This window comes from Pseudomonas sp. LBUM1640 (assembly GCF_059716225.1).
The window spans coordinates 516,531-574,201 of the sequence record NZ_CP166816.1 but is presented as its reverse complement, the minus strand read 5'-3'; the positions used below and the strand labels follow the sequence as shown (position 1 = coordinate 574,201).

Here is a 57,671-nt window from a genome sequence, read left to right as displayed (position 1 = left end):
AGGAGCCGACATGCCGCGCACGCTCATTAGAAAAAACCCGAGTAACTTTAAAACACTGCCGCTGCACGTCGAAGCCACCCCCGAAGGCCTGAGTTACCAGAGCGTGGGCATGCCGCTCAACTTTGCCCAGACCCTGCAGCGGCGCAAGCCGGTGGAAGTGGCAGACCCCGAGCGTTTCGCCCTGGAACTGGCGAACCTCGGCGTGTCGGTGCGCCTGACCCTGCATTGGCAAAACAAGGATTATTGGGTGCTGGTACGCCAACGCCGTCAGGACCGTGGCGACGTGGTGCTCAAGCTGATCTCCGGCTACGTCCCCGCCCACGAACTGAACCTGCCGCTGCACACCGCCATCCAGGAAATTGCCGAAGAGTGTTTGCTGGAGACGCCCGAAGGTTGGCTGGGCGGGCGCTTCAATGACACGTGGCTGCCGGCGCCCTACTCCGCCGCCCTGCATTACCGCGAAGCCCTGCCGTTTCGCCTCAGCCCCTTGTCCGGCGCCGCACGCCCGGTGCGCTGCGCGACCACGCAACTGATCGAGCGCCCACGGGCTTACGTGCACCTGCCCACCGCGTCGCTGCAATTGATTTATGACTTGCGCCTTGAGGTCCCGAAGGAAGCCAAGTCCCTCAGCCTGTTTCATGTGGATGAGCGGCTTGAAGGCGACCAACTGGTGGCGCGCCTGGACCGCCAGCGGCCCGACCTTTACCTGATGCCATTGAAAGACGGCCAGCCCTTGGCCGAGTTGTACACAGTGAAGAAAGACCAGCTGTACCCGGCCAGTACGCGCGGTTTATACCTGGCAGAAAGCTTTGCTCAGCAGGAAGGCTGGCTGGTACGCGATGAGCGGATTCGCTGGAAGGATTGGCTGAGGCAGCAAGGGTTGGCAGAGCCTGAGAAAGAGTCGAAGCTCAAGCGGTTGACCGGCAAGGCGCGGCAGATGTTGCGCAAGATAGCGCCGAAGAAAAAGGCCAAGGGCTGACACAAATTGATCGTTCCCACGCAGAGCGTGGGAACGACCTTGCACTCAGGTGTTGAGCAACCGCTCCAGGCCAACCTTCAACGGGGTTGGCTCAGGCAGTTTGAAGCTCGCCAACAGCCGCTGATTATTCGCCCGCGAGTGCCGAATATCCCCCGAACGTGCCGGCCCGTAAGTGACAGCGGGCAACTTACCCACCACCTCTTCCAGCGCCTGCAATACCTGCTTGAGCGTGGTGGTGCGGTTCCAGCCAACGTTGATCGCACCCAGCGGTGCCTCAGGCGCTTCGATGGCCTGTACCAGCACATCCACCAGGTCTTCCACGTACATGAAATCACGGGTTTGCTCGCCATCGCCAAACACCGCAATCGGCACACCCTGCTGTACGCGCTCACTGAAGATACTGATCACCCCGGAATACGGCGATGACGGATCCTGACGCGGCCCGAAGATGTTGAAGAAGCGGAAGATCACCGGCTCCAGGCCATGCTGGCGACGGTAGAAGTCAAAGTAGTGCTCACCGGCCAACTTGTCAGAGGCGTAGGGTGTCAGCGGCGCCTTGGTGGTCGCTTCGTCAATCGAATCGCCCTCGCCGTTGTTGCCATACACCGCCGCACTGGAGGCATACACCACACGCTTGACTGCGGCCTGGCGCATGGCCTCGCAGACATTCAGGGTGCCGACAAAATTGCTCTGGTGAGTACTCACCGGGTCGTCCACCGACGCCTGTACCGAAGCCACTGCCGCCAGGTGCACCACCGCGCTTACGCCGACGGCGGCTTGCGCCACCAGTTCGGCGTTGGCCACATCACCTTCGATCAGTTGTACACGCGGGTTGCCCAGCGGCAAGTTGCTGCGTTTGCCGGTGGACAGGTCATCCAGCACCCGCACGGCGTAGCCGTTGGCGAGCAACGCATCGACCAGGTGCGAACCGATAAAACCGGCACCGCCGGTGATCAGGACCCATTTATCAGCGTTACTCATTGTTGCGGATCTTCTCGACAATGGCCGTGGTCGAGCTGTTTTCAACCAGACCCAACACTTTGACCTTACCGCCGTAGGCGCTGACGATATCGGCACCCACGACCTGGTCGACGGAGTAGTCGCCGCCCTTGACCAACACGTCCGGCTTGACCTGGGCCAGCAGGTTTTCCGGGGTGCCTTCAGAGAAGCTGATCACCCAGTCCACCGCACCCAACCCGGCCAAGACGGCCATGCGCCGGTCGACACTGTTGATCGGGCGACCCGGGCCTTTCAAGCGGCTGACCGAAGCATCGTCATTGACTGCGACGATCAGGCGGTCGCCTTGGGCGCGCGCCTGCTCCAGGTAAGTCACATGACCGGCGTGCAGGATGTCGAAACAACCATTGGTAAACACAATGCTTTCGTTGTGGGCACGCGCATCGTCAATCGCCAGCAGCAACTGTTCGATGGTCAGCACACCGCGCTCAGAGCCTTCGGAGCGCTGGATAGCGCGGCGCAGCTCAGGCGCGCTGATCGCCGCAGTACCCAGCTTGCCGACTACGATACCCGCCGCCAGATTGGCCAGGGCCACGGCGTGGGGCAACTCTTCGCCGGCTGCAATCGAGGCAGCCAGGGTGGAAATCACGGTGTCGCCGGCGCCAGTCACGTCGAACACTTCCCGCGCGCGCGCCGGCAGGTGCATCGCCGGGTGGCCCGGGCGCAGCAGGGTCATGCCGTGCTCACCACGGGTTACCAGCAAGGCGCCCAGGTCGAGATCGGCCATCAGCGTGGCGCCCTTGGTCACCAGTTCGTGCTCATCGGCGCAACCGCCGACGATGGCTTCAAACTCGCTGAGGTTTGGCGTGATCAGGCTGGCGCCTCGATAAATCGAGAAGTCCTTGCCCTTGGGATCGGCCAGCACCGGGATGTTCCGAGCCTTGGCGGCCTGGATCAGCATCTGGTGGTTCTTCAGGGCGCCTTTGCCGTAGTCGGACAAGACCAGCACCTTGATGCCTTCGAGCAAACTGTCGACCTGCTCGCTAAGGGCCAGGGCGTCGGTGGCGAAGGGTTCTTCAAAATCGATACGCAGCAATTGCTGGTGACGGCTCATGACCCGCAGCTTGACGATGGTCGGCTGATGGGCAATGCGCTGAAACAGCGCGCGCACGCCGGCGCCGCGCAGGCTGTTGGCCAGGCTGTCGGCGGCTTCGTCGTCGCCGGTCACACCCACCAGGGAGGCCGGGGCGCCGAGGGCGGCAATGTTAAGGGCAACGTTGGCAGCGCCACCTGGACGGTCTTCGATTTGCTCGACCTTGACTACCGGCACCGGTGCCTCAGGGGAAATCCGTGAGGTACCGCCATGCCAGTAACGGTCGAGCATGACATCGCCGACCACCAAGACAGGGGCTTGATCGAATCGCGGCATGGACAACTTCATGGAGCAACCCACATACAAAATGAACAGGGGCGCGATATTAGCACAGGGTTACAGGAGGCTTGTGGAGGGCGTGCGCAGAAGATCTCAAGGAGCCGACGCAGCGCCTTTACTGGCGAGGGAGCTTGCTCCCGTTGGAGTGCGAAGCACGCCTGAAGGCAGCACCGCGTTTTAACTGACTAACGCGATGTTGTTATGGGGCGGCTGCGCCGCCCAGCGGGAGCAAGCTCCCTCGCCACAGCCTGCTCTCGCAGGGGTGTTCAGGTGATGTCGGCCGCTACCGGGGCATCCAGGCCCATGGCATGCAGGCGGGCGTAATAGCCGTTCTGCGCCAACAGCTCGCCGTGGGTGCCACGCTCCACAATCCGACCGTCGTCCATCACCAGGATCAGGTCGGCCTTTTCGATGGTGGACAAGCGGTGCGCGATCACCAGGGTCGTGCGCCCCTGCATGACTTTGTCCAGGGCCGCCTGAATGTGCCGCTCGGATTCGGTGTCGAGGGCCGAGGTGGCCTCGTCGAGAATCAGCAGCGGCGCGTTCTTCAGCAGGGCCCGGGCGATTGCCAGGCGCTGGCGTTGACCACCGGACAACAGCACGCCGTTTTCACCGACCTGGGTGTCGAAGCCTTTGGGCAACTGGTCGATGAAGTCTTTGGCGTAGGCATCCGCCGCTGCCGCTTCAACGTCCGCCCGTGGCGCGCCGGCCAGGTCGCCGTAGGCGATGTTGTTGGTCACGGTGTCGCTGAACAAGGTCACGTGCTGCGTTACTTGGGCAATGTGCTTGCGCAGGTTGAGCAGCTTGTAGTCTTCGATCTCTACGCCGTCGAGCAGGATCTCTCCGCTTTCATGGTGGTAGAAACGCGGAATCAAACTGGCCAGCGTGGATTTGCCGCTGCCCGAGCGGCCCACCAAAGCGATCATCTGCCCAGGCTCGGCGGTAAAGCTGATGTCCTTGAGCACGTGGCGTTCGGTGCCTGGGTAGGTGAAGTTGAGGTTGCGCACTTCCAAGCGACCGCTGACTTTGTCACGCTCAATGGTGCCGCCGTCGACTTCCTGCTCTTCGTCCAGCTGTTCGAAAATGCTTTCGGCGCCGGCCACACCTTTCTGGATGGTCGAGCTGACTTCCGACAGTTGGCGGATCGGCTTGGGCAGCAAGCCCGCCAAGGTGATGTAAGCCACCATGTCACCGGCCGATGCGTCACCACGAAGGTAGAGCACCAGGAACATCAACACCGCCATGGCGGTGTAGATCACCAGTTGCAACAACGGGGTGTAGATCGCCCCGGTGCGGGTCATACGCAGTTGCTTGTCGGTGTTGCCCTGGCTGGCTTTGAGGAAGCGTTTCTCCTCGTAGACTTCACCGCCGAAGCTGCGCACCACACGATAGCCCTGGATGGTTTCCGAGGCGACGTGGGTCACATCACCCATGGCCACTTGGATCTTCTTGCTCTGCTTGCGGAATTTTTTGCTGGCCGTGCTGACCATCACGGCAATCAACGGCAGGATGGCGATCATCACCAGCGTCAGGCGCCAGTTCATGAACAGCAGCGAGGCAAACAGGAAGATCACCGTCATGCCTTCGCGAATCACCACCTTGATGGCATCGGTCGCCGCCCCCGTGACCATGGTCACGTTGAAGGTGATGCGCGAAATCAGGTGCCCGGAGTTGTGGTTGTCGAAGTAGCGGTTGGGCAGCGTCAGCAGGTTGTTGAACAACTGCACCCGCAGGTCGTGGACCAGGCCCAAAGAGACCTTGGCCAGCAAGTAGTTGCCCAGGAACGAGCCCAGGCCCTGCCAGGCTGCGATCAGAATGATCAACAACGGCACGGCTTGCAGCAATTGCAGGTCACGCAGGAACGGTACGCTGGGGAACAGCACCGCTTCAGGGTTGGACAGGCCGTCGACGAAGTACTTGAGGATGTACCCCAGCATGGGCTGGGTCGACGCGAAAATCAGAAATCCGACGATACTCAACGCGAACAAGCCGGCGTAGGGCTTAACGTACATGAGCAGGCGGAAGTATATTTTCAAGCTCGAAGGGCTTGCGCTCGGACTGGAGTCGGTCATATCACGCGGCGTTTTGAAAAAGGAGGCTGACTTTAGCACAGCTTCTCTGTTGTACTTGCACCCGGCATGACCTGCAACCCGGTTGGATCCAGCCGGCGACATTATATAGCCACTACCTTAAGATGGTCGGCTTTCTCTTTCTGGAATGGCTTTTTCGTATGCACTCCAAGCGCCTTACCTATGGCTCAAATCGCGTTTTCGACTTCCTGGTCCTCTGGATTTTGCCCATTGGCTTGTTGTTGCTGCTGAGTTCACTCTTCTACGTCACCAATCGCAATGTCATGCACCGGTTCTACTCCGGCTTTTTCAGCGTGCCGACCTTGCTGTTGCTGTGTTTGCGCCCGCGAGAACTCAAGGAGCTGCTGCGTGAGCCCCTGGTGATTGCCTTCGTGGCATTTTGCGCCTGGGCGATGACCAGCGTGTTGTGGAGCCCGGAACCTACCGGCGACTCCAACCTGTTCAAGGTGCCGCTGCAAACATTCATGCTCTTTGCCGGCTGCGGGCTGCTGCTGCATTACCGCAACGAACTGTTCAAGCCGATCTTTTTCAGTGCTGCCCTGATTGCGCTGGTGGTGTGCCTGGGCAACCTGGTGGCGTTCGTCAAAGGCTTCGAGCCGGGCATGCGCATGATCGGCGGCCTGGGCGCCCTGGATAACCCGCTGCTCAGTTCCCACATGTTTGGCTTTTTCTGCGTGTACTGGCTGTATGTCTGCGTCACCACCAAACGGTTGAGCGTGCTGTGGTTCAGTGTCCCTGCTCTTGCGGTGATGACCCTGGCAGTTCTGGCCACAGGCTCCAGGACGCCCCTGGTTGCACTGGTTCTGGCGGTGTTGTGGATGGGCCTGCTCAGCCGCAATCGTCGCTCAGCGTTGATGGTTGCCGGGCTGGTGGTGGCGGCTGCCGGGCTATTGCTGTTTTATCCGCAATTAATCACCGAGCGCGGGAGCTCATTCCGCTTCGAGATATGGCGCATTATCCTGGGCCGTGTCGCTGATCATCCATGGATCGGCCACAGTTACGACTCCGAACTCTACGTGCAGCCTGCAAATTATGACGGAGCACTGCGCGAACCCCACAGCTTTGCCCTCGGCGTGTTGTATTACGTCGGCATCATCGGCTTTATTCCGTGGATCAGCATGCTCGGCTGGGGCCTGTACAAAGGTCTCAAGGAGCGGGCGCAGCCGTTGTTTATCCTGGCATCATCGTTGCTGGCCTACGGCATCGGCGCAGGCCTGACCGAAGGCGGTGGCATTCTGTCGCGGCCCAAGGAGCACTGGTTCCTGCTGTGGATTCCGCTGGCGCTGATCGCCGGCCTGAGCATTGCCCAACGCCGCAACAGCTTGCTGCGCATGCCAGTGGCAACCCCCAAGCCACAGGCCTTCGAAGCCCTGCGCAACGGCGCCCACGTCATCGAGGAAGATGGCCTGGGCCCGAAGGTGCTGCGCCTGGAGGATGGCAGCTTCCTCAAACTGTTCAGGGCCCGCCGCTGGTACACCTCCGGCCGGTTTAACCCTTATTCGGAGCGCTTCGCCAGCAACAGTGAACAGCTGCAGCAATTGGGTATTGCTTCACCGCCTATCCTCGACCTGTACAGCTTGCAGGATGGCAGCAGTGCCGTGCGTTATCGGCCGCTACCGGGCCTGACCCTGCGCCAGGCCTTGCAAAGCCTGGACAGCAGCCTGCGCGAATCGCTGATCGAACGTTTTGGCCGGTTCATGGCGCAGCTGCACGAACACGGCGTTTACTTCCGCTCGCTGCACCTGGGCAATGTCCTGCTGCTGGAAGACGGTGAGTTCGGGCTGATCGACGTGGCCGACATGCGCATTTATCCGTCGGCACTGCGCAACACGCTGCGCCAGCGCAACCTCAAGCACATGCAGCGTTACCCGCAGGATCGCAGTTGGTTGTTCGAAACCCATTTTGAACAGTTGGCCAAGGGCTATGCGTCAGTAGCGTCGCCGCAAGCCACGGTAAAGATCCGTGAGCAAGTGCTGACACTCGCGCGGCCCGCCGCCTAGCAGCAAGCCTGTGCGCCCCGGGGCTGGGGCGCACAACGCGATTTCAGTCTTTTTCCAGCGGGGAAAAATACAACCGGCTCAAGCCGCGCCAGGTTTTCTTGTTCCAGGCCCGGAACGGGATCTGTGCCAGCAGCTCGCGCGCCAACTTACGATCACGGTTGGCGGTCTTGAGGAACATGGAGCTGAGGAACTTGTAACGCACCTCGTCATAGAGCGGATGGTCGCTGAACAACGCGTAGGAACGCAGGATGTTATCGATCATGAATCGATGATTCTTGTACGAGTTGGTGGCGTGCTTGCGATAGCGGGCCATGACCACATTCAAGCCATCGATGAAGTACCCGGCATGGGTAATCTTCAACTCGATCAACAAGTCTTCCAGACGAATCTCAGGATCAAACCCACCGACCTTTTCCAACGCCTCGCGCCGGATCATCAGCGTCGGTGCGGGCGGGTAAGGTTTGCGCTCCAGGAACATGTCGTCGAAATCCAGGCGACGAAACGGCACGTCGCGACGCTGGCGCTTCTCCGCAAACAGCTCGCCCTGAGAGTCGATCAGCTCGATGTTACCCGCGCAGATACCCACTTCAGGCTTGCCATCCATGTAGGCCACCTGGGTCGCAATCCGCTCAGGCAACATGATGTCATCGGAACCGAACGGTGCGATCAGCGGGCCTTGAGAGCGTGCAATCGCGCCATTGAGCGTGTTGGTCAGCCCCTGGTTCTGCTGGACGCGAAAGTCGAAGGTGTGGTGTTCCTGCAAGCGACGAATACGCTCGACGCTGTCGTCTGTCGACCCGTCGTCAATCACCAGCAGTTCGATGTTGGGGTACGTCTGGTTCAAGACGCTGAGAATACTTTGCTCGATGTAGGGAGCATGGTTGTACGACGCAATGATCACCGTGACCAAGGGTTGACTCTGGTTCATACATTGTTCCCGCGCGCTTGAGCTAATCCCGAATCAATCAATTCCAGGTATTCCTGGCGGAACACCTCAATGTCGTGTTGCGCCTGCAAGTACTGGTAGGCCTGCTCCCCTTTCTGCGCAAGCGCTTCATCGGACAATGCCAGGTAGGTGTCCAGCGCCTGGGTCAGCTCGGGCACATTGGCCGGCGTTACCGCCAGGCCGCCTGCGCCTTCAATCAGTGGCAGCATGGCCGGTACGCTGGAGGCGATCACCGGCAAGCGACCACTCATGCCTTCCAACAGCGCCAGGCCAAGGCCCTCTGCCAGCGAAGGCATCGCCCAGATGTCGAAGGCACGCACGTACTGCAGCGCATTTTCCTTGAAACCCAACAAATGCACGCGCCCATCCAGGCCCAGGCTCTGGATTTGAGCGGCCAGGTTGGACGCCTCGCGGCCCGCGCCAATGATGGCGAGCTGCGCCGTGGGGTATTTGTCTTTAAGCGCCGCGAACGCCTGCAGCAAATACGTGTGGCCTTTGACGGGCACCAGGCGCCCCAGGGCGCCGATCAACCGCACCGAAGGGTCGATGCCCAGCAACTCACGCGCGCGGTCACGCGAATGCTGCAAGGCTTCGGCCTGCTCGATGTCGATGGCATTGGTGATGGCAAAGGTGTTGCTGTCGGTAAACCCGCAGTCGCAGTCCAGCAGGTACTGCTTGACCGCCGGCGACACACCGACAAAACGCCAGTGCTCGTCGATCCAACGCTGGGCCTGCTTGCGGCGGTAAAGACGGTCATATTCACCGAAACCGTGGGAGATACCTATACACAGCGGAATCTTCAGCCAACGGTTCAGTTGCAACATCATGTTGACCGGCTTGAAACGGTTGCACACCACAACGTCAAACTTTTCCCTGCGGCAGAACTTATACAGCTGCCACATGGCACGCAGCCTCAAGCCCTTGAGCGACTTGTCAGAGAATTCGAAGTAGACCGAGGTGGCTGCGCGACTGACCGGCCCTCCAGGCGCAGGCCGACCCCGCAGGAACGCGGCGGTGACCTCATAGCGGTCCGCGGGCAATGCCTTGACGATCTGTTCGGCCAGGTCGGCAAAATCATGGGATTTAACATTGTAGTCAGGCTGCAATTGCAGAACCTTGAAACGCCGACTCATAACTCTCCTCGATGGAAACCTGTGGCATCAACGACCCAGGATGACTCAGCGGCCAGCGCCTCGACGTACTCGGCGCTTGGCGGCGGCACCAACGGCCACTGATTACGCTTCCAGCAGACAAAATGGAAATACGGAAATTCCCGTTCGCCATCCCTGTCATTGGTCAAGCGACCGTTGTTCCAGAACCATTGGTGCGGAAAGCGATCAGTGCCGTCGTGCCATTTGATCACGCCACCCGGCGTACTGAACGCCTCGGTGAACTGACTGCGACGGCGCCATGGGTTGAGTTTGCCGACCAACTCGAACAACGGCTTCGGAAAATTCTTGCGCCACAGGAAAATCCTGCTGAACGCGCCTTCATCCAACGCATGATGCTCCTGATCGGTAAAGCGCGCTTCCCAATCCTTGATCTGCATGAACACTTGGCGCTTTCTGGCGGTGTTACGCATCAGGCACAAATGGCCGGCGACCCGCCGCTCATGGGTCGAGAACAAGTCATAGCCCGCCAAGCGGTCAGCCGTGAAATACCGGCGCAGGTTGCCATAGATCAGGTCCAGGTCACCAAACGCCCAAAAATCGTAGCCTTCCAGGCGATCAACATGGATATGCCCCAGCGCGGGCTTGATGTCACACAGCTTATACGCCGCCTGAGGCGCAAAATTGATCTTCAACCGCTGTGAGACCAAGGCGCAGTAATCGGCAAAGGTGATGCTTTCAATCCTGACATTGTCCGGCACGTTGTCCGGTATTGGGCAGTCGCTGAACAACAGCCAGTCAATATCCGCATTGTGCCGGCAGCTTTCGAGAAAAAATGGCATCCAGAAAGGCCATTGGCCAAAGTAAGGAATGATGAAAAGAATGCGGGGGCACGGATTGATCACTGGGGACTCACTGTCATTTCTACGGGGGCGCTCAGCGCTCCACCACGATGTTTAACGTTACTTGTGCTTGATGAACCAAAAAAGTTCATGCCGCCGAATGGCCTTGCGGAAGAACTCATTCTCACCCCAGGGCGAGACGGCCCTTGCAGCCAGCAAGCGCTGTATGGCCCGCCGCACGCGCCGCTTGAACGGCATCCGGGGTTGCAAGTCATGCATCATGCCAAGCGACATAGCCTTGTCACACTGCCGGTCTTCGGACAACGGCAAGCAATAAGGCTGCAAAGTGTACGTCGAATCAAAGCATGGTGGCAAAGCGATACCATTGCCTGAATCGCCCATCGGCCAGCGGTCATTGTCATGCAGGTGATTGGCGTAACCGAGCAACGTAGTCGGCTGCCATTCCAGCCCCTGCAAGGCTTCCAATACGGCTTGCTGCGCGCAGATATGGTCAGGGTGCGGGTCGAGCACCGGATGCGGCAGCACAATGACCTCGGGGCGGGCCATGAGCAGCACCGCGCGCAGGTCGGCCAGCAGGTTGTTCCAGGTTGGCTGGCCATCGGCATCCGCCGGCAACGGGAACGGGTTGAATTGGCGGAATACGCGGATGTCGCTCAACTCGGCCTCGCGGGAAGCCACGGCACGCGCAGGCTCGGCCTTCATCGCCGCCAATTGCAGGCAGAAATACCCCAGCTGTACGCAATGCTCCTGCGCCACTCCAGCCCAACGCGGCACGGCGATGCTGTCCCAGGCGCGCAAACGGCCCTTGAGGCGCGCAGCCTCAGGCTTGCCCAGGCCCATGTGCTGGTAGTGCTCGGCTTCGATTTCGCCGGCCGTCAACGTCACGATCCAGGGCTGCGCCGCCTGGCTGTACAAGCCAAAAGCGGCCAACTCGGCATCATCGGCATGCGGCGCAATCACCATCACCCGTTGCTCGCGCACATCGGGCTGACGAAATACCGACAACACCGGCGCGCCCTGCACTCGGCAGAAGCGAGCCTGGAGCCGCAGTTGCCCATCGAGCAACGCTTGCGTCTGGCCGGTGAGGTTCAGATAGCGCAGGCCATCAACGCCACGCTCGAACACTTGGCGATCAGCCCCCGGCAATGCAATAAACGGGTCGATAAAGCGGCCCAACACATTGCTCTTGAGGCGCAGCGCGAGGATCAGAGTCTCATTGCCAGCCAATTCCAGCGCCTCGTCCACTACCAACCGGCCGTTGACCAGCGTGACCTTGGGCTGCTCGGTATCCGCTGCGAATTGATACTGGTAGTCGTCCTTGGGCGAGTAAAACAGGTGGTCGGCAAACCAGGCTTCATGGGCCACCCAGGCCAGCACTGCCAACACCAGCGGCAGCCACCAGGCCACCAGCACACCCACGCCAATCAACAGAAGCAGACCGATCAGCAGGCTGATGCGCTTAGTGCGGCGGTGGCGCTTGAGCAGCGCCTGTTTACGGCTCGTCGACTCAGTCATACGTTGAATACCGGTACAGGGTTGCACCAACGGTCCTTGTATTCGCGGTCTGCCCGGCCAAACGAGAACCGCAGTGGCTTGCCGGCTTCACGCGCCTGCTCCCAGGCACTTTGCGTATTGAGAAAACTGAGCACACTGCCCGGGCTGAACGCGCGGGTTTGAGGGTCAACGCCGCCGTTGATGTACTCGACGCTGATCCACTCCGGGGCTTCAACGCGGTAAACCAACTGAATGGCAATCGGCGCATCGTTGAGGAAAATCACCGAGCCGATCAACCACTCCCGCAGCAAGTCGATGACCTGCGCCATGCGCTCGGCGCCAGTGGCGGGGAAGCCCCAGCGGCGCTGGAACAAATCGCAGTAAATCGCCGCCAGCTCGGCACTGGAGAAATCCTGCACCGGCCGTACCACACCGCCCGCCTCTTCCAGCAGGCGCAGCTCGCGGCGCTGGTTATAGCGAAACTTCTTCGACAATTCTTCCGGGGTACGCGCCATGGCCAATTGCTCGCCCTGGAGCTTCAGGCCGGCAAACCGGCCTTCATTCAGGGCAGACACGTAACGCGCGCGATGACGCAAAGGGGCCTGGGCGTCCGCGGCGGCCGGCAGGATCAACTCGGCATTGCCCAAGTCGAACAAGCCCTTCTTGCCATGCCGTTTAAGTACGTCCTTGGACAACGCCAAGTCCCGTCCCCAGGTCGCAATACAGGCTTTGAGTTCGCCGCCCTGTTCCCACGCCAAGTAGCGCACAGGGATTTCAGCCAGCCCGGCCAGCCGTTCAACCACCTGCGGATGGGTGGCAACACTGCCACCGTAACGCTGCCAGGCATCGCTGTAGGTGGACGCATCAACGACGGACCAGCCACGCTCGCGCCAGCCTTGGAATCGATTGAGCATCAAGCCCTCGCGGTCAGTTCAGTAACGTGCGGCAGTGCCCAGAAGGCAGCGCGAACCGCCTGATCCGAGAACCGCTCATGCAAGCGCTCCAGCATCATCTCGGCGCACTGTTGGTGCTGTTGACGATCCATCGCCGCCAAGTGCCGAAGCCCTTGGCCCAGGTGTTCGGCATCACCGAAGGGAAACAGAATCCCCACGCCTTCGACCACTTCCCGGGCGCCACCGCAGGACGTTGCCAGCAACGGCACACCGGCGGCCATCGCCTCCAGCAGCACCATGCCGAACGGCTCGTGGTCGGAGCTCAGGGCAAAGGCGTCGAACGCGCGAAAATACCGGCGCGCATCCGGCACCTGGCCGAGGAACAGCACCTGCTCGGTAATGTCCAGTTCGCGGGCCAAGGCCTTGAGGTCTTTCTCCAGTCGCCCGGTGCCGAGGATCGCCAGGCGACTCTGCGCCGGCAAATGCGGCAATGCCAAGGCAAAGCCTTTGAGCAACGTGGCCTGGTCCTTGTCCGGGTGCAGACGGCCGACGTTACCGACCACCCACTCGTCCGGCGACAGCCCCAAGGCATCCCGCGCCTCATCGGCCGAGACCTGCAGGGCCTGCATGGCCTCGACATCGATGCGGTTATACAAGGTCTGGATGCGCGCCGCAGGCCAAGCCGGCAAGCAGCGGCGCATGTCATCACGCACCGCGTCGGACACACCGAGCAGGCTCAGGCGCTTGCGGAAAATCGACGCAAACAGCTTGCGGCTGCGGCGCTGATAATCACCAAAGGCATGGTGCACACCGATCACGGGCAGGCGCGTGCCGAGCAAGGCGATATAGATCGGCTTGAACCGGTGAGCGATGCAGAAACTGAAGTTGCGCGACGCAGCGATCTTGCGCAGCTCACCAATGGCGCCCAGCTTCAGGCCACGAATGGCCTTGGAGCTGAATTCCATGAACAACACGTCGTCCGAGGCACAACCGGCGGCAACTTCCGGGTCAGCGACCCCGGTGAGAAACACGGTGGTCACTTTGTAGCCGGAGCCTGCGAACAGGCTCGCGTACTGCCGCGCGCAATCCAGAAACGGCCCGTCATAGCCGTGGCAGAACTGCAGGACGTGGCGCTCAGCCGACCGAGTCATAAGGGTCCACGCCGTCTTTGACGACCAGGATGTCTTCCATGATCAGGTACTGCAGGTCGGAGCCGAAGAACATGTTCAGCGCGTCGGTCGGCGAGCAAATCATCGCTTCGCCACGACGGTTGAGCGAGGTGTTCAGCGACACGCCGTTGCCGGTCAGTACTTCCAGCTCTTTCATCATGTCGTAGTAGCGCGGGTTGTATTCGCGCTTGAGCACCTGGGCGCGTGAAGTGCCGTCTTCATGCACCACTTCCGGCACACGGGTCTTCCACTCCTCCGACACTTCAAAGGTGAAGGTCATGAACGGCGCCGGGTGATCGACCTTGATCATCTGCGGGGCCACGGTGTCGAGCATCGACGGGCAGAAAGGCCTCCAGCGCTCGCGGAACTTGATCTGGTGGTTGATACGGTCCGCCACGCCGGTAGCACTCGGGCAACCGATGATCGAACGACCGCCCAACGCACGCGGGCCAAACTCCATGCGGCCCTGGAACCAGGCCACCGGGTTACCGTCGACCATGATCTTGGCGATGCGTTTAGGCATGTTTTCGATTTTGCGCCACACCGGCTTGCTCGCGTGCTTGGCGCACGCGGCAATCACGTCTTCGTTGCTGTAGGACGGGCCGAGATAGACGTGTTCCATCTTCTCCACCGGTACACCACGGGCGTGGGACACGTAAGCGGCCGCGCCAACGGCGGTGCCGGCATCGCCGGACGCCGGCTGCACGAACAGCTCCTTGACGTCGTCACGCGCAATGATCTTCTGGTTCAGCTTGACGTTCAGCGCGCAACCACCCGCGAAGGCCAGCTTGCCGGTGTCCTTGAGGATGTCGCCCAGGTAGTGGTCGATCATCTGCAGGGCCAGCTTCTCGAACAGCGCCTGCATGCTGGCCGCGTAGTGGATGTACGGCTCGTCGGCGATGTCGCCTTCGCGCTTGGGGCCCAGCCACTCGATCAGTTTTGGCGAGAAGTAGAACCCCTTGCCCTTCTCTTTGTAGCGGCGCAGGCCGATGACGTTGGCGTAGTCGGTGTTGATCACCAGCTCGCCATTCTCAAAGGAGGCCAAACGCGAGAAATCGTACTTGCTGGCATCGCCATACGGCGCCATGCCCATGACCTTGAACTCACCGTCGAGCATCTCGAAACCGAGGAACTCGGTGATCGCGCCGTACAGGCCGCCCAGAGAGTCCGGATCGTAGAATTCCTTGATCTTGTGGATCTTGCCGTTTTCGCCGTAGCCGAAGAACGTGGTGGCGTACTCGCCCTTGCCGTCGATCCCGAGGATCGCGGTCTTCTCTTGGAAGCCCGAGCAGTGGTAGGCGCTGGAAGCGTGGGCGAGGTGGTGTTCAACCGGCTCGATCTTGATTTTCTTCGGATCGAAGCCCAGTTGCTCCAGGCACCAGACGATCTTGTTGCGATAGCGCTTGTAGCGACGGTTGCCCATCAGGATCGCGTCGAGGGCGCGGTCCGGGGCATACCAGTAACGCTTGGCGTAGTGCCAGCGCGCCTCGCCGAACAGGCTGATCGGGGCGAACGGGATCGCCACCACGTCAACGTCGGAAGGCTTGATGCCGGCTTGTTCCAGGCAGAACTTCGCCGATTCGTAGGGCATGCGGTTCTTTGCATGTTTGTCGCGTACGAAGCGCTCTTCTTCGGCGGCCGCGATCAGCTTGCCGTCGATATACAAGGCTGCGGAAGGATCATGGCTAAGGGCGCCGGACAGGCCAAGAATCGTCAATGCCACAGGGGTCTAGCCTCTTTTAGTCTGCATGCAGGCGGGTTACGCCTGAAAAAAGTGTGCCTCTCGCCTGGACGAGAAACAGCTAAAGGGCGGGATTATAGCGTAAACGTGATGGGAATATCCCTGTGGTAATTAGCCCCGTGCTGATGGCAAGCCTTGCGCGCGGCCTTAGCGAATTAGGATACTGCCGTCGGTGCTTTGCCGATAAATCGTATACGGCAGAAGGGCAGTGTCCAGAACCCCGGAAATCAGCGCGTCCACGAAGACAAACGGTACAAAGTTCACGTGGTCGCCAAACACGCCGTGAGGATTTGGGTCTCCGTTGAGCTGGCAAAAGTTGTAGACAACACCGCTGTACACACGGGGAATCGTCTGACAGTAGGTTTTCTGGCTCTTGAGTTCGCGGGCAGCCACCCCCTCTTCACGCATGACGGTATTGATCGTTCCACAACCGGCCAGCGCCAGGCACACAGCCACCCACATGATCTTCGACACACTCCTCATGACCCCCCCTATTGGCCCATTGACCATTGTTGTTAGCAGAATCTGCCACGGTAACATCGTAGAAATTGACTGCCTCGTAAGGTTGCAGCCAATACAGCGTAGGAAAATTCTCAAATGATTAATATCGCCTGAACCACTAAACTCGCGCCCTTTTGCGCGTTTAGCTCCTACGCGCCCCGTATTTCGGCTGCCCCCATGAAAATTCTCACCCGCTTCACCCTGTTGCTGCCCGGCCTGCTCACCCTGTGCGACACCGCCCAGGCGGACGACGCGCCACTGACCCTCGACCCCAGCGTGGTCACCGGCTCACGCAGCGCCAGCCCGACCTTCGACCTGCCGTATTCGGTGGACAGCATCAGCCACGCGCAGATCAGCGACGGTCAACTCGGCATCAATGCCTCCGAAGCCCTGTCCCGCGTGCCCGGCCTGGTGGTGCAGAACCGCCAGAACTACGCGCAGGACCTGCAGATTTCCTCGCGCGGCTTCGGCGCCCGCTCGGCGTTTGGTGTGCGCGGCATCAAGCTGATTGCCGACGGCATCCCCGCCAGCACCCCGGATGGCCAGGGCCAGGCCGCCACCTTCAACCTCGACACCGCAGAACGCATCGAAGTCCTGCGTGGCCCGGCGGCCACCTTATATGGCAGCAATGCCGGCGGCGTGATCCAGATGTTTTCCCGCGACGGCGAAGGCCCGCCGCGCATCGGCGCTGAAACCCTGGTGGGCAGCGACGGCCTGAGCAAGCACCACCTGAGTGCCGAAGGCGCCGCCAACGGTGCCGGCTTCGTGCTCGACGCCTCGCGCATGGACACCGACGGCTACCGCGACCACAGCAGCGCCCGTCGCGACCAGACCTTTGCCAAGCTGAACGTCGAGCCGGATGACGACAGCAAGCTCGCGCTGATCTACAGCAGCCTGGAGCAGAACGGCACGCAGGACCCGTTGGGGCAGACTTGGGCGGCATACAAGGCGGACCCGCGCTCGGTGGCGCCGCAAGCGCTGCAGTACAACACGCGCAAAAGTATCGATCATCAGCAATTGGGCCTGAATTACGAGCGATACATCGGCGATGCGACGTTGCAGGTGACTGCGTATACGGGGCGGCGGAGTGTGATTCAGTATTTGTCGATTCCCGGCGGCACTCCTGCAGACAAGCGCGGCGGCGTGGTGGACTTCGACCGCACATTCTACGGCGGCTCCGTCCACTGGCTGCAACCCATCACCAGCGCCCCCGGCGACCTGACCCTGATCACCGGCCTCGACTACGACCGCAGCCAGGATGATCGCCAAGGCTATTCCAACACCCTCAACGGCGTGCACGGCGTCAAAGGCGCCCTGGGCCGCGACGAAATCGACACCGCCACCAGCCTCGACCCGTTCGTGCAAGCCAACTGGCTGCTGGGCGACTGGACCCTGCAAGCCGGCCTGCGCCACAGCACCATGAAGATGGACGTGGGCGACCACTTCCTCAGCGACGGCAACGACAGCGGCAACAAGACCTACCAGAAGAACACGCCCTCGGTCAGCGTCATGTACGCCTTCACGCCGGACCTGCATGGTTATGTGAGCGCGGGTAAAGGCTTCGAAACGCCGACCCAGGCCGAATCGGCGTATTCCAGCAGCTCAAACGGCTTCAACTTTGCGCTCAAGCCGTCGGTCAGCAAGCAGTATGAAGTGGGTGTGAAGGCACGGCTTGGCCAAGACACGCGCCTCAACGCCGCCCTTTTCCAGATCACCACTGAAGATGAACTGGTCGTGCAGCAATCCAGCGGCGGCCGCACCACCTACCAGAACGCCGGTCGTACTTTGCGCCGTGGCTTCGAGTTGGGCTTGGAAAGCCAACTGAGCGAACAGTGGAGCACCAACATCGCCTACACCCGCCTGCAAGCCACTTATGACAGCGACTTCATCAGCGGCGGCAACACCACCGTCGACAAAGGCAACTACCTCCCCGGCGTGCCCCAAACCACCCTCTTCGCCGAGCTGAACTGGAAGCCCCACGACTGGGTCAGCACCGCCATCGAGGGCATGTACCGCAGCAAGGTCTATGTCGAAGACACCAACCAGCAACGCGCCGCGCCGGGCTACAGCGTGTTCAACTGGCGTGCGCGCTTCGAGCAGAAGGTCGAGCACTGGACCTTCCACCAGACCCTGCGCCTGGACAACCTGCTGGATCGCCAATACGTGGGCTCAGTGATCGTCGGCGACAGCAATAGCCGCTATTACGAAGCCGCGCCGGGCCGGTCGTGGTATGCGGGGGCTGGTGCCGAGTATCAGTTCTGATTGGCACCGCTCAAGAAGCGTGTGGGGCGGCCGAAAGCGTTTGATCATCACGACTCCCTTTATCAGCAAGGCACGCCCATGAAACGCATCGCGGTTGTTGTCGCCCTCAGCTTGCTCAGTGGCTGCAGCCTTCAGAGCATGAACAGCCGCGCCAAAGCCGAGCCGGTGTTTGGCGAAGTGCTCAAACGGCCGCCACTGGCCGATTCGATACTGCGTGACGGTGACAACCTCAGCTATCAGGTTCAGCTCACACCGGGCAAAGGCGCCACAGTGGCGGATATCGCCCAGGTGCAGGCGTCCTGCACCACTCCAAGCGCGAGCCTGATGTACCTGGAGTCTCCCGGCACGTTGGCGGCCAACGGTCAGCCCACGCGGTTTACCGTGATGCGCGAACTGACGGCGGCCGTGGTCGGCAACCTGCAACATAATGCCGGCTTCATCGATGCTTGCGCGCGCACGCCGCGCCCGGACTGGCGCATCGTCAGCGGTGCCGCAACTCAACGCCAGTTGCTGATTGACCGTGCCAGCCTGAAGGCCGTCGGCGAGAGCGTGCAGGTCTGGGGCGCCTACGACGAGCCGCTCATTCTGACCCACAAGTTCAAAAAGATGCCCTACACCCAAACGCGCATGCATTGGCAGCTCAGTTGCAGTCGCCAGACCTACCGCACGCTGGCAATCTTTGGCCTGAACCAGAACAACGTGGTGACCTTCGGCAAGACCGAAACCGCTCCCCAGGATGCGCCTTTCAGCGCGGCCGAAGCCGATACCCAGGCCTTGCTCAAGGCCGCCTGCGCGCCAATGCTCGAACAGTTGCCGGTGGCGACTGCGCGCACCAAGATCCAGGAAACATTGACGCCACCGCCGCTCTCGGCAAATGTGGTGGGTGCAATCAACGCGCTGGATATGCCAAAGGCCACCAAGCCACTGCGCCATCTGGTGGAAAAGCAGGACAGTTCCACCCGCATACTCAACGACCTGTATATCGAGCCGGGCGCTGAAATCGGGCAACTGCGCATTCGCAACGTGTCGAAATACACAACCTCAAACACCACGTCCTTTCGAGGACTGATCAGCCTGACCTTCCAGAGCCAATACGAATGGGAGGGGCTGAATATTTCCAATGCCGCCCATGTTCAACAGTTGAGCTTCACCGGTGACTGGAAGCAGATGCCAGTGGGTACGACGCTGGGTTTAAGCTCCAAAGACCTTAACCGCAGCACCCGCGAAGAAGATCACGTGCTGTCGCGCGACTACTACTGCGTTGTAGCGCGCGAACTCCCGGCGAGCAAAATCAACTCGGCCCTGAGCGGCAGCGCCAAGGAGCTGACATGCACCATTACGGGCGAAAAGTACAACGCCACCAGCACCGAGGTGTACCTGCAGGACTACGGGTACTTTTTCACCAGCCTTAGCGTGGTCAACGGTACTTATAAAACCCGTACGACCTTGGTCAAGGCTGAGTAACGCGTCAGGCAACTGTTGTCGGCAGGCTAATGATCGTTCCCACGCTCTGCGTGACAATGCCGCCCCGGACGCTCAGCATCCCACCTTGTGCAAGGTGACGCAGAGCGTCACTGGATGCATTCCTACGCGGAGCGTGGGAACGATCATCATATAAACTTAAAAACAAAACGGCGCCGACTTGCACAACAAAGCCGGCGCCCCTTTTTTATGCAACCAAGTTCAGGCGCCCCTGCCAACATATTACAACTGACGTTGTAATATGTTGCTACAGCAGAAGCACCTTCAACCCATCGCTCAAAACTTTACTTGGCCAGGCTGCCGAGGGAGTTCAACGTTGATACCTGAGTAACTCGCCTCTGCTTTATTGCCAGGCTTACTTTGAACTGTCGAATTACTATCATCCTCCGGGCGCTTGAAACCACCGCCCATACCGCAATTAGTCCAACCACCCTGCAGGGCGTCACGAACACTCATAGACATAGTAGTACCTCATAAGATTAATATTTTCGAAGGCCCGTTAAAATTCAGCGACCCACACAAAAACTACAACACAAGCCCAACACACTCAATACAACTCAACAGCCAAAACAATACAAAACCATACACGAAAAAAAACACACACATTTGACTGAACACTGCCCAACCCACTCACACCCACATACACTTATCGCCTTTTCTTTTTATTCAACTTTCCATAGCCCAGATACTTAACCGACATCAATTTAATGCCACACAAAACCCAAACATCATTATCCACCTCCAATAGGCTGCACACTTCAAGAAACACTAGTGCACAACAACGCCAGAGCAATTCAGCACTGCTCGTAGCGGGAGGGACTTGAAGGAACTCCTACTCTAAGCCCCCTGCCAGCATCGTGGATGCAGGTACAACGCGCTGGCTACGCCCTGGGCAACCGCTGATCAATCAGCGGGTACAGCGCACGCCCCTCAGGCCAGTTACGCATAAACCGCGCACGGCCTTGGCAAACACCGGCGCGAAGCTGGCGACTGAGCCGTGCTGACACATGGCGTCCAGGTCACTTAATGATCGTTCCCACGCTCTGCGTGGGAACGCCGCCCCGGACGCTCTGCGTCCCGCCTTGTGCAAGGTGACGCAAAGCGTCACTGGATGCATGCCTACGCGGAGCGTGGGAACGATCATCATCACACTTCTTTGGGCAACCGCTGATCGATCAGCTGGTACAGCGCACTCCCCTCAGGCCAGTTACGCATAAACCGTGCGCGGTCCTTGGCAAACGCTGGCGCGAAGCTGGCGACTGAGCCGTGCTGACACATGGCGTCCAGGTCGATCAAGGCCCAGCGGTCTTCGTGCCAGAACAGGTTGTGGCCTTTGAAATCGCCATGGCTGATGCGCTCGCCAATCAGCTCGGCAAACAGGTGGTCCAGCGCCAGCAGTTCGTTTTCGGGTGCATCACCGTTTTCAACATACGGGGCGAAACGCTCGATGATGTCTGGCCCCGGCAAGAATTCAGTCACCAGATATGCCCGGCTACGCAGCCAGAAAAACCGCGTTTCCAGCACCGCCAGCGGCTTCGGCGTAGCGATACCAAGGAACGCCAGGCGATTACCTTCGCACCACGAATGCCAGGCACGGCTCGGGCGCCAGAAGCGCTTGAGCCAATGGGCAAAACCCTTGATGTTGTAGCGCTTGATTACCAGCGGCCGACCGGCCACCTCGACCTTGCCCACACTGGCCGCACCACCGGTCTTGTACAGGTGGCCTTGATCGAGCAACGCATCAGCCTGCTCCAACACCGGCAGCATTGCGGCCTCTTCCTCACGACGAATCGCACGCAAGGCAAAAGCACCACGCACCACACTGAACAGCGTGCATTCACGGCCGACTTTGTTCAAAAAGTCCTTCAAGCGCCAGGCGCTGACTTTGCGCACGTGCTTTTCCAGGGCTTCCAGCGGCAAGGCGTGCTCGCCGTTGCTCAGCAGGTAATACACCAGCAACTCTTCGGTGAACGGCGCGAGGTTTTTTGGCAACTGCGCGAAGAATACGCCGAGGTTTTCCAGCACCCGGTTGCGCGACAGCGGTTTGCCCGCCTCTTCCACGCGAATCCCGGCGCCGTCAATCAGGTACAGCTTGCCGCCTTGGCGCAACAGGTTGTCCAGGTGCAGGTCTTCTTGCCACAAGCCTTTGGTGTGCATCTGCGCAATCGCCGCCAGCGCTTCAGCGAGCACGGCGGCTTGTTCGTCGGCCAGCGGCGGCAAACCTTCGACTGCCTGCCAGGCCTCGGCAAGGCTTTGGGCGCCTTCAATAAATTCGAACAGCAGCCAGCCGCCCTCGCCTTCCTGCAAGCCATCGGCGAGCAACAGCGGCGTGGTCAGGCCTTGCTCGGCGAGCAATCGCACACCGCTGAGCTCACGCTGAAAGTGGCGTGCCGCTTTGCTGCCTACCAGTAACTTGGCCAGCACCGTACGCCCGCGCCAGACGCCGGCGCCCACATAGCGCTCGCCCGGCATCACGCGCAGCAGGCTGAGCAATTGCAACTGCCCGGCGCCTGCCGCGTCCGCCAGTTCGATGGTCAGCGGCAGGCTGGGCGTGCGGCCGGCTTTTTTCAGCTCGGACAAACGCATCAGCGCTTCTCCTTGTGGCTGCGACGCGCTGTCAGGCGCTCAAACCAGGCGGTGACCAGCGAGCTGTCTTCAGGCTGCGCCAAGTAGGCTGCCAGCAGTTGCCGCACCTGGGCGTCTGACCACTGCGGCGCGCGCCGCAACAGCGGCTCCAGGTCCTTGACTCGATCACGCCGGCCGAACAGCAGCGGGCGGGTTTTCTCCAGGTCGATCAACTGCGCGGCATAACCGTCACCGGCCGCCTGCAGGAAAATATGCTTGGGGTAAAAGCAGCCATGCACCTGCCCGACGCTGTGCAAGTGCCGCGCTAATTGACCGCAGGCCAGCAGGATCGCGCGGTGCTGGGCGTCGCTCAGTTGCGACCACTGCTCCAGCAACGAATCCAAGTCATTCCAGCCGTCGAGGGCGCGGGTCAGCAGCATCGCACGGCGCTCGCCGCTGACCTTGCGCTCACCAAAAAACGCCGCCTGCAACGCCGGGATACCGAGCTGCTGATAACGGCTGATATTGCGAAATTCACGTGCGAAGGTCGGCTCGCCAAACGGCGAATGCAGCGTGCGCGTCAAGTAGTTGCTCTGGCGCTTGAGGTAGTACCCCTGGCCTTCGAGCTCGAGGCGAAACACGCTGCTCCAGCCGCCTTCGCTGGTATTGGGTTCGTCCACTGCGTCCAGCTGCCTGGCCCACAGGGCGTCGAAGGTTGCGAGGCCGTGGCGCTCCAATAGAGCGCGGTCTTCGGCCGCCAGGAAATCACTCATTCGCGTCCCTCGAAAAACTTCACCACATGGCGAATTCGCTGTTTGTCTGACGCCGTCAGGTGCGTGCGTTGGCGGTATTGCATGTAAAAACGCAGGCGCTGAGTGGCCGACAAGTGATACTTGGCGACCTTGTCCAGGCAGGCCAGGTCCTTGGTAATGCGGTACTTGAGCCAGAAGCCGCGCCAGAAATCGCCGTTGGGGCAGTCGATCAAGTACAGGGTTTGCTGGTCGTCGACCAACAGGTTGCGCCACTTCAAATCGTTATGCGTGAAGCGGTGCTCGTGCATGGTGCGGGTATATTCGGCGAGCTGGCGGCTGACTGAATTGACCCACTTGGGGTCTTTCAAACAGGCATCGTTACGGTCGGCCAGCGCTGACAGGTCTTCGGTTTTCGGCAGCTCCCGGGTGATCATCGCGCCACGGTCATAGGCCAGGCCCTTGCGCTCCAGGCCCCAAGCCACCACGTCGGCAGTAGGAATGCCCCACTTGGCGAAACGCTTGAGGTTCTGCCACTCGGACTTCACCCGCGGCTTGCCCAGGTAGCGGCGCAGGCCTTTGCCGGCGCCGACGTAGCGCTTGACGTAGTAATTGACCCCGCCACGCTCCACCCGAATCACTTCCGACAACGGGTCGCGGGTCAGGCGCTCGCCTTGCAGGGCAAACACCGCCTCAAGGCTGCCAAAATCATCCGCCAGGGCGGCGTAAGCAGGTTCCAGGTTCCAACCCGCCATCAGAGCGCATCCCCGTAGCGTTGTTTGCGTGCATAAAGCTTGTCGGCCTTGGTTTGCAGCCACAGCAGCAGGGCATTTTCTTCGGCCAGGATCTGGCGCAGCGGCTGCTGGAAGTAACCCTTGAGGAAGCGCAACTTGTCGCGACGCGTAAGGCCGATGTCCAGCGCCGAAAAGTACAACGCGGCCAAGTCTTTGTCGCGCCAGCGATGGCTGATGCGGTCGCGGGTCTGGGCGCGGTGCAGGTCGATCACCGACAGCTTGAAGTTATCAAACGTCACCGGCTTATCGGTGTGCAGCAGGAAATGGCAAATGTAGCAGTCGCGATGGTTGACCCCGCCGCGATGCATCATGCCGGTCATGCGCGCCACTTCAGCGATCAGCGCGCGCTTAAGGCGCGGCTCGGGCGGCTGCTTGAGCCAGTCAATGCTGAAATCTTCCAGGCTGACTGTCGGCGCCAATTCTTCAGTAATGATGAACGAATGCTGGTCGGCCGGGTTGCTGCCGCGCTCGCCGTAGGCCACGGCGGTCATGGTCGGCACGCCGATTTCCTGCAGGCGTTGGATGGCCTGCCACTCCTGGCCTGCGCCGAGCACCGGCAGCTTGGCGGTGACCAGGTTCTTGACGATCTCGCCCCAGCCGATGCCGCGGTGGATCTTCACGAAATAGCCACGGCCATCCACTTCGGTGCGCAAGGTGCGACGCGCTTCGAGTTCACGGTACACCTCGCCTTCCAGCCGCTCGACTTCGGCGAAGGCATCACGCCCAGCCCAGAGGGTCTTGAACGGTTCGGCAAGCATCAACTTCATCGTTTTGGCTCCGCCAGAATCACATCCGCCGCGTGCTGCGGCATGCTGTAGAGGTCGGCCGTCTCGGCGAAGGCCAACCCGTTGCGGCTCCAGGCCGCGCGCTGTGCAGTGTCAGTGAGCATGTTCGTCAGGTACGCGTTGAGCTGCGCTTGTTCGAACGGCTCATCCAGCACCAGGCCGCTATCGGCCTCGCTGATGTAATGCGCATAACCACACACGGCCGAGACCAGCACCGGCAAGCCGGCGACCAAAGCCTCAAGCAACACGGTGCCGGTATTTTCGTTGTACGCCGGGTGAATCAACAGATCGGCGCCCAGCAGAAAACGCGGGATATCGCTGCGCCCCTTGAGGAACTGCACGTTATCGCCCAGCCCCAACGTGGCGCTCTGCAATTGGAATACTTTGGGGTCGTCCTGGCCAATTACAAACAGCCGCGTGCGTTTTTTCAGTTCCGACGGCAACGCGGCCACAGCCTTCAGGCTGCGGTCGACGCCCTTGGTCTTGAAGCCCGAACCGATTTGCACCAGCAGCAAGTCGTCGTCAGCCAGGTTGAATTCCTTGCGGAAACCCTCGCGAATCTCGGCGGCATTCGGCGGCGCGCGGCGGTCCTGGGCGATACCCGGAGGCAACAGGTGGAAGCGCTCCAGCGGCGTGCCGTAGTGCTTGATAAACAGCGGCTGCTGCACTTCGGAAATCATCAAGACTTCAGTCTTGGCGTCCTTGGCAAATACCGCACGCTCGTACTCGGCAAAGTGTTTGTAACGGCCAAAGCTTTTGTACAGCGAGTGGCGCAAGTTTTGCGCCTTGTCTTCAAAGCAGCCGTCGGCGGCGTAGTACACGTCCAGGCCGGGCATTTTGTTGAAGCCGATCAGGCGGTCGACCGGGCGCTTGGCCAAGTCAGCCTCCATCCACGCGCTGAGCTTTTCATTGCGCCGGTGATTGAAGAACGCCTTGACCGGCGCCACCAGCACTTCGAAGCCGGGCGGAATGTCGCCTTCCCAGATCAGCGTGTAGACACGAATCTGATGGCCGCGCTGCTGGCACTCCAGGGCGATGCGCATGAAGTCGCGCTGCAGGCCACCGAAGGGGAAATATTTGTACAGAACAAAAGCCAGTTGCATCAGTGCAGCTCCTCAGCCAGTAACAACGTGCTCAGTCGGCTTGCCACACGCTCAGGGTTCAAACGCGTGAAGCACAGGGGCGACTCGCGCTTGATGTCGAACCGACGCAGGTCGTCGGCCGTTGGTTGATAGGTACAGTGTTTTTGCAGGCACGGCGCGCACGGGAAGTCGCTGGCCAAGTGAATCTGGCCCTTGCCGTAGGCGCCGGTCAGGCCGGGGTTGGTGGGGCCGAACAGGGAGATGGTCGGCACGTCCAACGCGGCGGCCAAATGGCCGAGGCCGGTGTCCACCGCCACACAGGCGCGGGCACCAGCCAGCACACGGGCCACGCCGGCCAGGTTCAGCTTGGGCAGCACTTCGGTATTTGGCAGCCCTTGCGCCAGGCGTTCGGCGCGGGCTTTTTCGGTGGCATTGCCCCACGGCAACTTCACGTCGACACCCAGGCGGCCCATGCGCTCAGCCAGCTCGCGCCAATAGGCTTCGGGCCAGTGCTTGGTGTCCCACGTGGTGCCGTGCAGCAGCAATACGAAGGGTTTTTTCGGCGGCAGGCCGAGCAGTTTTTCAGTGCTCAGGCCGTAATCGCCCAACCCTTTGGGCAAGTCATAGCCCAGCGCCACAGCGAACAGCTGGCGCAAGCGCTCCACCGCATGCTGCCCACGGGCCACGGCCAGGCGGCGCGAGTAGAAACGCGCAGCGATGGGTTCGCGTGCAGAGTTTTTGTCGAAACCGGCCACCGGGGCACGCACGTAGCGCGTCAACCAGGCGCTTTTCAGCAAGCCTTGAGCGTCGATCACCAAGTCGTATTTGGTCGACTGCACGGCCTGCTTGAAGCGCCGCCACTCGCCACTCTTGATGGTTTGCCAGATGTTTTTGCGCCAGCGGCGAATCGCCACCGGGATGACCTTGTCCACCGCAGGGTGCCAGGTGGGGATTTCGGCGAAGCCTTCTTCCACCACCCAGTCAAAGCGAATGCCAGGGATCGCGCGCGCCGCGTCGGTCAGTGCCGGCAAGGCGTGGATCACATCGCCCAGGGATGAGGTCTTGACTACCAATACTCGCAAACTAACGAACCTCGACCACAGAGCCCTGCAACCGCTGCAAGGCATCGCTGACCGGTTGCGGCAGCAACTGGCGCAGGCAATTGTAGTGGCCGAAACGGCAGGTGCGGTCGAAACACGGGCTGCAATCCAGGCCCAGGCGCACCACTTCGACCTTGTCGGCCAATGGCGGGGTGAAACCTGGCGAGGTCGAGCCGTACACCGCCACCAATGGGCGGTTCAGCGCGGCGGCCACGTGCATCAGGCCGGAATCGTTGGACACCACCGAATCGGCGCAGGACAGCAGGTCGATGGCCTCGGCCAGGGACGTGTCGCCACTGAGGTTCACGGCTTCTTCGCGCAGGCCGGGAATCAGGCGCTGGCGAATGTCTTCGCCTACCGAGTGATCGTTTTTCGAACCAAACAGCCACACCTGCCAGCCTTCGCGAATCTTCATCTCGGCGACTTTGGCGTAATGCTCCGACGGCCAGCGTTTGGATTCGCCAAACTCCGCGCCTGGGCACAGCGCCAGCACCGGGCGGTCGAGCTGCAGGCCGAACTTGGCCAGCGCCGCGTCACGGGTCACCGGGTCGATCTGCAGGCTCGGGCGCGGGTACGGCGTCGGCAATTGGGCACCTGGCTCGTAGGCCAGGGCCATGAAGCGCTCGATCATCAGCGGGTAGCGCGCCTTGTCGAGGGTGCGCACGTCGTTGAGCAAGACGTAGCGAAACTCGCCGCGCCAGCCGGTGCGTTTAGGGATACCGGCAAAATACGGCACCAGCGCCGACTTGAGCGAATTGGGCAGCAGGATCGCCTGGTCGTACTGGCCGGCCATGGATTTGCCGATGCGCCGACGCGTCGCCAGTTCAAGGGCGCCGTGGCCGAGCGGGAAGCTCAAGGCCTTGCGCACCTCGGGCATGCGCTCGAGGATCGGCCGGCTCCACTCAGGGGCGAGCACGTCGATCTGGCAGTCTGGATAGCGCTGGCGCAGGCACTGGAACAGTGTCTGTGCCATCACCATGTCACCGACCCAACTGGGCCCAACGATCAGAATATTCATGTAGTTTCCACAAACGATGCGGGGAGGCTTATGCCTCCCCGCATCGATAATTACCCCAGGTTGCGGTAGCCACGGAACCGCTTTGTGTGGGAGCGGGCTTGCTCGCGAAAGCATCACCGCGGTCCACCAGACAGACCGCAGCGCCTGCTTCGCGAGCAAGCCCGCTCCCACATAAAGCCGGTTTCCACATTAGATTGGCATCGCTCAATTAATCGAGTATCAGCTTAACCCCAGCGCCTGCCAGATTCGCATTACCTGGCGCCGTTCGTCGGCGAACTGATCCCCGGCCACTGTGCCTGCCTCGTTTTGCAAGGCCTGGCGGTGCGCGGCGGAACGGTAGGCCTTATACACCTCGCGCAGCAGATGGGCATCGGCGGCGGGCATCAGCCCGACCTGCTCCAGGCCCTCGAGGATGCGGATATTGTCGGTATAGCGCAGCAACGATGGATGTTGCGCAGACCACGCCAAAGCCGCGTATTGCACCATAAATTCAATATCGACGATACCTCCGGCGTCCTGCTTGAGGTCGAACGCCGCCGTGGGCTCGAAGGCATTGGCGCCGGTGCCGGCCACCGTCGACTTGGTGCCCAGGTTGTCGCGCATCTTGGCGCGCATCTCGCTGACCTCCTGGCGCAGCTTGGCCAAGTCGCGTTCGCGCCCCAGGACTTTAGCGCGCACCTGCTCGAATGCATGGCCCACATCCTGGCTGCCCACCAGCACCCGCGCGCGGATCAGGGCCTGATGTTCCCAGGTCCAGGCTTCATTTTGCTGATAGCGCTCAAATGCACCGAGCGAACTCACCAGCAAACCGGAGGCGCCGGAAGGTCGCAGGCGCATGTCCACTTCATACAGCTGGCCGGAGTTGGTCTGGGTGGTCAGCAAGTGGATGATCCGCTGGCCCAGGCGCGTGAAGAACTGCGCGCCGTCAATCGGCTTGGCACCGTCGGTTTCGGCTTGCGGGTCGCCGTCGTGGATAAACACCAGGTCCAGGTCGGAACCATGCCCCAGTTCGATGCCGCCGACCTTGCCATACCCGACAATGATGAACCCAGGGTCGCACAAGGTGCCGTCAACCCGCTGCGGCGAGCCGTGGCGGGCCACGGTTTGGCGCCAGGCCAGGGCCAGCACTTGCTCCAGGATGGCTTCGGCAAGCCAGGTCAGGTAGTCGCTGACTTTCATCAGCGCCAGGCTGCCGGCAATTTCCGAGGCGGCCACGCGCAGGCGGTGGGCCAACTTGAAGTGGCGCAAGGCCTCCATCTGCTGCTCAAGGTCATCCTCCGGGATGCGCGTGAGACGTTCGCGCAGTTCGGCGGCGAGCTCCGGCGCCAATGGCGGCTTGAACAGGCGGCCTTCGTTGAGCAGTTCGTCGAGCAATAGCGGGAAGCGCGTGATCTGTTCGGCGATCCAGGGGCTGGCGGCGCACAGGGTCAGCAGGCGACGCAGGGCGTCGGGGTTTTCCGTGAGCAGCACCAAATAAGCGGAACGGCGGGCGACGGCTTCGACCAGCGGCAACACACGTTCCAGCACCAGATCCGGGTTGGCGTGCTCGACGGCCTGGGCCAGCAGACGCGGGATAAACGCATCGAGCCGTTCGCGGCCCAGGCGCTGCATGGCACGCAATTGCGGGCTGCCACGCAGGCCGGCCAAAGTTTTGAGGGCTTTGGGCGCATCCGTAAAGCCACCTTCGGCCAACTGACGGCAAGCGGCGTCTTCGTCCTGGGACTCTTCCCACAACGGCAGCCACTCGCCGCCCACGACCAAGTCGCTTTCTTCACCCTCTTCTTCATCAGGATCAGCGATGACTTGACGGAAGTGCCAGCCCACCCGACCACGCCAGTACATCAGGCGCTCGTGGAAGGCGGCCCAATCGGCGAAGCCCAGCATAAAGGCAATGCGCGCCTGGTCTTCCGGGCTGTCCGGGAGCATTTGCGTCTGGCGGTCGGCAATCGCCTGAATGGCGTGTTCGGTGTAACGCAAGAATTCGTAACCGTTGCGCAACTCGGCAATCACCGCCGGCGGCAAATAGCCCTGGCCTTCCAGGGTGCCAAGCACCTTGAGCAATGGCCGCTGTTGCAGGCTCAGGTCGCGGCCGCCGTGGATCAGCTGGAACGCCTGGGCGATAAATTCCACTTCGCGGATGCCGCCCGAGCCCAGCTTGATGTTGTCGGCCATGCCCTTGCGCCGCACCTCCTGCTGGATCAGCTGCTTCATGGTGCGCAGCGCTTCAATCGCGGAAAAGTCCAGGTAACGCCGATAGACGAACGGGCGCAGCATATCCAGCAGTTGCGCACCGGCCACCTGGTCACCGGCAACCACGCGCGCCTTGATCATGGCGTAGCGTTCCCAGTCGCGGCCTTGGTCCTGATAGTACTGCTCCAGCGCATTGAAGCTGAGCACCAAGGCACCGGCCGAGCCGTAGGGGCGCAGGCGCATGTCGACACGGAACACAAACCCGTCGACGGTCATCGGGTCGAGGGCTTTGATCAGTTTTTGACCAAGGCGGATAAAAAATTCCTGGTTGTCCAGGGCGCGCTTCACGCCGACCGTCTCGCCGCCTTCGGGGTAGGCGAAGATCAAGTCGATATCGGAAGACAGGTTCAGCTCCACAGCGCCGAGCTTGCCCATGCCGAGGATGACCATGTGCTGCGCCTCACCGCTGCGCCGGCCGGTGGGTGTGCCGAACTGCACGCAGTGGCGCTGGTACAGCCACTGGTAAGCCTGATCGATGCTGGCGTCGGCCATGTCAGAGAGGTCGCGGCAGGTTTGCACCAGGTCGGCCTGGCGGGTCAGGTCGCGCCAGATGATGCGCACTTGTTGGCGCGTGCGCTGGCGACGCAGTACGCGGCCCAGCTCATCTTCTGTTTCGGCCTGTTGCACGGCACCGGCGATGTGGCCGCACAGCTCGCCGGGCGCAAAGCCGCGGTCCAGCTCGCCCCACGCCACCAGTTCGAGCAACATCAAAGGGTCACGCAGACTCTGTTCAATGACAAAATCACTGGCGGCGCACACGCGGGCAAAGTCGGCCCACCGTTGCGGCGTCCACGCAGAAAGGCCATGATCGTCGTCCAGCGCGGCCGCTGCGTCACGAAATGACTGCTCGGCCCGCTGGGCAAAAGGCAAGAGAATGGCCGGTAATTCGGCGAGTGTTGGAAGGCTCATGGTCTATCCTTGATCGGCGCGTAAATGGCGTGTTGCTGTGAACGCAAGAACCACGCTCGGTGAAGGACTGTCGAACAAAGGTTATAAATAGCTGAAATTAAATTAATCTTGGCAGGCAACATCAAACTTTCACCTTTTCTTGTTCGCAAAAGATCAACTATAACGATTATGCTCACCAGCCAGACCGAGCCATACGCTCAGTCTTGTGTAGTTTTACTACTCGTATATACATTCGAAAGGCTGAAATGGCCGACGATTTGTAGTAAAACTACAGGACGCCGAAGCAACCTTCGGCCATCCAAGAATTTATGTCGTCTGCCCACAAGGCCAGTCGCAAACTTCAGGCAACCGATTCTGGTAGCCTTTCCGCCCTGGAGCAAGCCATGCAAGACCTCGATCCCGTCGAAACCCAGGAATGGCTGGACGCCCTGGAATCGGTTCTCGACAAAGAAGGCGAAGACCGTGCTCACTATTTGATGACCCGTATGGGCGAACTCGCGACCCGCAGCGGCTCGCAACTGCCTTACGCCATCACTACGCCATACCGCAACACCATCCCCGTTACCCACGAAGCACGCATGCCTGGCGACCTGTTCATGGAACGCCGCATTCGCTCGCTGGTACGTTGGAACGCCATGGCGATGGTAATGCGCACGAACTTGAAAGATTCTGACCTGGGCGGTCACATCTCCAGCTTCGCTTCCAGCGCAACACTGTATGACATCGGCTTCAACTACTTCTTCCAGGCCCCGACCGACGAACACGGCGGCGACCTGATCTACTTCCAGGGCCACACCTCTCCAGGCGTTTACGCCCGTGCGTTCATGGAAGGCCGCATCACCGAAGACCAGATGAACAACTTCCGCCAGGAAGTCGACGGTGGCGGCCTGTCGTCGTACCCGCACCCTTGGCTGATGCCTGATTTCTGGCAGTTCCCGACTGTGTCCATGGGCCTTGGTCCGATCCAGGCGATCTACCAGGCACGCTTCATGAAGTACCTGGAAGCGCGTGGCTTCATCCCTGAAGGCAAGCAGAAAGTCTGGTGCTTCCTGGGCGACGGCGAGTGCGACGAGCCGGAATCCCTGGGCGCCATCTCCCTGGCCGGCCGCGAGAAGCTCGACAACCTGATCTTCGTCATCAACTGCAACCTGCAGCGCCTCGACGGCCCGGTTCGCGGCAACGGCAAGATCATCCAGGAACTCGAAGGCGTGTTCCGCGGTGCTCAGTGGAACGTGACCAAAGTCATCTGGGGCCGTTTCTGGGACCCACTGCTGGCCAAGGACGTCGACGGTATCCTGCAACGTCGCATGGACGAAGTCATCGACGGCGAGTACCAGAACTACAAGGCCCGCGACGGCGCGTTCGTGCGTGAACACTTCTTCAACACGCCTGAACTCAAGGCGATGGTTGCAGACCTGTCCGACGACGAGATCTGGAAACTCAACCGTGGCGGCCACGACCCGTACAAGGTCTATGCGGCGTACCACGAAGCGGTCAACCACAAAGAACAACCAACCGTCATCCTGGCCAAGACCATCAAGGGTTATGGCACCGGTGCCGGCGAAGCGAAAAACACTGCGCACAACACCAAGAAGGTTGACGTTGAAAGCCTGAAGCTGTTCCGCGACCGCTTCGACATCCCGGTCAAGGACGAAGAGCTGGAGAACCTGCCGTTCTTCAAGCCAGAGCCAAACAGCGCCGAAGCCCGCTACCTCAGCGAGCGTCGCACTGCACTGGGCGGTTTCGTGCCACAGCGCCGCGCCAAGTCCTTCGACATTCCTACACCGCCACTCGATACCCTCAAGGCTATCCTGGACGGCTCGGGCGACCGTGAAATCTCCACCACCATGGCCTTCGTGCGGATCCTCGCGCAGCTGGTCAAGGACAAGGAAATCGGTTCGCGTATCGTCCCGATCATCCCGGACGAAGCCCGTACCTTCGGTATGGAAGGCATGTTCCGTCAGTTGGGCATCTACTCCTCCGTCGGCCAGCTCTACGAGCCAGTCGATAAAGACCAGGTGATGTTCTACAAAGAAGACAAGAAGGGCCAGATCCTCGAAGAAGGCATCAACGAAGCGGGCGCCATGAGCTCCTTCATCGCTGCCGGTACTTCGTACTCCAGCCACAACCAGCCGATGCTGCCGTTCTACATCTTCTACTCGATGTTCGGCTTCCAGCGTATCGGCGACCTGGCGTGGGCAGCAGGCGACAGCCGTACCCGTGGCTTCCTGATCGGCGGCACCGCCGGCCGCACCACGCTGAACGGCGAAGGCCTGCAACACGAAGACGGTCACAGCCACATCCTGGCTGCCACCATCCCGAACTGCCGCACCTTTGATCCAACCTACGGCTATGAGCTGGCGGTGATCATCCAGGACGGCATGAAGAAGATGACCGAACAGCAGCAGGACGTTTTCTACTACATCACCGTGATGAACGAGTCCTACCAGCAGCCAGCCATGCCGGCCGGCGTGGAAGAAGGCATCATCAAGGGCATGTACCTGCTCGAAGAAGACACCAAGGAAGCGGCGCACCACGTGCAACTGATGGGCTCCGGCACCATCCTGCGTGAAGTGCGTGAAGCAGCCAAGATCCTGCGTGACGAGTTCAACGTCGGCGCTGACGTGTGGAGCGTTACCAGCTTCAACGAACTGCGTCGCGACGGCCTGGCAGTGGAGCGTAACAACCGCCTGCACCCAGGTCAGAAGCCTGCATTGAGCTACGTCGAAGAGTGCCTGGCCGGCCGTAAGGGTCCAGTCATTGCCTCCACCGACTACATGAAGCTATTTGCTGAACAAATTCGCCAGTGGGTCCCGTCCAAGGAATTCAAAGTCCTGGGCACCGACGGTTTCGGCCGTAGTGACAGCCGCAAGAAGCTGCGTCACTTCTTCGAAGTTGACCGTCATTTCGTGGTGTTGGCAGCCCTGGAAGCCTTGGCTGACCGTGGTGAGATCGAACCTAAGGTGGTGGCTGACGCTATCGTCAAGTTCGGGATCAACCCGGAAAAACGCAACCCACTGGACTGCTGAGGAGATTTTTTGTGAGCGAACTCATTCGCGTACCTGACATCGGCAGCGGTGAAGGTGAAGTAATCGAGCTGTTTGTGAAGGTCGGCGACAAAGTCGAAGCCGACCAGAGCATCCTGACCCTCGAATCGGACAAGGCGAGCATGGAAATCCCTGCTCCCAAGGCCGGCGTGGTCAAGAGCCTGAAAGTGAAGCTGGGCGACCGCCTGAAAGAAGGCGACGAACTGCTGGAGCTGGAAATCGAAGGTGCCGCTGATGCGGCCCCTGCGCCAGCCCCTGCTGCCGCTGCTGCACCAGCACCTGCGGCTGAAAAACCTGCTGCTGCCGAGGCGCCTGCCGCCCCGGCCGCTGCTCCGGCCGAAGCCACTGTTCAGGACATTCACGTCCCGGACATCGGTTCGTCGGGCAAGGCCAAGATCATCGAGCTGCTGGTCAAGGTCGGCGACACCGTCGAAGCCGACCAGTCGCTGATCACCCTGGAGTCCGACAAGGCCTCCATGGAGATCCCATCGCCGGCTGCCGGCGTGGTGGAAAGCATCGCGGTCAAGCTGGAAGACGAAGTCGGCACTGGCGACTTCATCCTCAAGCTCAAAGTACAAGGCGCTGCGCCTGCTGCGGCACCGGCGCCAGCCGCTGCTGCTCCGGCGGCCAAGGCTGAGGCGGCTCCGGCTGCTGCCGCCCCGGCACCTGCTGCAAAAGCCGAGGCCGCACCGGCCCCTGCTGCTGCACCTGCGCCAAGCGGTGCCAAGGTTCACGCCGGCCCTGCCGTGCGTCAGCTGGCCCGTGAGTTCGGCGTTGAGCTCAACGCTGTGTCGGCCACTGGCCCGCACGGTCGCGTGCTGAAGGAAGACGTGCAGGTTTACGTCAAAGCCATGATGCACAAAGCCAAGGAAGCCCCGGCATCCGGCGGTGCTACCGGTGGTTCGGGCATTCCGCCGATCCCGGTCGTGGACTTCAGCCGCTTCGGCGAAACCGAAGAAGTGCCGATGACTCGCCTGATGCAAATCGGCGCGTCGAGCCTGCACCGCAGCTGGCTGAACATTCCGCACGTGACTCAGTTCGACCAGGCCGACATCACCGACCTGGAAGCTTTCCGCGTTGCGCAGAAAGCCGTGGCCGAGAAGGCCGGCGTGAAACTGACCGTGTTGCCGCTGCTGCTCAAGGCCTGCGCGCACCTGCTCAAGGAGCTGCCGGACTTCAACAGTTCGCTGGCGCCAAGCGGTAAAGCGATCATTCGCAAGAAGTACGTGAACATCGGCTTTGCGGTCGATACTCCGGACGGCCTGCTGGTGCCTGTGATCAAGAACGTTGATCAGAAGAGCCTGCTGCAACTGGCTGCCGAAGCGGCTGCGCTGGCTGCCAAGGCCCGCGACAAGAAGCTCACCGCAGACGATATGCAGGGCGCGTGCTTCACTATCTCCAGCCTCGGTCACATTGGCGGCACTGGCTTCACGCCAATCGTCAACGCGCCGGAAGTGGCGATCCTGGGTGTTTCCAAGGCCACTATCCAGCCTGTTTGGGACGGTAAAGCGTTCCAGCCCAAGCTGATGCTGCCGCTGTCGCTGTCCTACGATCACCGTGTGATCAACGGCGCCGCCGCTGCACGCTTCACGCAGCGCCTGAGCCAACTGCTGAACGACATCCGCACCATCTTGCTGTAAGCCTCAACGGGCCTCCCTTTCATCGGGGAGGCCTGGCTGCACCGATTTCCGAGCGCCACGCTCGTACCTCAACCCCGCCACTTGGCGGGGCTTTTTTTGGGGTGCTTTTCTGTGGCCTGGGCGCTTGCTCGCGTTCGGCTGCGCAGCAGTCGCAGGCTTTTTGGGGGCGCTTCGCACCCCAGCGCAAGCAAGCTTGCTCGCCACACACGCGAGCCTTATGCCTGCGTCAATACACCACCTATCACCCCAACTGCAGAAATCCTCCGCGTAGCCGATAACGGGGTTATAGCACTTAGCCTTCATCCTCTCTTGTCAGTGCGTGCTGCATGATGCAACCTTGCCGCAGGCGACAGCAAAGAGGGCGTGAGCCCGGCGCCGTGCGCATTTTTCCAAGCGAGTTTCCCCATGAAAAGCCAACCCGATGTCGCCCGTATGGCGGCCGAGGTAGTGACGCAGTTACCGGTGCCCTCGCGCCTCGGTATGCTGCGTTTCGAGCGGCTTAATGAGGCAAGCTGGGCTTTGCTCTACCTCGACCCCAATTGCGAGCGCCAATTCGGTCTGCCAGCGGTTGAATTGTGCGCACTGGTCGGCACACCCTACGCCAGCCTGATGGAACCGCAGGCGCGCTATCAGCTGCACGATGCGATCCAGCAACAACTGACCCAGAGCCCGCATTACCTGGTGCGCTACACCTTGCACACCAGCGACGGACCTTTGAGCCTGCTGGAAATGGGCGAGGCCTACAAACAGCACAACCGTCACCTGCTGCGCGGCTACTTGATGGTGGTCGACGGGCTGTTCAGCGAAATCCCCACCGCCGCCCCGACCGCAGACCTGGAAAACCAGAACAGCCGCCTGCAGATCGCCCTGGAGCTCAACCAGCGCGCCCAGTTGGAACAGTTGCAGCACCTGGAACGGGTGCGCGCCCAACAGGAGCTGATCTTGCTGCTGGCCCGCCAGCGCTACACCACGCCTAATTCGCTGCAAGAAGCCGCCGAGCTGATCACCCGTAGCGCCTGCGACATCTACCAGATCGATTGCGCGAGCATCTGGAACCTCGAAGGCCAGCGCCTGGTGCCGATCTCGGCCTACCACCGCGCCGACCAACAACACCACTTGCCGGAAGCGATCGACGCCAGCGGCTTCCCGGACTACCTGGAAGCCCTGCACTCGAGCCGCGCCATCGACGCCACCCATGCGATGCGCGACCCGCGCACCCGGGAAATGGCCGAGAGCCTGCGCGCTAAAGATATATATGCGATGCTCGACGCGAGTATCCGCGTCGATGGTCAGGTCATTGGCGTGTTGTGCCTGGAACAAAGCGGCAGCCCCCGCGCGTGGCAGACCGATGAAATCGCCTTCGCCGGCGAGCTGGCGGATCAATTCGCACAGGTGATCAACAACCACAACCGGCGCACCGCCACCAGCGCCCTGCACCTGTTTCAGCGTGCGGTGGAGCAAAGCGCCAACGCCTTTTTGCTGGTCAACTGCGACGGCGTGGTGGAGTACGTCAACCCTAGCTTTACCGCGATCACCCAGTACAGCGCCGAAGAGGTCCACGGCCACCGCCTGGCGCAACTGCCGGCGCTGGAGAACCTCAGCGAATTGCTGTTCGACGCGCCATCGAGCCTGGCCAAGAGCAACAGCTGGCAGGGCGAATTCAAGAGCCGACGCAAGAACCTCGAACCCTACTGGGGCCAGTTGTCGATTTCCAAGGTGTATGGCGACAACCGTGAGTTGACCCACTACATCGGCATCTACGAAGACATCACCCAGACCAAGCTGGCCCAGCAGCGCATCGAGCGCCTGGCCTACACCGACAACCTGACCAACCTGGGCAACCGTCCGGCGTTTATCCGCAACCTCGACGAACGCTTTGCCCGCGACAGCGACAGCCCGATCAGCCTGTTGCTGGTGGACATCGACAACTTCAAGCGGATCAACGACAGCCTCGGCCACCAGACCGGCGACAAGCTGCTGATCAGCCTGGCCCGCCGCCTGCGCAACAGCCTGAGTGCCGGCGGCAGCCTGGCGCGGTTTGCCAGTAACGAGTTTGCGGTGTTGCTCGACGACACCGACCTGGAGACCGGCCAACAGGTCGCCAGCCAGTTGCTGGCAACCCTCGACAAACCGATGTTCGTCGACAACCAGTTGATCAGCGTCACCGGCTCAGTGGGCCTGGCCTGCGCGCCCTTGCACGGCCGCGACCCGCAAACCCTGATGCGTAACGCCGGGCTCGCGCTGCATAAGGCCAAGGCCAACGGCAAACATCAGGTGCAGGTGTTTACCGAGGCCCTGAACGCCGAGGCCAGTTACAAGCTGTTCGTGGAAAACAACCTGCGCCGCGCCTTGACCCAGAATGAACTGGACGTGTTCTACCAGCCCAAGCTATGCCTGCGCAGCGGCCGCTTGCTGGGCATGGAAGCGCTGTTGCGCTGGAACCACCCGGAAAAGGGCATGATCCGCCCCGACCAGTTCATCAGCGTGGCGGAAGAAACCGGGCTGATCATCCCCATCGGCAAATGGATCGCTCGCCAGGCCTGCCGCATGAGCCGGCAGTTGACCGCCGCGGGCATGGGTAACTTGCAGGTGGCGATCAACCTGTCGCCCAAGCAGTTTTCCGACCCGGACCTGGTGGCCTCGATTGCCACCATCCTCAAGGAAGAACAGCTGCCGGCCAACCTGCTGGAGCTGGAGCTGACCGAAGGCTTGTTGCTTGAGGCCACCGAAGACACGCGCCTTCAACTGGACCAGCTGAAGAGCTTTGGCCTGACCCTGGCCATGGACGACTTCGGCACCGGTTACTCGTCGCTGAGCTACTTGAAAAAATTCCCCATCGACATCATCAAGATCGACCGCAGCTTTATCCATGAAATCCCGGACAACCAGGACGACATGGAAATCACCTCGGCGGTCATCGCCATGGCCCACAACCTCAAACTCAAGGTAGTGGCCGAGGGCATCGAGACCGCCGAGCAACTGGCGTTCCTGCGTCGGCATCGCTGCGATGTGGGCCAAGGCTATTTGTTCGACCGACCGATCCCCGGCGCAGAGCTGCTCGAGAAGCTTAAACGCTACCCGCGCGGGCCAATCGCCTGACAGCGCTGTAACACTCGGGCACACTGGCTGTCTGTCTATTACATAACTCAATCTGACTGAGAGGACTGATCATGGTCTTGCGCTCGGAAATTCTGGTGAACAAAAACGTGTTGCCCACTCAAGAACAAGCTTTGCCTGGCCGTGAAACCCCCATGTCTCTTCCAGAGACGCACTTCGTCAACGGCAACCCGTTGCTCGGCCCCTTTGTTGACAATGTAGAGTTCGCGATCTTCGGTCTCGGTTGCTTCTGGGGTGCGGAGCGCAAATTCTGGCAGCGCGACGGCGTGGTCAGCACGGTGGTCGGTTACGCCGGCGGCTACACGCCGAACCCGACCTATGAAGAAGTCTGCTCGGGCCTGACCGGCCACAGCGAAGTGGTGCTGGTGGTATTTGATCAAGACAAAATCAGCTATGAAGAGCTGCTGAAAATGTTTTGGGAGTTGCACAACCCAACCCAGGGCATGCGCCAGGGCAACGACATCGGCAGCCAGTACCGTTCGGTGATCTACGCGGTGAAACCTGAGCATCTGGAGGCGGCCAAGGCCAGCGCCGAGGCTTATCAGGCCGAGCTGACCAAGGCTGGCCTGGGCACCATCACCACCGAAATCGAAGAAGCGCCGACGGTGTATTTCGCTGAGGCGTATCACCAGCAATACCTGGCAAAGAATCCGCAGGGCTATTGCGGCATCGGCGGCACGGGCGTGACCTGCCCGATCTAAGCACAGCGCAGATCAAAAAATGTGGGAGCGGGCTTGCTCGCGAATCCGGTGGGTCAGTCAACACATGTGTGACTGATATACCGCATTCGCGAGCAAGCCCGCTCCCACATTTAGTTTTGTGTTTGGCTTGAGAGCTAATTACTCAGCGATGAGCCAATCCATCTGCCACCCACCCTGGGTCTGGCCAAGCTTCTTGGACAGCCACGGCAACAGCTCACGCAACTCCTCTTCCAAACCCCACGGCGGGTTGGCGATTGCCAGGCCCGAACCCGTCAGGGTGTTGGGCGTGTCCAGCGGATGCACCAGCAACTCCACCCGCAGCAACTTCGGCGCACCGGTGCCGGCCAGGTCCTGGTAGAAGCGGCGCAACATGCGCTGGTCTTTCACCGGATACCAGATCGCTGCAACAGTCTGGCGCATGCGGCTGACCGCTTCCTTGAGGGACGCCGCGCAGCGCTGCATTTCGTCGAGCTGCTCAAACGGCGGATCGATCAACATCAGCGCGCGTTTTTCCGGCACCGGCAGCAAGGCGCGCGGCACATGCCAGCCTTCGCCCAGGTGCACTTTGACCCGGCGATCACCCTTCATGTTGTCCTTGAGCAGCACGCCGTCTTCCGGGTGCTTTTCGTTGAGCAGCACACGGTCCTGGGGGCGCGTAAGGCGGCGCGCCAGTTCCGGCGAACCAGGGTAGTAGCGCAACTGGCCATCCGGGTTCATCTCATGCAGCACACGCATGTAGTCGGCGGTCAACGGCGGCAGGTCGCGCTCGCCCCACAGCCGGGCGATGCCTTCCAGGTATTCACCGGTACGGTTGGCCTGATCACCTTGCAAGTCGTACAGCCCGATCCCGGCGTGGGTATCGAGGTAAGCGAACGGCTGCTCCTTGCGCGACATCAAGGCGATGAGGCGGGTCAAGGTCAGGTGTTTGAAGACATCGGCATGGTTGCCGGCGTGAAAGGCGTGACGATAATTCATGGTTGCTCCTGCGCAGGGGGCGAAGTTTACCTTTTACCGACGCAAAGGTGCAGGGCCGCATGCCGGGCGGTGTTTGTTATGGCGAGCGGGCCTGCCACAACAAACCCGTTCAACTCAACTCGCAGGCCAAATAGTCGGCCAGCGCCCCATGACTGACATCCGCCCCGCGGGCGAAGTAGGCGACCTTGTGGCGCAAGATCGCAGGCTTGAACGCGGTATGCAGGTCGGGTCGCTGCTCTTCGAGCCATTGCAGCAAGTTGTCGATCAGCACGTGGGGTGATTGCTCTGCCAGATGCTCCAGCGACGAGGCAGGCACTTGCCACCATGGGCTGGTTTTGGCGGCAGTGACCGGGCCAGTCGCAACCGTCAGCGGTTGGCCGTTGATCAGGTAACGCTGAAATACCGGCAACACCTTCCCCGCCTCGTCGCCGAGGTTTTGCACAATCGGCAGAAATTGGCCGCCATCCCAGAAGCGCAGAAACACTTCCTGCCCCTCGGGCAACAGCACCTTGGTCAAGCTCTGCAGGTGCGCGACCACTGTTTCCAGTGGGCTGGACGATACCGCCAGCCAACCCCAATCCGTTGAATCGGTGGTTGCGACCCAGTCGAGAAAGGCGCTGTCGGGCTCGATGATGCCAACGTAAGGCATGACCTCATTCCACTGCGCATAGGTCGTGCCTGCCCAGATTGGCTGGGGCGATATGCCGGCAGCGTTGATTCGCCAGGCGTCGAAAGGTTTGGCGTCGCTGGCGCTGCTGAGTATGACGAAGAGGTTTTCGCCAAGTTGGAGGGGGTGGTGGGTTAACCAAGTGTGGGGCACCAACTGCTTGCGCACTGGAGATATTCCTTCGCAAATAAAGGTTAGTCAACGTTATTTAAGGTATCACGACCCCAAATAGCAAAACAAAAAGCAATGCACAGGGACTAATAGCGAGACCATTTTGTCCAGCCCATGCAACCACCAACAATATAAATAATCAGCAGCCCCAAAAAGTTAACCACTGCCCAATACCCCAACACACACAGCGTCCATTTCAGCCCCTTGGGAAAGTCACGATAATCATCAGAATTAAGTCGCCCCGCTCTGATGCAACGTTTTGGAAAAGCAATTACAGCCATGATATCGCTCAACAAAAACTGTCTACGCACCCAGTCTGCCTTTAACTCACACCCATACCATCCAGGCGATGGAAAACGAGCTAGACAACCTTGTATTTCATCAAACTTAAAATAACTCACATAATAAAACACAACAAACCACACAATTATCACTACTACAAAGACTGCTCTCACAACCTCATAAATTTCTTTCATCTCATCTACACGCATACAACGACTCCCCCGTCAGCGCCATCAGCAGTCAACACGGTTAGATGATTTGACCAACACTCACCCGCCTGCAGCCGCTCCACCGCCACCAATACCTGCCCTAATAGCTGAGCAACGGACACCTGCACCAGAAACTCACGCCGCCGCTGCTACTACGCCGCTAATAAACTCGCCAACTTCCGAAGGACTAGCCAAGTGCGGAGCAGTCTACTTCGGCATTGAATATATTTTTCAACCCCTAAGAGGTAGATAATAATTCAGCGCCCTACAGTTGCTCATTCGAAGCTTTCATCCAAGCCAGCCGACATACTTACCAACCGCCCATAAAGCGACACAAAAACCGACTAAGAAGAACAAAGAATACACCAACGCTTTTAGTTGAAACTTAAGCCGAGAGGGGACTTGCTCAAATTCTGCCCGGGTAAAACCACCATCTTTAATATGCACCTCAGAAAAGACAAACATTCCCGCAATGGTTAACACGAAAAATGTTCTATTTAAAAAGCCCGCATCCAGCACTTCCCTACGAGAAACGACTACTTTCGCCTCACCTAGATACTTCAATATCTCATTTACCTTACAATAGGAAAAATACACCTGTACCAAAAATATCAACCCCACAAAAGCGACCACACCTATCCAGCACCACATATAATATTCGTAATAGTTACCCGTCACTGCTTTCCTCCTTTATAAATAAATTCCCCCAAGTGTTCTCCAACAATTGTCCCGCCAGCTCCCACAACAGCTGCACCTGCCCCCACAACTACCAAGACACATAAAACTCCTCCCACGCCCGCAGTTCCCGCACCTATAGCAACGCAAACCGTGCCAGCGCTCGCTGCCGCTCCAGAACCACCCAACCAACCACCGAAGGCACTACCGACGAAACTGCCTCCCTCCGTGAATTTCACCTTTTGACAATCTTCTTCACTGCCAACCCGACACGTTTCTTTTACCTTGATCGCCGATGCAGACGCCCCTAGCCCAATACCGACAAACCCGCCGACCTTCATATACTGACTCGCCCGCGCTACACCTTGAATGTGCGTCGCATACCCTGGAATCCCCCCCGACACGCCTGCTTTGCTCCAATGATGAACCAAACTACGACTGGAAATTCCCAACGCACTTTTGAGCTTCGGGTGGTCTGCAATACCCACACCTTTACGCACCAAAGGCCCGAGACTGCTATCCAGCTGAGTTAACAATCGCTTACGTTTGGCAAAAAAGTCGGCGCCTTGCAGATTGCCATGTGCCCGGTAGGTTTCGACGTGCAACTTTTCAAGGTTTACGAGAGTGGTCTGGGTCTGAGCCAGATGACTCGCCACCATGCTTGATCCGATCCCCACCGCCGTCGAACTCTCTGCCAAAAACGCACCAATCACTTCCTCGTGCTCAACCATAAACGCCGCTTCGTCATCACTCATTGGCTTCAGCGCATCGTTCACCTCCTGTGCCGCTTCCATGAGCAACGCCTCTTCACGCGTGCATTGGCTGTTAAGCGGATCGCTGAGTACAAGCAATTGCCCCGGCCTGGCGTATTGCGTGAGTTGTGGATTAAGGCTGCGAAAACGCTCCAGTACGACCGCACTGGGCGATTCGAACAGAGACTTTTCCAAAGCATCCCGAGGCATTGCGCGCTGCACAATATGAAACCCCGGCTCGACGCCAGAGGCTTTACCAGCAGTGGCTCCTGACCCTTTGCCGCCATGCTGCGGGAGGTCACACTGCCCGTTCTTGCAGCGCTCGCACTCTTCGCAAAACGGCGCGCTGCGTTTCAGGCTGGCCACTTGCACGCGGCTGAGCGGTGCGGGAATAACCGCCAGCAACTTTTCCTTGATGCCCGGCATTAACGGCGCAGCGGCGGCGGCAGGCGCACCGCCCAGCTGAATCGGCACGCTGCTGAAAATGCCGCCCGCCGAAAGCGTGATCGACTGCCCGCCCGCCTGGATCGTCACGCTGGCGCCGGCATCAATGACGATGCTTTGCCCTGCCCCGATTTGAATGGTGCGACCCGCGCGCATCTGCTGCGAACCACCGACCACCAGATGATCGTCCTGCTTGAGTTCGGTCAGGCGGTTGCCATGGGTGATGCGCTGCTCTTCGCCTTGCAGCTCATGATGCGACTCGCCACCCACCGTCACCCGCCGCTGGTTATCCACCTGCACCTGTTCGTCATGCAGTACATGCTGGGTCCAGTCACGCTGGGCGCGCAGGTAGATTTCCTCGGCGCCCTTGCGGTCTTCAATGCGCAGTTCGTTGTAGCCGCCGCCACCTGGGCTGCTGTGGCTGCGCAGAATGCTGCGGGTTTTGTCCGCCGGCAGGTCGAGCGGCACCGGGTTTGCCGCGTTGGGCAGGCAGCCCATCACCAGCGGCATGTCCATGTCGCCATTGGCGAAGCCCACCAGGACTTCCATGCCGACCCTGGGAATCAGCACCGCACCATAACGGTCATGGGCCCAGGCACTGGCGACTCTCAGCCAGCAGCTGGAATGGTCGTTATGGTCGCCGTCGCGGTCCCAGGCCAGCTGTACTTTGACCCGGCCGTATTCGTCGCAATGGATCTCACTGTCGGCAGGCCCCGTGACCACCGCGTTCTGGTAGCCGGAGATCTGCGGCCGCGACAGTATCAGTGGCGTTCGAAACGGCACATCCCAAGGGCTGACAACAAATTCGTTTCTGTAGCCCTGAGACGATTCATCGCCATAGTCTTCAGGCGCAGACTCTTCCAACACCTGAGGCTGCTGCCCGGAATGGTGCAACTGGGTGACCAGCCACAGATCATTCCATTCCGGACGCGGGTGCCCGGACATTTTCAGGAACTGCCCGGTGACGAGGCCCGGCTGGTCGCTGAAACCGCTGGCCTGGCGATAATCGCTGCGATGACGCTCCAACACGCGTTGCGCCAGGTACTTGCCATGCTCGCGATCGGCAAAGTGCCCAGGGTAGCGCTGCTCGCTCAGGGTGGGGCGCTGCCCGCCGGATGCTGCGCTCTCCAATGCCAGGCTTGGCTTCTTGAAGTCGTAGTCGCGCAGGTTCACGCCGGTGCTACGGGTCTCCAACCGCAAGATAAACCGCTTGATCGCAGGGGTATCGGCAACCATTCCGGAACCGGGCGAGTAAGGAGTGGCTTGATCTGGCTTGAGAAACACGCTCTGGTCGTCGCCAAATACCAACAGGTGACGCTCGGGGCTGTGCTGAAAGTGGTAGTGAATGCCGGACTCGGCACACAAGCGCTGAATGAACGCCAGATCGGTTTCGTCGAACTGAACACAGTACTCACGCTCGGGATACTTGCCGCTCAGTTGAAACACAAAGGTGTCGCCCTGGATAGCCTGGGCTTCCAACACCAGCGCAATGATCTGAGGCACGGTTTTTTTCTGGAAAATCCGCTGGTGAGTGCTGTGCTCCAGGTAAGCCAGCTGCGGCACCAACGTGATCTGGTAACGGGTAAGACGCTTGCCCGCATCGCCTTGTGCCACCCGATACACCTGGCCGTGAATACCATGACCATTAGCGTCAAACCCCAGGAAGGCCTGCCGGTGCATGAGGCTCTCGAGGTCCAGGTCGGCCTGCTCGCTGACCAGTTCAAGGTCGAAGCGAAAGGGCAGGCTAATAAACTCATCACCTGTGAACCCATGGACCTTGAGATCGCTGGGCTGGCCATCAAGGGTCAGGTTAAAAGCACTTTCGTTGGCAGGAGCGAACATCCGGTGTTTCTCTGCGAGGGGTGGGCGGTCGATTCTGCACCAGCTTTTTGCCCTCCTGAGCGCCGCGTGGCCAAATCAGTATGTTCCTACGCCATGGGTGCCCGATTCTTCATGTTGCCTGCGTCGAAAGCACGCCACCGCCGTGCTAGCGTAACTGTCCCTTTCTCGCCGGATCACTGGAAAAAGCATGACCGCCCGCTACGCAAAAATCATCCTGACCCTTGTACTTGCGGCCTTCGCGACCCTCGTTGCGTTCAACAACATCACGGACTACGGCTCCAACTTCGCCTTCGTCAAACACGTGTTGAGCATGGACACCACGTTCCCCGACAACGCCGCCCTTTACCGCTCAATCACCACGCCATGGCTGTGGCACGCGGCCTATGCGCTGATCATCCTGGGAGAGGCGCTCACCGCGCTGTTGCTGGCCTGGGGTGCGCTATCGCTGTGGCGTGCACGGCACGCTAGCGGTGTCGACTTTAACCGCGCCAAAGCAGGCGCAACCACCGGCCTCGCCCTCGGTTTTATGGTGTGGTTTTTTGGTTTTATGGTGGTGGGTGGGGAATGGTTTCTGATGTGGCAATCCCATCAGTGGAACGGCCAGGAAGCGGCGTTCAAGTTCTACATGGCGATTCTGGGCGTGCTGATTTTTCTTAATCAGCCTGACACCGACTGAATCAGCCATAAAAAAGGCCCGCTATCCTTAGGACGCGGGCCTTTTTTTCAACTCAGCGGGCGCTCAGCACCCGACGAATTACTTGTTGAGGTTGTAGTCTTTTTCCGCAGCATCAAAACGCTCGACCATACCTGCAGTCGGTGCGCCCAGCTTGCTGACGAAGTAGATCGCCAGGCTGGCGAAGATGAAGCCTGGGATGATTTCGTACAGGCCCAGCAGCTCGAAGTGCTTCCACACAATCACAGTGACCGCGCCGACCAGGATGCCGGCCAGTGCGCCGTTGCGGGTCATCTGTTTCCAGATCACCGAGATCAGCACCACAGGACCGAACGCGGCGCCAAAGCCGGCCCAGGCGTAGCTCACCAGGCCCAGCACACGGTTGTTCGGGTTGGCCGCCATGGCAATGGCGATCAGGGCCACCAGCAACACCATGGCGCGGCCGACCCACACCAGTTCAACCTGGGAGGCGTTTTTGCGCAGGAAGGTTTTGTAGAAGTCTTCGGTCAGGGCGCTGGAGCACACCAGCAGTTGGCAGCTCAGGGTGCTCATCACCGCCGCCAGGATGGCGGACAGCAGCACGCCGGCAATCCATGGGTTGAACAGCAGCTTGGCCAGCTCGATGAACACACGTTCGTGGTTCTCATTGACCGGGCCGGCCACTTCCGGGTGCGCCGAGAAGTACGCGATGCCGAAGAAGCCCACCGCCACGGTACCGCCCAGGCACAGGATCATCCAGGTCATGGAGATACGGCGTGCCTTGGCAATCGACTTAACCGAATCCGCCGCCATGAAACGCGCGAGGATGTGCGGTTGGCCGAAGTAACCCAGGCCCCAACCCATCAGCGAGATGATGCCGATGAAGCTGGTGTTTTTCAGCATGTTGAAGTTGTCGGGGTTCTTGGCTTCAATCGCCAGGAAGGTGGTGTCGATACCACCGGTGGCCAGCAGCACGATGATTGGCGTCAGGATCAGCGCGAAGATCATCAGCGTGGCTTGCACGGTATCTGTCCAGCTGACCGCCAGGAAACCACCAACGAAGGTGTAGGCAATCGTCGCGGCAGCACCGGCCCACAGCGCGGTCTCGTAGGACATGCCGAAGGTGCTTTCAAACAGACGGGCACCGGCGACGATGCCGGAAGCGCAATAAATAGTGAAGAACACCAGGATCACCACCGCAGAGATGATCCGCAGCAAGCCGCTTTTATCTTCGAAACGGCTGGAGAAGTAATCCGGCAGCGTCAGGGCGTCGCCGTTGTGCTCGGTCTGCACACGCAGGCGGCCGGCCACAAACAACCAGTTCAGGTAAGCACCGACGATCAGGCCGATGGCGATCCAGCTTTCCGACAGGCCGGACATGTAGATCGCGCCCGGCAGGCCCATCAACAACCAGCCGCTCATGTCGGAAGCACCCGCCGACAAGGCTGTAACCACGCTACCGAGGCTGCGACCGCCGAGGATGTAATCGGAGAGGTTGTTGGTGGAGCGATAGGCCATGAAGCCGATCAGCACCATTGCTGCGATGTAGATCACAAACGTGATCAGGGTGGGATTGCTAACGCTCATAAGAAGTGACGCCCTGGCTTTGTTTTTATGTAGCGACGGTCTGTGTCAGACGGCCACCCGTTGATAACCGGGTAGACGAAACGGCGTACCGCGCATTTATGACTGGCGTTTCCCCAGGAAAGCCGCCAGCCGATGAACCAACCCCTTGAGGTGGTTGCACCTTGGTCGCGAATGCTATTCAACAAAGCAAATAAGGTGCAACCAGTTTCTTGCGAATAAGTTGCACCCATGTGTGTTTTGGCCAAAACAGCGGTTTTTTGCTCCTTTTCGGAGCAAGAACAGCCAATGTCAGAAGCAAATGCACCAAGGCGGAGCGGATTCAGTCGAGGGCCGGATTTTTTCCCGATCACGATCGAAAATTTCCTGAACAATTTGGGTTGCACCCGGTTGCACCTCTGCATGCGCAAAGCTAATCTTGCCGCCAGCAGATGCCACGCAGTAGTGGCACCCATGAGGATAAAAAGATGGCTACGACCACCCTTGGGGTCAAACTCGACGACCCGACCCGCGAACGCCTCAAGGCGGCCGCGACCTCCATTGATCGCACGCCGCACTGGCTGATCAAGCAGGCGATTTTCAATTACCTGGAGAAACTCGAGGGTGGTGCAACCCTGACCGAGCTCAATGGCTCGAGCAGCAAGGACGCTGAAGACGCAGGCGAAGTGCAGCCGGACCACGCCCACCAGTGCTTCCTGGAGTTCGCCGAAAGTATCCTGCCGCAATCGGTATTGCGCGCCTCGATTACCGCCGCTTATCGTCGCCCGGAGCCGGAAGTGGTGCCGATGCTGATCGAGCAGGCCCGCCTGCCGCAGCCAATGGCCGAAGCGACCAATAAGCTGGCCGCTTCGATTGCCGAGAAGTTGCGCAATCAGAAGAGCGCCGGCGGCCGTGCCGGTATTGTTCAAGGCCTGCTGCAAGAATTCTCCCTGTCGTCCCAGGAAGGCGTGGCACTGATGTGCCTGGCCGAAGCGCTGCTGCGCATCCCGGACAAGGGCACCCGTGACGCACTGATCCGCGACAAAATCAGCACCGGCAACTGGCAGCCGCACCTGGGCAACAGCCCGTCGCTGTTCGTCAACGCCGCCACCTGGGGCCTGCTGCTGACCGGCAAACTGGTCGCCACGCATAACGAAGCAGGTTTGACCTCGTCCCTGAGCCGCATCATCGGCAAGAGCGGCGAGCCGATGATCCGCAAGGGCGTCGACATGGCCATGCGCCTGATGGGCGAGCAGTTCGTCACCGGCGAAACCATCGCCGAAGCCCTGGCCAATGCGAGCAAGTTCGAAGCCAAGGGCTTTCGCTACTCCTACGACATGCTCGGTGAAGCCGCGCTGACCGAGCACGATGCCCAGAAGTACCTGGCCTCGTACGAGCAAGCCATTCACTCCATCGGCAAAGCCTCCCACGGCCGTGGGATTTATGAAGGCCCGGGCATCTCCATCAAGCTCTCGGCACTGCACCCGCGTTACAGCCGTGCGCAGTACGAACGCGTGATGGATGAGTTGTACCCGCGCCTGCTGTCGCTGACCCTGCTGGCCAAGCACTACGACATCGGCCTGAACATCGACGCCGAAGAAGCCGACCGCCTGGAGCTGTCGCTGGACCTGCTCGAACGCCTGTGCTTCGAGCCGCAACTGACCGGTTGGAACGGCATCGGTTTCGTGATCCAGGCCTATCAGAAGCGTTGCCCGTATGTGATCGACTACGTCATCGACCTGGCGCGCCGCAGCCGCCACCGCCTGATGATCCGCCTGGTAAAAGGCGCGTACTGGGACAGCGAAATCAAGCGCGCCCAAGTCGAAGGCCTGGAAGGCTACCCGGTCTACACCCGCAAGGTGTACACCGACGTTTCCTACATCGCCTGTGCACGCAAGCTGCTGTCGGTGCCGGAAGTCATCTACCCGCAGTTCGCCACGCACAACGCCCACACCCTGTCGGCTATTTACCATATTGCCGGTCAAAACTATTACCCCGGCCAGTACGAGTTCCAATGCCTGCACGGCATGGGTGAACCGCTGTACGAGCAAGTTGTAGGCAAGGTCTCCGAAGGCAAGCTGAACCGTCCGTGCCGTGTGTACGCGCCGGTCGGCACCCACGAAACACTGCTGGCTTACCTGGTGCGTCGCCTGCTGGAAAACGGCGCCAACACCTCATTCGTCAACCGGATTGCCGACCACACCATCTCGATTCAGGAGCTGGTGGCCGATCCAGTGGCCAACATCGAGCAAATGGCGACGCTGGAAGGCGGCTTCGGCTTGCCGCACCCGCGTATTCCATTGCCGCGTGACCTGTATGGCAGCGACCGCGCCAACTCGGCCGGTATCGACCTGGCTAACGAGCACCGCCTGGCGTCGCTGTCTTGCGCCTTGCTGGCCACCGCGCACAACGACTGGAAAGCCGCGCCGATGCTGGGCTGCGCGTCCAGCAATGAGCCTGCCGCACCGGTGCTGAACCCGTCCGACCTGCGTGACGTGGTCGGCCATGTACAGGAAGCCACCGTCGAAGACGTCGACAATGCTATCCAGTGCGCCATCAACGCCGGCCCGATCTGGCAGGCCACTCCGCCCGCCGAGCGCGCCGCGATCCTGGAGCGTGCCGCCGACTTGATGGAAGGCGAGATCCAGCCGCTGATGGGCTTGCTGGCCCGTGAAGCTGGCAAGACCTTCGCCAACGCCATCGCCGAAGTACGCGAAGCCGTGGACTTCCTGCGTTACTACGCAGTACAGGCCCGTAACGATTTCACCAACGATGCCCACCGCCCACTCGGCCCGGTGGTGTGCATCAGCCCGTGGAACTTCCCGCTGGCAATCTTCAGTGGCCAAGTCGCTGCGGCACTGGCTGCCGGTAACCCGGTATTGGCCAAGCCTGCCGAGCAAACCCCGCTGGTGGCTGCACAAGCCGTGCGCATCCTGCTCGAAGCCGGTATTCCGCAAGGCGTGCTGCAACTGCTGCCGGGCCAGGGCGAAAGCGTCGGTGCGCGCCTGGTCGGTGATGATCGCGTCAAAGGCGTGATGTTCACCGGTTCCACCGAAGTCGCGCGCCTGCTGCAACGCAGCGTCGCCGGCCGCCTGGATGCCCAGGGTCGTCCGATTCCGCTGATCGCCGAAACCGGTGGCCAGAACGCGATGATCGTCGACTCTTCGGCACTGACTGAGCAAGTGGTGATCGACGTAGTTTCGTCGGCCTTCGACAGCGCCGGCCAACGCTGCTCGGCCCTGCGCGTCCTGTGCCTGCAGGAAGATTCGGCAGACCGCGTCATCGAAATGCTCAAGGGCGCCATGGCTGAATGCCGCCTGGGCAACCCGGAGCGCCTGTCGGTGGATATTGGCCCGGTGATCGATGCCGAAGCCAAGGCCGGCATCGAGAAACACATCCAGGCCATGCGCGACAAAGGCCGCAACGTGTACCAAGTGGCGATTGCCGACGGCGAAGAGATCAAGCGCGGCACCTTCGTGATGCCCACCCTGATCGAGCTGGAAAGCTTCGACGAACTGCAACGCGAGATCTTCGGCCCGGTGCTGCACGTGGTGCGCTACAAGCGCAAAGAGATCGACCAGCTCATTGCGCAGATCAATGCCTCCGGCTACGGCCTGACCCTGGGCGTACACACCCGCATCGACGAGACCATCGCCAAGGTGATCGACAACGTGCATGCCGGTAACGTCTACGTGAACCGCAACATCGTCGGCGCCGTGGTCGGCGTGCAGCCATTCGGCGGCGAAGGCCTGTCGGGCACTGGCCCGAAAGCCGGTGGGCCGTTGTACCTGTACCGCCTGTTGTCGACCCGCCCTACGGATGCAATCGAGCAATCCTTCGTACGTGGCGACAAGTTGGCTGCACCGGACGTGCGCCTGCGCGATGCCATGAGCCAACCGCTGACGGCCCTGAAAACCTGGGCCGACAGCAACAAGTTCAGCGACCTCAGCGCCCTGTGCAACCAGTTCGCCGCGCAATCGCAAAGCGGTATCACTCGCCAACTGGCCGGCCCGACCGGCGAGCGCAACAGCTACGCCATCCTGCCCCGCGAGCACGTGCTGTGCCTGGCAGAAGTAGAAGGCGACCTGCTGACGCAACTGGCGGCCGTGCTGGCTGTAGGCGGTTCGGCGGTATGGCCGGAAACTGAGCTGACCAAGGCCGTGTTCCCACGCCTGCCGAAGGACATTCAGGCGAAGATCAAGCGCGTGGCCGACTGGACCAAGGACGAAGTGGTGTTCGACGCAGTCCTGCACCACGGCGATTCCGATCAATTGCGTGCGGTGTGCCAGCAAGTGGCGCAGCGTGGCGGGGCGATTGTCGGGGTGCATGGTTTGTCGCAGGGTGAAACGGCGATTGCGCTGGAGCGCTTGGTAATTGAGCGGGCGTTGAGTGTTAACACCGCAGCGGCAGGCGGTAACGCCAGCCTGATGACCATCGGTTAACTCATGTGGGAGCGGGCTTGCTCGCGAATGCGGAGTGTCAGTCGCCAGATGTACTGACTGATCCACCGCATTCGCGAGCAAGCCCGCTCCCACATTGACCGCGTTCGCAACTCCCTTCTCGCGTTCTGCCTCTGCATCACGCAAATCAATCTTGCTATCCAGCCTCTATTCGCGCACTTAGACTCAGGCCCATCCCCAAACAGGTAAGCCGCCATGTCCGAGACGCTGCTCAGTTCCCGCAATCTGGCTTTCGAGCTGTACGAAGTCCTCGATGCCGAGGGCCTGACACAGCGCGAGCGGTTTGCCGAACACACCCGCGAAACCTTCGATGCCGCCATCAGCACCGCACGCAGCATTGCCGAGAAGTACTTCGCGCCGCACAACCGCAAGAACGACGAAAACGAACCGCGCTATGAAGACGGCCAGGCGATCCTGATTCCGGAAGTGAAACCGGCCGTGGACGCATTCCTTGAAGCCGGCTTCCTGAACGCCGCGCGCAGCTTCGAAGCGGGCGGCATGCAGTTGCCGTCCTTGCTGTCCCAGGCCTGCTTTGCGCACTTCCAGTCGGCCAACGCGGCCTCAACCTCCTACCCGTTCCTGACCATGGGCGCCGCCAACCTGATCGAAAGCTTCGGCACAGAGGAGCAAAAACAGCGCTTCCTGCAACCGATGATCGAGGGCCGCTTCTTCGGCACCATGGCCCTCACCGAGCCGCATGCTGGGTCGTCGCTGTCGGATATTCGTACGCGGGCAGAGCCAGCGGCTGACGGCACTTATCGCCTCAAGGGCAACAAGATCTTCATCTCCGGCGGCGATCACCCGCTGTCGGAAAACATCGTGCACATGGTGCTGGCCAAGTTGCCGGACGCGCCGGCCGGGGTGAAGGGCATTTCGCTGTTTATCGTGCCCAAGTTCCTGGTCAACGATGATGGCAGCCTGGGCGCGCGTAACGATGTGTTGCTGGCCGGGCTGTTCCACAAGATGGGCTGGCGCGGCACCACGTCCACGGCGCTCAACTTCGGCGATAACGGCAACTGCGTCGGCTATCTGGTAGGCAAACCGCACCAGGGCCTGAACTGCATGTTCCAGATGATGAACGAGGCGCGCATCGGCGTGGGCATGGGTGCAGTCATGCTCGGTTACGCCGGCTACCTCTACTCGCTGGAATACGCTCGCGAACGCCCGCAAGGTCGCCTGCCGGACAGCAAAGACCCGAGCACCGCACCGGTCTCGATCATTCAGCACGCCGATATCAAGCGCATGCTGCTGACACAAAAAGCCTATGTGGAAGGCGCCTTCGACCTCGGCCTGTATGCCGCGCGGCTGTTCGATGACACCACCACCCTGGAAACCGACGCCGAGCGCAAGCAAGCCCACGAACTGCTCGACTTGCTCACGCCCATCGTTAAATCCTGGCCGTCGGAGTTCTGCCTCAAGGCCAACGAACTGGCGATCCAGATCCTCGGCGGCCACGGCTACACCCGTGAATACCCGGTGGAGCAGTACTACCGCGACAATCGCCTGAACCCGATTCATGAGGGCACCCACGGCATCCAGTCCCTGGATTTACTTGGGCGCAAGCTCGCGCAGAACGGCGGCGCGGGCCTCAAGCAACTGATCCGCCTGATCGCCGAAACCGGCGCGCGGGCGCAACAGTACCCGTCACTCACGGCGCTGCGAGAACCCCTGGAACAGTTAGTTAATCGCCTGCAAAGCGTGACGATTGGCCTGCTGACCGATCTCGCCCAAGGCAAGGTCAACAGCAGCCTGGCGAATTCGGCACTGTACTTGAAGGTGTTCGGGCACACGGTGATTGGCTGGCGCTGGCTGGAGCAGGCGATTCGCGCCGAGGAAGGCTTGGCCAGGGGCAATGCGGCCGATGCTGCCTTCTATAAAGGCAAGCTCCAGGCCGCCCGGTACTTCCTGACCTGGGAAGTGCCGAGCTGCCATCATGAACTGGCGATTCTGGAGGCCCGCGATGACACGTGCCTGGGCATGCAGGACGAGTGGTTCTAAGCCTTAAGGCTGTCCGATAGCCTTGGCGATGACGTCGACCGTGGCGCTGACTTGCTCTTGGTAACGGTCGAGTTCCTGCTGGTGGTGCTTTTGCATTTCGATCTGCTCGGCGCACAGGTTCAGCGCGGCCAGTACCAATAACTTGTCACCGATCAGCGTCGGATACTTTTTCTTGGTGGTGGCCAGGGAAGCCTTGAGCATGGTCACAGCGTGCATCAGGGTCTGATCTTCCCCATCCGGCGCCTTGATCGAGTAATCCTCTCCGAGAATCGAAACGACCTTTATCCCTTCATTCATGCGCCGACAGGACCTGCGCTCACACGCTCAACCAGTGCCTGGATGCGCGCGGCGGTGGCGCCGTGCTTTTCTTCCTGCTCCATCAGGTTCAATTGCAGGCTGTCGTTTTCATCCTTGGCGCGGGCCAGTTCGGCCTTGAGGGATTCGTTGCTGCCCAGCAGGTCCTGATTCTGCTGTACCAGGTCGCCGACCAGTTGTTCCAATTGGCTGAGTGATGCTTCTAACATTTTGATTTCTCGGGCTTTTTAAAAGGGCGGTGACGATAAAGAAAATTCACCTCGGATGCCAGGGTTATCCCAGGCTGGCAGCCCGATTTTTAAGGGCCGGGCCACACTTTGGAGCCTTAGTGACTGCATTTACCCCATCTGGTTCCTGAATCCGCCCAACCCCTCGTCAGATGCGACAAAAGCGCGCGCCCCCTTAAGACTTTAGTCGCATGGCCGATAGGTGATGCACACCCCGTCTCATGGCCGCACGGATCGCGCTTCTCCCCAGGACTCCAGCATGTCTCTTCGTAATATGAATATCGCTCCGAGGGCCTTTCTTGGCTTTGCGTTTATTGGTGCACTCATGTTGTTTCTCGGCGTGTTCGCCCTGAACCAAATGAGCAAGATCCGTGCGGCAACCGAAGACATCACTCAGTCCAGCGTGCCAAGCATTCGCGCCCTCGACGAATTCACCCAACTGACCCTGCGCCTGCGCGTGTTGTCGTACCGCTTGCTGACCAACCGCGAGCCGGACGTGCAGCAAAAGACCCTGGAAGCCTTCGAACTGCGCAACCAGCAGATCCGCACCGCCCAGGGCATCTATGAAAAACTCATCGAGAGCGGCGAAGAACGCGCCGCTTACGACGAATATATGCGCTTGCTCGGCCAGTACCACCAGATCGAAGAGCGCATGAAGAGCTTGTCTCGCGCCAATCAGATCGACGACCTGCGCAACTTGCTCAACACCGAATTGCTGAGCAACTCCGAGCAGGTCAATGCGGTGCTGACGCGCCTGCTGGACATCAATAACAAGATGGCCAACGAGACCAACCAGCAAGCCAGAGACCAATACGACATGGCGTTTAAGCTGGTGGTGGGCCTGTTGATCGTTACCACGGCGCTGACCGTGCTGTTCGCCTGGCTGCTGACACGCAGCATCACCCTGCCAATCGCCCAGGCGCTGGAAGCCGCCGAAGAAGTCGCCGAAGGCAACCTGACGCGCCCGATCAAGGTCGACGGCAACGACGAAGCCGGCCGCCTGCTGGCCGCCATGGCCAAGATGCAGGACAAATTGCGCGACACGCTGCAACGCATCGCCGGTTCCGCCACCCAACTGGCGTCCGCCGCCGAAGAGCTGAACGCCGTCACCGACGAAAGCGCCCGTGGCCTGACCCAGCAAAACAACGAAATCGAACAAGCCGCCACCGCCGTCAACGAGATGACCAGCGCCGTCGAAGAGGTCGCGCGCAACGCTGTGAGCACCTCCGAAGCCTCGCGTGCCGCCACCACGTCAGCCGGTGACGGCCGCGATTTAGTGCAGGAAACCGTCAGCGCCATCGAGCGCATGAGCGGTGACGTGCAAGCCACGGCCACCTTGATTGGCGACCTGGCGAATGAATCGCGCGATATCGGCAAGGTGCTGGACGTGATTCGCGGCCTCGCCGACCAGACCAACCTGCTGGCCCTGAACGCGGCTATTGAAGCCGCGCGTGCCGGTGAAGCCGGGCGTGGGTTTGCCGTGGTGGCGGATGAAGTGCGGGCCCTGGCCCATCGCACCCAGCAGTCGACCAGCGAGATCGAGCGGATGATCGGCAGCATTCAGAGCGGCACCGAGCATGCGGTGGATTCGATGCGCAACAGCACCGAGCGCGCCGAATCGACGCTGAACATCGCCAAAGGCGCCGGGATGTCGCTGGACACCATCAACACCGCGATTGTCGAGATCAACGAACGCAACCTGGTAATCGCCAGCGCAGCGGAAGAGCAGGCGCAGGTGGCGCGGGAAGTGGACCGCAACCTGGTGAATATCCGTGATCTGTCAGTGCAGTCGGCAACCGGTGCCAGCCAGACCAGTGCGGCGAGCAGTGAGCTATCGCGCCTGGCGGTGGATTTGAATGGGATGGTGGGGCGCTTTCGCCTTTAACTGACACACCTGGGTAAAAAATGATCGTTCCCACGCTCCGCGTGGGATGCAGCCTGTGACGCTGCGCGTCACGCCTTAAAAGCGGACGCAGAGCGTCCAACGAGGCATTCCCACGCAGAGCGTGGGAATGATCTTTTGACAGCGCAGCAATTCAACAGGTTAGAATCGCTGGCACGCAGACTGCATGGTCAGTTCGCGCCCGTCTTCCCTGCTCTGGAGTACTGCCTTTGAATGCGACGACCATCAACAGCCTGTTCTTGATCGGCGCGTTGCTGGTGGGTGCGAGCATTCTGGTGAGTTCTCTTTCCTCGCGCCTGGGCATCCCGATTCTGGTGATCATCCTGGCTGTGGGCATGGTCGCCGGCGTCGATGGCGGCGGCATTATCTTTGATAACTACCCAACCGCCTACTTGGTGGGCAACCTCGCCTTGGCGGTCATCCTGCTCGATGGTGGCTTGCGCACACGGGTGGCGAGTTTCCGCGTGGCACTCTGGCCGGCGCTGTCGCTGGCCACAGTGGGCGTGTTGATTACCACCGGCCTCACCGGCATGGCCGCTGCCTGGCTGTTCGACCTCAATATCATTCAAGGCTTGCTGATTGGCGCCATCGTCGGCTCAACCGACGCCGCCGCAGTGTTCTCGCTGCTGGGCGGCAAGGGCCTGAACGAACGGGTCACCGCCAGCCTGGAAATCGAATCCGGCAGCAACGACCCGATGGCGGTGTTCCTCACCGTCACCTTGATCGACATGCTCGCCACAGGCCAGACCGGCTTGCACTGGAGCCTGCTGACCCACCTGATCCGCGAATTCGGCATCGGCGGCATCGTCGGCCTGGGCGGCGGCTGGCTGATGCTGCAGATGGTCAACCGTATCAACCTGG

General features: G+C 60.5%; 40 protein-coding genes and 3 pseudogenes (1 of these 43 only partly in view). 14 read left to right on the top strand and 29 right to left on the bottom strand.

Annotated features, from left to right (window positions below; all coding sequences use genetic code 11):
* Positions 1-10: 10 nt before the first annotated feature.
* Positions 11-979, top strand: a complete 969-nt coding sequence (locus tag ACA065_RS02465; RefSeq protein WP_497693168.1) for a metal ABC transporter ATPase — start codon at positions 11-13, stop codon at positions 977-979.
* 45 nt (positions 980-1,024) lie between these two features.
* On the opposite strand, the gene pgnE is transcribed toward ACA065_RS02465, so the two are convergent.
* The 3 genes from pgnE to msbA form a co-directional block, all read right to left on the bottom strand.
* Positions 1,025-1,960, bottom strand: a complete 936-nt coding sequence (gene pgnE, locus ACA065_RS02460) for a UDP-N-acetylglucosamine epimerase PgnE (RefSeq protein ID WP_497693167.1) — start codon at positions 1,958-1,960, stop codon at positions 1,025-1,027.
* A complete protein-coding gene (gene hldE / locus ACA065_RS02455) occupies positions 1,953-3,377 on the bottom strand; it encodes a bifunctional D-glycero-beta-D-manno-heptose-7-phosphate kinase/D-glycero-beta-D-manno-heptose 1-phosphate adenylyltransferase HldE (RefSeq protein ID WP_497693166.1) in 1,425 nt (474 codons plus the stop codon). Before hldE ends, pgnE begins: the two co-directional genes overlap by 8 nt.
* A 257-nt stretch (positions 3,378-3,634) precedes the next feature.
* Positions 3,635-5,440, bottom strand: a complete 1,806-nt coding sequence (gene msbA, locus ACA065_RS02450) for a lipid A export permease/ATP-binding protein MsbA (protein ID WP_497693165.1) — start codon at positions 5,438-5,440, stop codon at positions 3,635-3,637.
* Positions 5,441-5,598: 158 nt separating this feature from the next.
* On the opposite strand from msbA, the gene ACA065_RS02445 reads away from it, so the two are divergent.
* Complete coding sequence (locus tag ACA065_RS02445; RefSeq protein ID WP_497693164.1) at positions 5,599-7,458, top strand: O-antigen ligase family protein; 1,860 nt, start codon at positions 5,599-5,601, stop codon at positions 7,456-7,458.
* A 43-nt stretch (positions 7,459-7,501) separates the two neighbouring features.
* Here ACA065_RS02445 and ACA065_RS02440 read toward each other — a convergent pair whose 3' ends face one another.
* From ACA065_RS02440 to ACA065_RS02405, 8 genes are all read right to left on the bottom strand, one after another.
* Positions 7,502-8,386, bottom strand: coding sequence for a glycosyltransferase (locus ACA065_RS02440; protein WP_497693163.1), 885 nt, complete (start codon positions 8,384-8,386; stop codon positions 7,502-7,504).
* The gene (locus tag ACA065_RS02435; protein ID WP_497693162.1) at positions 8,383-9,537 is read right to left on the bottom strand and encodes a glycosyltransferase family 4 protein; all 1,155 of its coding nucleotides are present in this window, start codon (positions 9,535-9,537) and stop codon (positions 8,383-8,385) included. The genes ACA065_RS02440 and ACA065_RS02435 overlap by 4 nt, the downstream gene beginning before the upstream one ends.
* A complete protein-coding gene (locus ACA065_RS02430) occupies positions 9,534-10,418 on the bottom strand; it encodes a DUF6625 family protein (protein ID WP_497693161.1) in 885 nt (294 codons plus the stop codon). The genes ACA065_RS02435 and ACA065_RS02430 overlap by 4 nt, the downstream gene beginning before the upstream one ends.
* 57 nt (positions 10,419-10,475) lie before the next feature.
* On the bottom strand, positions 10,476-11,891 hold the full coding sequence (locus tag ACA065_RS02425) for a PIG-L family deacetylase (protein WP_497693160.1): 1,416 nt from the start codon (positions 11,889-11,891) through the stop codon (positions 10,476-10,478).
* On the bottom strand, positions 11,888-12,784 hold the full coding sequence (locus ACA065_RS02420) for an antimicrobial resistance protein Mig-14 (protein WP_497693159.1): 897 nt from the start codon (positions 12,782-12,784) through the stop codon (positions 11,888-11,890). The genes ACA065_RS02425 and ACA065_RS02420 overlap by 4 nt, the downstream gene beginning before the upstream one ends.
* Positions 12,784-13,914: a glycosyltransferase gene (locus ACA065_RS02415; RefSeq protein WP_497693158.1), complete on the bottom strand. Its 1,131-nt coding sequence runs from the start codon at positions 13,912-13,914 to the stop codon at positions 12,784-12,786. Before ACA065_RS02415 ends, ACA065_RS02420 begins: the two co-directional genes overlap by 1 nt.
* Positions 13,898-15,655, bottom strand: a complete 1,758-nt coding sequence (locus ACA065_RS02410) for a carbamoyltransferase family protein (RefSeq protein ID WP_119737974.1) — start codon at positions 15,653-15,655, stop codon at positions 13,898-13,900. Before ACA065_RS02410 ends, ACA065_RS02415 begins: the two co-directional genes overlap by 17 nt.
* Positions 15,656-15,820: 165 nt before the next feature.
* Positions 15,821-16,156, bottom strand: a complete 336-nt coding sequence (locus ACA065_RS02405) for a YceK/YidQ family lipoprotein (RefSeq protein ID WP_497693157.1) — start codon at positions 16,154-16,156, stop codon at positions 15,821-15,823.
* A gap of 195 nt (positions 16,157-16,351) precedes the next feature.
* Here ACA065_RS02405 and ACA065_RS02400 point away from each other — a divergent pair, with 195 nt between their 5' ends.
* Both ACA065_RS02400 and ACA065_RS02395 read left to right on the top strand, forming a co-directional pair.
* Positions 16,352-18,436 carry a TonB-dependent receptor family protein gene (locus ACA065_RS02400; RefSeq protein WP_497693156.1) on the top strand — a complete coding sequence of 695 codons (2,085 nt, stop codon included), beginning with the start codon at positions 16,352-16,354 and terminating at the stop codon, positions 18,434-18,436.
* Between the two features lie 78 nt (positions 18,437-18,514).
* Positions 18,515-19,900 (top strand): surface-adhesin E family protein, encoded by a 1,386-nt coding sequence (locus tag ACA065_RS02395; RefSeq protein WP_497693155.1) that lies wholly within the window; start codon positions 18,515-18,517, stop codon positions 19,898-19,900.
* Positions 19,901-20,799: 899 nt separating this feature from the next.
* Here the strand turns inward: ACA065_RS02395 and ACA065_RS02390 are convergent.
* The 9 genes and pseudogenes from ACA065_RS02390 to glnE all read right to left on the bottom strand — a co-directional run.
* Positions 20,800-20,948, bottom strand: a pseudogene (locus tag ACA065_RS02390) (lipopolysaccharide kinase InaA family protein); the annotation flags it as partial.
* A 116-nt stretch (positions 20,949-21,064) separates the two neighbouring features.
* Positions 21,065-22,504 (bottom strand): lipopolysaccharide kinase InaA family protein, encoded by a 1,440-nt coding sequence (locus ACA065_RS02385; protein ID WP_497693154.1) that lies wholly within the window; start codon positions 22,502-22,504, stop codon positions 21,065-21,067.
* Positions 22,504-23,256 (bottom strand): lipopolysaccharide kinase InaA family protein, encoded by a 753-nt coding sequence (locus tag ACA065_RS02380; RefSeq protein WP_497693153.1) that lies wholly within the window; start codon positions 23,254-23,256, stop codon positions 22,504-22,506. Before ACA065_RS02380 ends, ACA065_RS02385 begins: the two co-directional genes overlap by 1 nt.
* Complete coding sequence (locus ACA065_RS02375; RefSeq protein ID WP_497693152.1) at positions 23,253-23,987, bottom strand: lipopolysaccharide kinase InaA family protein; 735 nt, start codon at positions 23,985-23,987, stop codon at positions 23,253-23,255. Before ACA065_RS02375 ends, ACA065_RS02380 begins: the two co-directional genes overlap by 4 nt.
* Positions 23,987-24,793, bottom strand: coding sequence for a lipopolysaccharide core heptose(I) kinase RfaP (gene rfaP / locus ACA065_RS02370; RefSeq protein ID WP_497693151.1), 807 nt, complete (start codon positions 24,791-24,793; stop codon positions 23,987-23,989). Before rfaP ends, ACA065_RS02375 begins: the two co-directional genes overlap by 1 nt.
* Positions 24,790-25,914 (bottom strand): glycosyltransferase family 4 protein, encoded by a 1,125-nt coding sequence (locus ACA065_RS02365; protein WP_497693150.1) that lies wholly within the window; start codon positions 25,912-25,914, stop codon positions 24,790-24,792. Before ACA065_RS02365 ends, rfaP begins: the two co-directional genes overlap by 4 nt.
* Complete coding sequence (gene waaC / locus ACA065_RS02360; RefSeq protein ID WP_497693149.1) at positions 25,914-26,975, bottom strand: lipopolysaccharide heptosyltransferase I; 1,062 nt, start codon at positions 26,973-26,975, stop codon at positions 25,914-25,916. Before waaC ends, ACA065_RS02365 begins: the two co-directional genes overlap by 1 nt.
* Before the next feature lies 1 nt (position 26,976).
* Positions 26,977-28,011, bottom strand: a complete 1,035-nt coding sequence (gene waaF / locus ACA065_RS02355) for a lipopolysaccharide heptosyltransferase II (protein WP_497693148.1) — start codon at positions 28,009-28,011, stop codon at positions 26,977-26,979.
* Positions 28,012-28,230: 219 nt separating this feature from the next.
* Entirely contained in the window at positions 28,231-31,170 is a 2,940-nt protein-coding gene (glnE, locus tag ACA065_RS02350; protein ID WP_497693147.1) for a bifunctional [glutamate--ammonia ligase]-adenylyl-L-tyrosine phosphorylase/[glutamate--ammonia-ligase] adenylyltransferase, read from the bottom strand.
* 383 nt (positions 31,171-31,553) lie between these two features.
* Between glnE and aceE the strand changes: the two genes are divergently transcribed.
* From aceE to msrA, 4 genes are all read left to right on the top strand, one after another.
* Complete coding sequence (gene aceE / locus ACA065_RS02345; protein WP_497693146.1) at positions 31,554-34,199, top strand: pyruvate dehydrogenase (acetyl-transferring), homodimeric type; 2,646 nt, start codon at positions 31,554-31,556, stop codon at positions 34,197-34,199.
* 11 nt (positions 34,200-34,210) lie between these two features.
* Positions 34,211-35,857, top strand: coding sequence for a dihydrolipoyllysine-residue acetyltransferase (aceF, locus tag ACA065_RS02340; protein ID WP_497693145.1), 1,647 nt, complete (start codon positions 34,211-34,213; stop codon positions 35,855-35,857).
* Between the two features lie 405 nt (positions 35,858-36,262).
* The gene (locus tag ACA065_RS02335) at positions 36,263-38,956 is read left to right on the top strand and encodes a putative bifunctional diguanylate cyclase/phosphodiesterase (RefSeq protein WP_497693144.1); all 2,694 of its coding nucleotides are present in this window, start codon (positions 36,263-36,265) and stop codon (positions 38,954-38,956) included.
* Between the two features lie 71 nt (positions 38,957-39,027).
* A complete protein-coding gene (msrA, locus tag ACA065_RS02330) occupies positions 39,028-39,675 on the top strand; it encodes a peptide-methionine (S)-S-oxide reductase MsrA (protein WP_497693143.1) in 648 nt (215 codons plus the stop codon).
* A gap of 138 nt (positions 39,676-39,813) precedes the next feature.
* Here the strand turns inward: msrA and ACA065_RS02325 are convergent, their stop codons facing one another.
* The 5 genes and pseudogenes from ACA065_RS02325 to ACA065_RS02305 form a co-directional block, all read right to left on the bottom strand.
* Positions 39,814-40,650 carry a 23S rRNA (adenine(2030)-N(6))-methyltransferase RlmJ gene (locus tag ACA065_RS02325; RefSeq protein WP_497693142.1) on the bottom strand — a complete coding sequence of 279 codons (837 nt, stop codon included), beginning with the start codon at positions 40,648-40,650 and terminating at the stop codon, positions 39,814-39,816.
* Positions 40,651-40,759: 109 nt separating this feature from the next.
* The gene (locus ACA065_RS02320) at positions 40,760-41,485 is read right to left on the bottom strand and encodes a DUF4123 domain-containing protein (protein WP_497693141.1); all 726 of its coding nucleotides are present in this window, start codon (positions 41,483-41,485) and stop codon (positions 40,760-40,762) included.
* A gap of 89 nt (positions 41,486-41,574) precedes the next feature.
* Positions 41,575-41,979: a hypothetical protein gene (locus tag ACA065_RS02315; RefSeq protein ID WP_497693140.1), complete on the bottom strand. Its 405-nt coding sequence runs from the start codon at positions 41,977-41,979 to the stop codon at positions 41,575-41,577.
* Between the two features lie 288 nt (positions 41,980-42,267).
* Positions 42,268-42,657 (bottom strand): hypothetical protein, encoded by a 390-nt coding sequence (locus ACA065_RS02310; protein WP_497693139.1) that lies wholly within the window; start codon positions 42,655-42,657, stop codon positions 42,268-42,270.
* A gap of 1,034 nt (positions 42,658-43,691) precedes the next feature.
* A pseudogene (locus ACA065_RS02305) lies at positions 43,692-45,692 on the bottom strand (type VI secretion system Vgr family protein); the annotation flags it as partial.
* Between the two features lie 187 nt (positions 45,693-45,879).
* Here ACA065_RS02305 and ACA065_RS02300 point away from each other — a divergent pair.
* On the top strand, positions 45,880-46,368 hold the full coding sequence (locus ACA065_RS02300) for a DUF2165 family protein (RefSeq protein WP_497693138.1): 489 nt from the start codon (positions 45,880-45,882) through the stop codon (positions 46,366-46,368).
* A gap of 78 nt (positions 46,369-46,446) precedes the next feature.
* On the opposite strand, the gene putP is transcribed toward ACA065_RS02300, so the two are convergent.
* Positions 46,447-47,931 (bottom strand): sodium/proline symporter PutP, encoded by a 1,485-nt coding sequence (putP, locus tag ACA065_RS02295; protein WP_497693137.1) that lies wholly within the window; start codon positions 47,929-47,931, stop codon positions 46,447-46,449.
* Positions 47,928-48,314 (bottom strand): hypothetical protein, encoded by a 387-nt coding sequence (locus ACA065_RS02290; RefSeq protein ID WP_497693136.1) that lies wholly within the window; start codon positions 48,312-48,314, stop codon positions 47,928-47,930. Before ACA065_RS02290 ends, putP begins: the two co-directional genes overlap by 4 nt.
* Positions 48,315-48,395: 81 nt before the next feature.
* Between ACA065_RS02290 and putA the strand changes: the two genes are divergently transcribed.
* The gene (gene putA, locus ACA065_RS02285) at positions 48,396-52,349 is read left to right on the top strand and encodes a trifunctional transcriptional regulator/proline dehydrogenase/L-glutamate gamma-semialdehyde dehydrogenase (protein WP_497693135.1); all 3,954 of its coding nucleotides are present in this window, start codon (positions 48,396-48,398) and stop codon (positions 52,347-52,349) included.
* A gap of 213 nt (positions 52,350-52,562) precedes the next feature.
* The gene (locus ACA065_RS02280; protein ID WP_497693134.1) at positions 52,563-54,365 is read left to right on the top strand and encodes an acyl-CoA dehydrogenase; all 1,803 of its coding nucleotides are present in this window, start codon (positions 52,563-52,565) and stop codon (positions 54,363-54,365) included.
* Positions 54,366-54,368: 3 nt separating this feature from the next.
* On the opposite strand, the gene ACA065_RS02275 is transcribed toward ACA065_RS02280, so the two are convergent.
* Both ACA065_RS02275 and ACA065_RS02270 read right to left on the bottom strand, forming a co-directional pair.
* The gene (locus ACA065_RS02275) at positions 54,369-54,662 is read right to left on the bottom strand and encodes a cell division protein ZapA (protein ID WP_497693133.1); all 294 of its coding nucleotides are present in this window, start codon (positions 54,660-54,662) and stop codon (positions 54,369-54,371) included.
* Entirely contained in the window at positions 54,659-54,889 is a 231-nt protein-coding gene (locus ACA065_RS02270) for a hypothetical protein (RefSeq protein ID WP_431749303.1), read from the bottom strand. Before ACA065_RS02270 ends, ACA065_RS02275 begins: the two co-directional genes overlap by 4 nt.
* A 223-nt stretch (positions 54,890-55,112) precedes the next feature.
* On the opposite strand from ACA065_RS02270, the pseudogene ACA065_RS02265 reads away from it, so the two are divergent.
* The 3 genes and pseudogenes from ACA065_RS02265 to ACA065_RS02255 all read left to right on the top strand — a co-directional run.
* A pseudogene (locus ACA065_RS02265) lies at positions 55,113-55,889 on the top strand (MCP four helix bundle domain-containing protein); the annotation flags it as partial.
* A gap of 30 nt (positions 55,890-55,919) precedes the next feature.
* Positions 55,920-56,792 carry a methyl-accepting chemotaxis protein gene (locus tag ACA065_RS02260; protein WP_497695289.1) on the top strand — a complete coding sequence of 291 codons (873 nt, stop codon included), beginning with the start codon at positions 55,920-55,922 and terminating at the stop codon, positions 56,790-56,792.
* Positions 56,793-57,019: 227 nt separating this feature from the next.
* Positions 57,020-57,671: the beginning of a potassium/proton antiporter gene (locus ACA065_RS02255; RefSeq protein WP_197625817.1), read on the top strand. 1,091 nt of this gene lie beyond the right edge of the window; only the first 652 of its 1,743 coding nucleotides appear in the window; its start codon is at positions 57,020-57,022; the stop codon falls past the right edge of the window.

Bases quoted from the DNA above. Each gene is read 5' to 3' on its own strand.
- ACA065_RS02375 (WP_497693152.1), bottom strand. From the start codon at position 23,987: ATGGCGGGTTGGAACCTGGAACCTGCTTACGCCGCCCTGGCGGATGAT.
- glnE (WP_497693147.1), bottom strand. From the start codon at position 31,170: ATGAGCCTTCCAACACTCGCCGAATTACCGGCCATTCTCTTGCCTTTT.
- ACA065_RS02465 (WP_497693168.1), top strand. From the start codon at position 11: ATGCCGCGCACGCTCATTAGAAAAAACCCGAGTAACTTTAAAACACTG.
- ACA065_RS02420 (WP_497693159.1), bottom strand. From the start codon at position 12,784: ATGCTCAATCGATTCCAAGGCTGGCGCGAGCGTGGCTGGTCCGTCGTT.
- ACA065_RS02435 (WP_497693162.1), bottom strand. From the start codon at position 9,537: ATGAGTCGGCGTTTCAAGGTTCTGCAATTGCAGCCTGACTACAATGTT.
- ACA065_RS02425 (WP_497693160.1), bottom strand. From the start codon at position 11,891: ATGACTGAGTCGACGAGCCGTAAACAGGCGCTGCTCAAGCGCCACCGC.
- ACA065_RS02400 (WP_497693156.1), top strand. From the start codon at position 16,352: ATGAAAATTCTCACCCGCTTCACCCTGTTGCTGCCCGGCCTGCTCACC.
- rfaP (WP_497693151.1), bottom strand. From the start codon at position 24,793: ATGAAGTTGATGCTTGCCGAACCGTTCAAGACCCTCTGGGCTGGGCGT.
- aceE (WP_497693146.1), top strand. From the start codon at position 31,554: ATGCAAGACCTCGATCCCGTCGAAACCCAGGAATGGCTGGACGCCCTG.
- ACA065_RS02300 (WP_497693138.1), top strand. From the start codon at position 45,880: ATGACCGCCCGCTACGCAAAAATCATCCTGACCCTTGTACTTGCGGCC.
- ACA065_RS02260 (WP_497695289.1), top strand. From the start codon at position 55,920: ATGGCCAAGATGCAGGACAAATTGCGCGACACGCTGCAACGCATCGCC.
- ACA065_RS02440 (WP_497693163.1), bottom strand. From the start codon at position 8,386: ATGAACCAGAGTCAACCCTTGGTCACGGTGATCATTGCGTCGTACAAC.
- ACA065_RS02270 (WP_431749303.1), bottom strand. From the start codon at position 54,889: ATGTTAGAAGCATCACTCAGCCAATTGGAACAACTGGTCGGCGACCTG.
- hldE (WP_497693166.1), bottom strand. From the start codon at position 3,377: ATGAAGTTGTCCATGCCGCGATTCGATCAAGCCCCTGTCTTGGTGGTC.
- ACA065_RS02380 (WP_497693153.1), bottom strand. From the start codon at position 23,256: ATGAGTGATTTCCTGGCGGCCGAAGACCGCGCTCTATTGGAGCGCCAC.
- ACA065_RS02445 (WP_497693164.1), top strand. From the start codon at position 5,599: ATGCACTCCAAGCGCCTTACCTATGGCTCAAATCGCGTTTTCGACTTC.
- ACA065_RS02365 (WP_497693150.1), bottom strand. From the start codon at position 25,914: ATGCAACTGGCTTTTGTTCTGTACAAATATTTCCCCTTCGGTGGCCTG.
- pgnE (WP_497693167.1), bottom strand. From the start codon at position 1,960: ATGAGTAACGCTGATAAATGGGTCCTGATCACCGGCGGTGCCGGTTTT.
- ACA065_RS02415 (WP_497693158.1), bottom strand. From the start codon at position 13,914: ATGACTCGGTCGGCTGAGCGCCACGTCCTGCAGTTCTGCCACGGCTAT.
- ACA065_RS02325 (WP_497693142.1), bottom strand. From the start codon at position 40,650: ATGAATTATCGTCACGCCTTTCACGCCGGCAACCATGCCGATGTCTTC.
- putP (WP_497693137.1), bottom strand. From the start codon at position 47,931: ATGAGCGTTAGCAATCCCACCCTGATCACGTTTGTGATCTACATCGCA.
- ACA065_RS02335 (WP_497693144.1), top strand. From the start codon at position 36,263: ATGAAAAGCCAACCCGATGTCGCCCGTATGGCGGCCGAGGTAGTGACG.
- ACA065_RS02315 (WP_497693140.1), bottom strand. From the start codon at position 41,979: ATGCGTGTAGATGAGATGAAAGAAATTTATGAGGTTGTGAGAGCAGTC.
- ACA065_RS02275 (WP_497693133.1), bottom strand. From the start codon at position 54,662: ATGAATGAAGGGATAAAGGTCGTTTCGATTCTCGGAGAGGATTACTCG.
- ACA065_RS02280 (WP_497693134.1), top strand. From the start codon at position 52,563: ATGTCCGAGACGCTGCTCAGTTCCCGCAATCTGGCTTTCGAGCTGTAC.
- msbA (WP_497693165.1), bottom strand. From the start codon at position 5,440: ATGACCGACTCCAGTCCGAGCGCAAGCCCTTCGAGCTTGAAAATATAC.
- ACA065_RS02405 (WP_497693157.1), bottom strand. From the start codon at position 16,156: ATGAGGAGTGTGTCGAAGATCATGTGGGTGGCTGTGTGCCTGGCGCTG.
- ACA065_RS02385 (WP_497693154.1), bottom strand. From the start codon at position 22,504: ATGCGTTTGTCCGAGCTGAAAAAAGCCGGCCGCACGCCCAGCCTGCCG.
- ACA065_RS02395 (WP_497693155.1), top strand. From the start codon at position 18,515: ATGAAACGCATCGCGGTTGTTGTCGCCCTCAGCTTGCTCAGTGGCTGC.
- putA (WP_497693135.1), top strand. From the start codon at position 48,396: ATGGCTACGACCACCCTTGGGGTCAAACTCGACGACCCGACCCGCGAA.
- waaF (WP_497693148.1), bottom strand. From the start codon at position 28,011: ATGAATATTCTGATCGTTGGGCCCAGTTGGGTCGGTGACATGGTGATG.
- msrA (WP_497693143.1), top strand. From the start codon at position 39,028: ATGGTCTTGCGCTCGGAAATTCTGGTGAACAAAAACGTGTTGCCCACT.